The organism is Streptomyces yatensis (assembly GCF_018069625.1).
GTDB lineage: Bacteria > Actinomycetota > Actinomycetes > Streptomycetales > Streptomycetaceae > Streptomyces > Streptomyces yatensis.
The window spans coordinates 57,672-115,342 of sequence record NZ_CP072941.1 but is presented as its reverse complement, the minus strand read 5'-3'; the positions used below and the strand labels follow the sequence as shown (position 1 = coordinate 115,342).

Sequence of the window (57,671 nt, the reverse complement as noted above, 5' to 3'; positions counted from 1 at the left end):
CTGGGCGTCCAGCGCGGTGCCATCGGGCTTGTTGAACTCGGCGTCCTGAACGTTGATCCGCCCGGTGACGGAGGCGCCAGTGAGCCGTACCTGTCCGTGCGCGCGCATCTCTGGCGCCCACAAGTCGTCCCCGATCGCGGCCTGGTTGAGCTGCAGCACCGGCTCGGAGTCGTCCGGCGCCGTGAACTCCGCCCGCTCCATGAACAGCGCCCCGGAGATCCGCGCCCCGCCGAGCCGCACCGGCCCCCGCATACGGCAGTCCGTCATCCGCAGCACCCCCTCGACCCGCAAGGTCGCCGAGGTCAGGCCCGGCAGAACGGACTTGCTCAGATTGAGCTGGCGCAGCTGGGCTCCGTACAGGTCGGGAACGCCGTCGAAGTGGCAGTGACTCAGCCGGATGGCGGCGTCGATCGTGGCGTACTTCAGGTCTAGTAGGCCGGTGATCCGCGCCCCCGCAATCTTGAGCGCGGCGATATCCCCCTCCTCCTGCGGAGCCTTGAGCAGCAGCGCCCGCAGGACACTCGCCCGTACGGTCCGCTCAGCGCCCCAGGTGTTGCCCAGCGCCGGATCCTCGTTCTCGGCGGCGCGGAAGTCCACAGATTCGCCTCGGGGAAAGGCCCGCCATACACGCACTTCGGCCGACGTAAGATCGTTGGTCTCGCTCACGCCGGGACTCTGACGTGCTGCCTTTGAGCTGTCAACTGCCGTGCGGAGCACGCCATGCTGCCCGAAACCCTCGGTGCCGCCGCGCTTCGCCAGGACCTCGCCGAGCCCGGCCCCTGACTCATCGACTGTGAGTCGTTGACTCCTAGGTTGGGGCGGGCTGTAGGGCGGTTCGAGTAGACCGCGGCAGGGTGAAGAGGCCGGGCTCAGGTTCGACGAGGATGCTGCGGCTGACCAGGTTTATGAGGACTGCGGCCCTGTGTCCGCGTGTCCGAATGTGCAGCGCGCAATGACCCAGGGCCTGTGGGCGTGCGGCTCAGGACCGCTCCCGTGCGGAGATCTTGGAGGAGTCGAGCGCGGTCGGGACAAGGCGTTCGGCTTCGTCGATGACGACAGCAGCCCGACTCGTTCGTCAGTCGGTGATCGTGCTGGCCTCGTCCTGAAGGATCTGCAGGTCAGAGCTGCAACCGGGCAAGAGTTTCAGCCATCGCCTGTGCGAGGCGCTTCGACCCGTTGACATTGGGATGGGTGTGGTCGGGGGCGGCGTATTTGTCTTCGATGAGGGAAGGGTCGGCTTCGGAGCGGATCGCTGCGTCGAAGTCGACGAATGCGTGCCCGGATGTGCGGATCCACTCGTTGACTGCACGGCGGAGGTCTTCTCGGCCGGGGTCGCCCGCGACGTCCGGGGCGAGCGGTGTGACGGTGGTGAGAAGCGCGGTGAGGCCCGCCGTCCGGGCCCGATCGATGAGCTCTCGGTAACCGTCGATCAGCTGGGCGAGGGTCGGCATCTCGTCCAGCGACGTGATTCTGCCGGGAAGGCTCCAGTCGTTGCTGTTGTAGGCGATCACCAGGTGCGTCACGCCGTGGGTTCCGAGCACGTCCTCACCGAACCGGGACAACCCGGCCCGGCCCCATGACGGAGTCGTCCGTGGTGCGTCGAGTCGGATTCGGTTTCCTGCGATTCCTCGGTTGACGACGGCGATCCTGGCATCAGCGGGAAGCAGGGCTGCGGTGTACTGCGGCCACCCCATCGCCGTGCTGGAGGCCCCGAGGCATACGACCACCGCCTTCGCCTCGGCTCCGGCCACCTCGATGGTGCGCAGGAAAGGACCTCCCGGAGGCAGGGACCAGCCGGTCCCGTCGGGCTCGGGTTTGGTGCCGGTGTTGATGGCAGGGAATTCGCGCGATTCGTCGGCCTCCACCGGCGTCGATCCTTCGAGCGGGAACACGCGTGCTCCTACGAAGTCGCCCGGCAGGGACCGGTCGAACGTGAATCCGTTCGCCGACGTGTAGGGCGTGGACTCGGGCAGATACAGATCGACGACGATCTCATCGCCGTGGCTGACGGTCAGGTCGACCGGGTCGGTCCACCGCGATGCGCCGGCCGCGATCTCGATCGATGACTGCCCGTCGATGGAGATCGCGACGAACCGTCCGCCGACTCCGATGGCACTGCGTGCGATCCGAACAGGGCCGTCCCCGAAGAGATTGGACAGCTCTACCCGGACGCGGCTGCCGCCGATGCTCGCGGGCACGGTCATGCGGACGGTGACATCCTCGAAGGGCGGCTCGTCATCCTCACCGCGGAAGTCGGTCATGGCCTGGGTCCACGTCGGCGCCCAGCCCATGCCGTCATCGGTCTCGTGTGTGCTCAAGCTGGCCTCTTCTTTGTCTGCTGTAGGTCGGCTGTCGGGTGTTGATGTCACTCGGCCTGGTCGGCGGCGGTGAAGAGGTCGATGAATCCGGACGGTGCGTGGTCGCCGATGATGAGGTCCAGCATGTCGTGCGCCTCGGCGTAGACGGGTTCGGTTCGCGGGAACAGCGCCTCTTCGTAGGCGGTGAGAGCCGCCTCGACGTCGTCGGGGTGAGCGGCGATCGCCTTGCCGAGTTCGGCGCCGTCGAACATCGCCAGGTTCGCGCCGTCACCGGACGGCGGCATCAGGTGTGCGGCATCGCCGAGGAGCGTCACTCCGGGTACGCGCTCCCATCGGTGTCCGTTCGGGAGTGTGTGGATCGGGCGGGCGACCGGAGCGGTCTCGCCGTCGGTGATCAGCGCGGTGAGCTCTGGGGCCCAGCCGTCGAACTCTGCCGCGATCCGGGCGGTCGCGGCGGCGTCGGTGAAGTCGATGGCGGCGAACCACTCGGCGGAGCGCTTCAGCTCGACGTACGTGTGCAGGATGTTCCCCGCCTCGCGGTGCGCGATGATCCCCTGGCCCGGAGCCAGTGCGTACATCGCGCCGGCACCGACCGTCTCGGCCGCCGTGGGGTGCCGCTCGTCGGCGTCGTACAGGTAGATGTCGACGAATGTCGTGCCGGTGTACCGGGGTTCGGCGTCGGAAAGCAGTGGGCGGATCTTCGACCAGGCGCCGTCGGCGCCGATGAGGAGGCCGCTGGTCACGGTCGTGCCGTCGGTGAAGGCCAGCTCGTGTCGGCCGTCGCCGAGGGGCCGGACACCGGTGACCTTGTGTCCCCACCGGACCGTCTGATCGGGAAGGGAGTCGAGCAGGATGCGGCGCAGGTCTCCGCGGAGCACTTCGGGACGCTGCCCCGTGCCGTCGTCGGGGGCGTCGAACAGCAGCTTGCCGTGCTGGTCGAGCACACGCGACGCCTCGGCGCCCTCGTGGATGATCGCGCGGAACTCGTCGGTGAGGCCGGCGTCGGCGAGCGCGCGCTGCCCGTCGGCCTCGTGGATGTCGAGCCGGCCGCCCTGCGTGCGGGACTTCTCCGAGGGATCGGCCTCGTAGACCGTGGCCGGGATGCCGTGGACGTGCAGGACCCGGGCGAGAGTCAGGCCGCCGAGGCCGGCGCCGACGATGGCGATCGGGTGGTGGCTGGTGTTCATGGGCTTCCTCGTTTCCGCGCGGCGCAGCGTCGGGCACGCGCCCGACGTCCATATGGACCGGCGTTCCAAAAAAATATGGAACACCGTTCCAGGATGTGTCAAAATGAGGTCATGCAGCGGACGCGGGGAAGAGCACCCACCGGGGGGCGTGCCGGCGCCCTCTCACAAGAGCTGATCGTCGGCGCGGCCGTCTCACTGCTGGACGAGCTGGGCGAGCGGGGGCTCACCTTCAGGCTGCTGGCCAAACAGCTGAACACCGGGCCCGGCGCGCTGTACTGGCACGTGTCGAACAAGGACGAACTGGTCGCCCTGGCCGCCGATCAGGTGCTCGGCCACGCCTTCGCCGCGCACGCGAGCCTTGAGGAAGACGTCGGCTCCGGGCTGCGCGCGCTTGCCGTCGCCGTCTTCGACGCCCTTGACCGGCACCCGTGGGCGGCGTCCCACGTCTCCGCACCGCCCACGCTGGCGAACGCGCTGCGCCTGCTCGACCGCATCGGCACCCTGGTCGAACGAACCGGACTGCCGGCCGAACGGCATTTCGCGGTCTCCACCGCGATCTCCTACTACATCACCGGCGTCAGCGCCCAGATCATCGCCCCGCGCACCACCCACGACGCGATCGTCAGCCGCGACGTCTTCCTCGCCGGGACCGCCCAACGCTGGGCAGAACTCGACCCGGCCGACTACCCCTTCCTGACGCGCACCACCCAGCACCTGCGCGACCATGCCGATCGTGACCAGTTCATCGCCGGCCTCGACATGCTGCTGGACGGCCTGAACACGACTGCGGACCCGCGACCGCCCGCATGACGTCGCGGTCCAGGCGGTGCGGAGTCGATCGCTCGGCCGTCCGCGCTGCCGTGCACCGTGGCGCGAACTGTGAGCAGTAAAGTTCGGCGACGCACCTGGACCACAGCAGCGCCGAGGGCCGGACGTCCCGGGCGTCACGCCGGGGCTGCGGCTGCCTTCCTTTGCGGGGCGGCGTGGGCCGGGCACCGTCGCCTGGATGGACAAGTCCAGCTCGAGGCGGCTGTTCATGTCCAGTTCGAACCGGCCTACGGATTCACATGGGTCCGCAGCAGCGGCGACAGGGCCCGGCGGTCCGCGTCGGTGAGTTTGGCTGCCCACTTCGGATCGGCCAGGACGTCCTGCATCAGCAGCGTGTTGACGTGCACCAGCGCGGACTGGAGCTGGTGCAGCACGGGCAGCTGACTTCCTGGGACTCCTTGTCCTGCCCGAGTGCTGTCCTTGCCGTAGAAGAGGTCCTTGTTCGCGGAGTTCCAGTTCTCGACCACCTGTCACCCATCGTGGATCTCCTGGCGCATCCGGGCGTCGGTGAGGTAGTCGCAGACGAACGAGGTCCGCACCGGCCGCCCAAGTTCTTCGATTGCCCGGTATGTCGGGTGCTTGGGCCCTCCCCGGGTGAAGCGCCGCAGGACCTGCTCGGCTTCGGCGGTGCCCAGGCGCAGTGCGGTGGTGTACTTCACGATCTGGTCGTACTGCTGGGCGATCAGGTCCCAGTCGATCGTCTTGGTGGAGAGCACCGGGCTCAGGTTCGGCCACTGGTCGTCCTGCCCGGCTGCTGGCCGGTACAGCTTCGCGGAGCCGATGTTCTTCAGTCTCGGCATCAGCTTGAAGCCAAGCATGTGGGCGAAGGCGAACCCGACGATGGAGGCGTCATGGGTGTCGGTGTACTGCCGGTCCACCTCCATGTCGGTGCAGTGCCGCAGCACGCTCTCGATCATCGAGTCGACCTCGGAGGCCGAACAGGACTTGAGCTGGGAATAGATGCACACCGATTTCCGCTCAACGTGCCAGTAGATCATCACCCCGGGGCCCCGGTAGCGCTGGTGCCCTCGGTCATCAGGTTCGAGGACCAGGCGCCGGACTTGCGGCTGTCGGAGGCGCATGCCGTGCCGATGCCCCACCACATCTCATCGCGGACGGCGAAGGTGGCGTTCACGAGCTTCCGCAAGGCCGCGCACGTGTTGGCCCGGTTGACGAACAGGTGCCGCACCCTGCGCAGCGTCGCCTCGCTTTCGCAGTGCTTGCCGGTCACCGCGACCCGCCGGCCGCCGCTATCCCGGCCGGCTGGTTCGCGCTGCTCGTCGGGGTACCCACCGCGGCCGCGGGCTGGGGCTGGACCCCGCCGCGGCCGTCGGCCGGGTGGCGCCGTGGTTCTGCCGCAGGGCGCTCGCCCGGCTGGGCGCACGGCGCGCCATCGCCGTCGCGTGCTCCATCGCGGCCTTGGCACTGCTCGTCGCCGCGGCACCGCCACGGACTCGCCGGCACTGCTCGCGCTGGGTGTGGGGCTCATCACCGTGGGCTTCGGACTGGGACAGCCCGCCATGATGTCGGCCGTCGACGAGCCGTGACCGGCGCCGAGCGCGGCGTCGCCATCGGAGTGGCGACGCTGGTGTTCCTCATCGGAGCCAGCGCCGGTGCCGCCCTGGTCGGCGGCCTCGGCGGGGTGGCGAGCCTGTCCACGGTGTTCCTCGTACTGACGGCGCTGCCGGTGGCAGGTACGGCCGTTCTGCTGCTGGCCGGCCGCCGCCGCACCGCACTCGCATGAGCGAACCGTGTCCCGCCCCACGCCTGCCCCTCAACAACCCAGCCACCTCCCCCTCAACTGGACGACAAGGAGCCGACCGATGACAACCACCGTGGACACCGGATCCGTTCCCGCCGGCCCGGTGTCCGGGCCCGTCACCGGCATCCGCGGAGCGGACCAGTTGCTGCGGTTTCCCGGCATCCGCTACGGCACGGCCGAACGGGTTCGCGCAGCCGGTCCGCGCCGAGCGGCACGCCGGCACCGTCGACGCGACCCGGCCGGGCCCGATCTGCCCGCAGCTGCCGTCCCGCCTGGAACCGGTCTTCGGCCCGCAGTGGAACGAGCCCCCGCAGTCCGAGGACTGCCTCTACCTGGCGATCACCACACCCGGTCTCACCGGGAGCCGACCGGTCCCGGCCTCTGCGACATGTCGGCGTTCCACTGCGCGGTGCGGGCCTGGGCGTCGAGGATCTGCCGCACCGGGAGTGTCCTCAGGTCGCCGCGGGCCGCCTCGACGATGTGGGGCCCGGCCGCGCGTGCCCCGTCGAGGGTGGGGAGCGTCGCCAGAGTCGGCGCGCTCTGTGCGTCACCCGGCGGATCAGTCGCAGGCTGCGGGGGACCGACAGGAGCGCGATGGCCGAACTCGCGCCGGCAGACCGGCCGAAGACGGTGATGTTCGCCGGATCGCCGCCGAACGCGGCGATGTTGTCGTGAACCCATTCCAGCGCGAGGATCTGGTCGTACAGGCCGAGGTTGCCGTCGCTGACTCCTTTGTGGACCAGGTAACCCAGTGCGCCCAGCCGGTAGTCGATCGAGACGACGACATCGCCGTCGGCGGCGAGCCGTCCCCCGTCGTACATGGGGAGGGTGCCGCCACCGGTCATGTACCCGCCACCGTGCACCCACACCGGTGCCCTTCCGGCCCGCACTGAGGGCCCCGTTCGCCGACCCCGAAACGAACCAACGGACCTCCGGCTCCGAGCCCATGCCGGACCTGGTCATCGGCTACACCTCCGCCGAGGGCGAGGCATTCGCCCTCGGCGCCCCTTCCCCCATTCCCGAGGAAGCCGTGGCGGAGATATCCCGCAGGGTGTTCATCGAGCCGGCGCACGAGATCGGGCAACAGGTCCTCGACACCGGCGGAACGGCCTTCCTGTACGAGTTCGGCTGGTCGCCGTCGGAGGCCGGCCTCGGCGCGGTTGCACGGCATCGAGATGCCCTTCCTGCTGGGGAGACGCGAGGCGTGGGCAGGGAGCCCGATGCGGGGCAACACCGACTGGGCCACCGTCGAGGCCAAGGCAGGACGCTCCGCAAGAGCTGGGCACATTTCGCGCGGTACGGATCGTCGAGCACCGCAGAAGTCGCATGGCCGCAATGGAACGGCGACGAGACATCCGTCCAGCGGATCGGCCGGCCACCCGTGCAACGGAGGACTTGCGCCCACACATGAACCGGGATCAGGCACCGCACCGTCCCTGCTCGCGCGGCGCGTTCATCCGTGCAGCGCAATGCGCCGGGCCACGTGCGGGCAATGGACAGAATGGGAAGTACTAGCCTGGGGGAGTGGAGATGTCTCACGTACCTCGCGTACTGCGTCAGCCGGCAAAGCGCCCCAGAGTCGGGCACATCCAGTTCCTCAACTGTCTGCCGATCTACTGGGGCCTGGCCCGCACCGGCAGCCTGCTCGACCTGGAGTTGACCAAGGACACTCCGGACCGGCTGAGCAGCCTCCTGGTCGAAGGAAGCCTGGACATCGGCCCGATCGCCTGCATGGAGTACCTCAAGCACGCCGACGACCTGGTGCTGCTCCCGGACATCGCGGTGGGCAGCGACGGTGCGGTGACCTCCTGCCTGATCGTCAGCCAGGTCCCGCTGCACGAGTTGGACGGGCGCCGGGTCGCCCTGGGCTCCACCTCGCGCTCGTCGGTTCGCCTGGCCCGACTTCTGCTGGAGGAGCGCGAAGGAGTCCGCCCGGAGTACTTCACCTGCCCGCCGGACCTGCCGGTGATGATGCAGGACGCGGAAGCCGCGGTTGTCATCGGTGACGCCGCGCTGCGCGCCTACCTCCACCAGGCCGAGGATCTGGGACTGCGGGTGTACGACCTGGGCGAGATGTGGAAGGAGTGGACCGGTCTGCCGTTCGTTTTCGCGGCCTGGGCCGTCCGCAAGGACTACCTGGAGCGGAATCCTCACATCGTGCGCGAAGTGCACCGGGCTTTCCTGGAGTCCCGGGATCTCTCGATGGCCGAGGTCGACAAGGTGTGCGAGCAGGCTGCCCGGTGGGAGGCGTTCGACGAGCAGGCTTTGCGCCACTACTACACCGAGGCTCTCGACTTCTCCTTCGGAGAACGCCAGCTCGCGGGTGTCCGCGAGTTCGCTCGCAGGGTCGCCGCGGACTCCGGGTTCGATCCCGAGCTGGAGATCGAGGTCCTCCGGCCGTAGCGGCCTTGGTGACGCCGAACGGCACATCGACGGCTCTGCCGGGGCGGGTAGCAGTTCACATGCGAAGCCAGATGGTGCGAGCCGACGCGGTGGCGGCGCCGAGAAAGACGTAGCCGTGCCTGTCGTAGCGAGTGGCGACACTGCACCGTTTCACGCGTCACCTCACCGAGGACTACGACGTCGAGGGCTCCGTGCTGCCCGCCGCTCCCGCACCCACGCGCATGGAGTGGAAGGTGTCCGCCCGGCCTGCCAATCCGCACAGGCTCGGGTGATGTTTCCCAAGTTGGGGCCGGGCGCGGCCTGGTTCGCGTTGCGTTGGCCGTGCACACCGCCCCCCTGGACGGTGGCCGGTTCGGCACCGTGGACCATGCCCGGCGGCGGCTCGACGCCGCGTGCCATCATGCTCGACCACCGCTGTGGTGAACGGCGGGTCCAGTCGCACGCGGGCCTGTGGCCGACGCCCTTGACTGGAGTGGGCCTCTCTGAAGGTGTTCGGCGGCGTATGGTCCGACGTCCTGGACCAAGCCGAGCGTGTGCTGCCCGTCCGGGTCGAAGGGGCTGAGGCGGTCGGCGGGGACAGCCCGCTGCAGAGCGTGCGGTCCAAGGATCGCGGCGGCCCGGCGTGCCGCGGCCGGAAGCCATCTCGGGGCGGCGGCAAGGCCCCTCGGCTGCTGCGAGACCCTCGCCCAGCCCTTGTAGCTGCTGTTCGCTGTACCGGGCCGCTGGTTCTGGTGCTGCTCGCTGTACCGGGCCGCCGCTCCCGGGTCGCTGCTGCCCTGGTGCTGCTGCTCGTGCTCTGGGTCGTGCTGCTTGGCTGCTGCCCGGTGGGCCGGGTGTGCGGCGTGGTCTCCTAAAGAACGTCGGTGCCCTCACCATGGTGGGGGATGCACGTGCCGTGCTGGCGGGCATGCTCGGCAGCTGTACCTGATACGCCTGGGCTTGCGGTGTGGACGGCCCGCTCGTGGATAGGGCGACGATGGTGAGCATGGCCTGCGGACGCACCGGGTGTCTGTAGTGTGCCCGCCGCGCTGGGGTGGGGGCGGCCGTCGCGTTGGGGTGGCCGTCGCGTGTTTCGCGGGGGCGGCCGTCGCGTGTGTGACGCTGCGGATGACCGGCGGCCGCTCCGGGCTCAACGCGCCAGTCCCGCACGGCGCCGATGGCATCGCGCGGTCCGGCGGCAGCCCGTGTGACGCTCCGTCATGACTTCATGTCATGGGTTTTTGCGGCCGCTGGTTCACCTGCCCCGGCATCGAAACCTGGCCCGGTGTCGGCTGGTTCGTCTGGTCTGGCGTTGGCGGGTGGGGCACCTGTGGGTTGATGACTGTTCGCGGGGGCTCATCGGACCGTTCGGTGGTGGGAGGTTCGCGGTAGGGGTCGTGGTCTGTCGTAGTGGGAGGGCGATCAATGCCGTGAGCAGGAAGACTGCGGCTTCGTAGGCCATGGCGTGGCCGAATGCCGTGTTCGCATTGTCCGCGGGCGCGTAGTAGGCCAGTGCGGCCGCTGTCACCCCGATGGATCCGCCGAGTTGCTGGGCTGTGGGCAGCAGCCCGGACACCGAGCCGGCCGTGGTGTCCCGTACGCCTGCCAGTGCCAGTGTGAACACGGCGGCTGTGAAGAGGCCGAACGCGGCGCCCCCGGCTGCCAGGACCGGCAGGGCTGCCCGGCGTCCGGGTTCGGTGCCGATGAGATGGGCGAGTGTCAGGGCCGTACCTGCCAGGACCAGTGCCGCGGCCGTCAGCACGGTCGGGCCCAGGCGGCGGGAGAGGGTGGGTGCGGTGTGGCTGCCCAGGACGGCCGCGGCGGCGAACGGCGCCGAGACCAGCGCTGCGGATATCGCCGGGTACCCGAGGGCGGACTGCAGGTGCAGGAACAGCAGATAGGTGAACGACGGCACCCCGGCGTTGAAGACGAACACCAGCAGCACGCCGAGCCGCGCGGTCCCGTCTCGCAGGACCGATGGGTGGACCAGGGGGGCCGGGCGGTGTCCGAGGGTGAGGGTGAAGCAGGTCAGGGCGGCGGCGGCGGCGGTGGCGAAGGAGGCCCATGTCCACCAGGGCCAGCCGGCCTCCCGGCCCAGTGCGCACGGCAGGACCAGCGCGCCGAAGCCCGTGGTGGCCAGAGCCGCCCCGGCCCAGTCCACGCGCTGCTGCCCGGTACCGCGTGTGCGGGGCAGCAGGGCAGCGCCCGCCAGCGAGAGAGCTGCCACCGGCACCGTGACCAGGAAGACCGCGCGCCAGCCGGCGCCGAAGAGGTCGGCGCCGATAAGAAGTCCGCCGATGAGCGGCCCGGCCAGTGAGGCCACGCCCATCGTCGCGCCGTACAGGGCCAGGGCTCGTGGGCGGCGTGGTGGGGATACGCCGGTGCGGATGAGCGAGAGCACCTGTGGGGCGACCAGGCCGCTGCCCGCGCCCTGCACCAGCCGGGCCGCGACCAGCCATCCGGCGCCGGGGGCGGCGGCGCAGGTCACCGAGCCGAACATGAACACCACGGTGCCCAGGACGAACAGCCGCCGGTAACCGTAGCGGTCGCCCAGCCGTGCGGCGGTGATCAGCAGGCACGCGTACGTCAGGGTGTACCCGGCCAGGACGAGCTGCACCGCGCCGGGGCCGGCCCCCAGGCCGGACTGGATGGCCGGGGCGGCGATCTGCGCGATCGTGACGTTGAGCAGCTGCACGAAGGTCGCACTGAGCACCACCGGCAGCAGGAGGCGGCCGCCGTTCACCGGACCAGGGTCCCGGCGAGTTCCCGCGGCCGGTCGGCGATCGGGCTGCGGCCGGCCGGCAGGGTGGGGACGGTCGATGGCGCGCCCGGCACGGCCCGGCCGGCCTCCGCGGTCATCAGGCCCTGTGCGGCCGTCGGCAGCGCCCGGTCCTGCGCGCGGCGCCAGAAGGCGCGCGGGATACGGCCCCACCGCGCCGTGGCCAGGGCGGCCGGGGCCGCCGGGACGGCCGGCGGCAGGCCGGGGCCGAGCGCGGAGCGCCGGCGGTCGAAGCGGCCGGCGGGTGTGCCGTGGGAACGGGCCTGCCGCAGCTCCTGGACGCAGGCGGAATCCGGCTGGAGCGGGTCGGTCCGCACCGCATCCAGCGGCTGGGGATCACCGGGGCTCAGGCTGTGCCTCCGTGCGGTGGCGTTCTCGGGGGTGCCGGGGTGGCCGGAGAGGCGGGGGCGGCCGGCGGGGACGGACGCGCAGAGGCAGGCGATGCGGCCGGCCGGCCCGGGCGCGCATGGTGCGGCCGACCACGCGGGCGTGCCGCCCGCGCGGTGCGCGACGAGCACGAGACGGCGGTGGCGGCCGGCCCGGCGCAGCGTGTCCCAGACGCCACGGGTGCACTCGCCCATCGTCACGCCGGCCGGCTGCGGCATCGGCCGCCGCGTGCCGCTCACCAAGCACCCCGTCAGCTGCGACCTCGCCGCACAGGTCGCCGCAGGCGACGACGCCCTCCCGGTCAGCGGACCGGCCCGGCCAGGCAGCGGGTACCCGCTGGGCAGGGGAGCGCTGAAGCCGTGCTCCGGCAGGCCGGCGGCCACACGCGCGGCACCGGCACCGGCATCGGCGAGTGGGGCGTGCTGTGTCGCCGCCCGCTGCCATGAGCCGTGCCGGGCGCCGTGACCGAGAACGAAGGCGGTGTCGTTCACATCGGAGTTCATGCAGGACGTCATGGCCCCCATCCCAGTCGGCGACGGCAGCGTCATCCACTGAAAGATGTGACAGGCTCGGCCACGATACTTCTCAGGTATGGAAGGGGTGGCCATGGAGGCACGGCATCTGCGGTACGCGCTCACCCTCGCCGAGCACGGACACTTCGGCCACGCAGCCCACGCGCTGGGCATCGCGCAGCCCCCGCTGTCCAAACAGATCGCCGACCTGGAGCGCGAGACCGGCGCCCGGCTGTTCGACCGCACGCGCCAGGGCGTGTTCCCGACCGCCGCGGGCCAGGCGTTCCTCATCCGGGCGCGGCGGGCGCTGGAGGAAATGACGGCGGCCACCCTCGACGCCGGACGGGCGGCGCGCGGTGAGACGGGCCGACTGCGCCTGGGGTTCATCGCCTCCGCACTGCTCGACCCGCTGCCTGACGTCCTGGGCCGATTCGGCCGCGAACGGCCCGATGTACGGCTGGAGTTGCATGAGATGGCGTCCGGCCGCAGCGCCGCCGCTCTGATGGCCGGGGAACTGGACGTGGCCGTCACCCTCGGGCCGCCACGGGGCGCCGGGGCCGAGCACCTGGTGTCCGTCCCGGTCGGGCACGACCATCTCATCGCCGTCGTCAGCGGCACGCACCCCTACGCGGGCCAGGCGTCGGTGAGTGTGGACCAGCTGCGGCGGCAGCCGCTGATCGTGGCCCCCGCAAAGGACGAGCCCGCGGTCGCCGCCGGGCTGCGCACCCTGCTCGGCGAGGACGCCGCCGCGCTGGACGGCGCGACCGTCGCCCGGGACGTGCACACCATCATCGGCCTGGCCGCCTGCGGGGTCGGCGTGGGCCTGGGACCCTCCCGCATGCTGTCGGCCCCCCGCCCGGGCGTCCGGTTCTGCGAGGTGACCCCGCGCACGGCGCTGCCCGACCTGGTCCTGTCCTTCGCCGACCGCAACCGCTCCCCGGTGCTGGGCGCCTTCCTCGACACCGTCCGCAGGAACTGCCCCGACGTCGGTGCCGCGCTCGACCGCCGGCTCGGCCACGCCTGAGGACCGGGAACCGGTTCCGCCCGCATCCCATCGAGCCCACCGCCGGCAGTTGAACCGGTGATCCCCCGGCCTCGACGGCACCTCGGATCCTGCGGCAGGTCCACAAGGCCCCCAGAAGCGAAATAGAGGACCATCGTCTGGCCGGAGGTGCCGGGGCCGCCCGCGAAGGTGGACAGCCGAGGATGAGGCCGTCGTCCTCCGCGGCCGATCCGCGAAGCCGTACACCCCGTAACCCAGGCCGCCTACGCCCGTGTAGCCCGGGCGGCCGCCGACGCCGGCGTCGATGCGGTCCCGGCCGACGCTGAGGTCTGGGCCGGTGTCCGGACCCAGACGCGTGTCCTGCCCGCATACGAGGACATCGCCACAGGTGCAGAAGGCTTGAACCACGGGCCATTGGCTACAGCGTCCCGCTGGGGAAGCGGGTGTTGTTCCGGGGGTCGAATCGGGTCCCCGGCGTGTGGTTTGTCCGCCTTGGTTAAACCTTGTGGCCAGGCCCTTCGAACATGCCCGACGTCGACAGTCCTCTTGGATACCAGTCTGACTTGGACAGGCTGCCGATCGCTCCGACCACCAGGGACGAACTCACGAGGCTCGCCAACTGCTACCAGTCCTCACTTGACTGGGACTACCCGGCGGGTCCTTCACCCTGGTCCCGCGAGCAGTACGAATCGTTCCGTAGCAACGCCGACACAGCCTTGGCGGCGTTGCGACGCGAACTAGGGGACAGCTGGTTGGTCGAGGACCGGAGGGACTGAGTCGCGACCGTGACTAGCTGGCCCCTCTTGGGGGATGCCAGCCCGGCTACGAGTACGTTGGCCACTCCTGCGACACCGCCGACGACCCCGAGTTCGACCTGCTCCTCGTCCAGGTCGAGGATGCTGGAGGTGTGACTTGGTAGTACCGTCGGTCACGGATCAGGGTCCAGATGACGTTGACCTGGCTGCTGGCTGCCTCCACCGCCGCCGTCCGCTCGGCGTCGAACGCGGCCACCCGGTTCGGCGCAATCTGCACCAAAGCCGTACGCGGGTCCTCCACCGTGGTCTTGGGGTGCGGGATCAGGGGCTTGTGCCCGTCCGCTGCCACTGCGCTCATACCGCCGCCCTCCCTGTGCTCCCGGAGGGAGCCATGGTGATCCGCAGCTCGACACGCCCCTCGGCATACTCCCGCAACAGAACCTTACGCAACAGCCCGAACCCTTCGGTTGCCTCCTCGACGGTCCGGCCCCTGCCTTCCTCCTTGGTCCCGGCTCACTCGCACACCCTCTGATTGTGGTAGATGCGGCATCCACCACACTCCGCCGTGCCGAATGTGCTGCCGGCCGGAACGGACGCGTCGAGTTCCCCCTCTGTGTGCGCGGCCAGAAGCGCTTCGAGGACCCACGAGCGGGTGCGGGCCAGGCCGTCGGCCTCGGCCCGTGTCCATTCAGGCCAGATGCCCAGACGCTCAGGCTGTTGGTGGCTCTCACGGTTCCCCGACCCCAACGGCACGCACTCGACCCCGCAGGAGCCCACTCACCCGGAACAGCCGCGTCGCCACCACGGGTGGTCTGACAGCACCCGACTTATGCGTGCTACCGGCGCTGTCTGTACCTGGCTGTAACGGGTTGGCAGCATGGACATGCACGGGCGTGAGCGGACACGTGGCGGAGGGGAGCGTCGGTATGGGCGTCGACGAGATCAAGTCCCAGGGCTTCAGCCTGAAGGAGCTGTTCCGCGACGTCGCTTACCAAGTCGACTACTACCAGCGCGATTACACCTGGGGTGAGGAAGAAGTCCGGACACTGCTGCGGGACTTATGCACGTCCTTCTCGCACTGGTCGAACGATCCGGCGCTCATCCGCCGGCCGGGCAACGCGCCGCAGTACTTCCTGGGCCCGTTCGTCTACTACGAGCAGTCCAAGAACCGGCGCTGCCTGGTGGACGGCCAGCAACGGTTCGTGACGCTCCACCTGCTCTTTCTCCAGCTGCGGGCTCGCGTCAGGGATCACGGTGACGCGCGGCGTGTCGACCGGCTGAACAGGGCGATCACCACCGACGGCGCCCACTTCTCCATCGGGATCAGTGATCACGAGCCGGTGCTGCGTGCCATCGACGAGGGCCGTGTGTACGAGACCGGGCTCGGAGACTCTCTGTCCCGCCGGAACCTGTGGGCCCGCAGCCAGCAGATCGAAGCCCAGCTGGCGGAGGAACTCGACGCGGACAAGCTCGACCGGTTCACCGACTGGCTCCTGGACCGGGTGGTGCTGGTCGGCATCCGGGCGGCCAACCAGGACCACGGCTACCGCATGTTCGAGACGATGAACGACCGCGGTGCCCGGCTCACCGCCGTCGATCTTCTCAAAAGCCACCTGCTGGCCAACGTCGGGACCGGCGAGGACCAGCTGAACACCCGCTGGCAGGAGATGCTGCGAGAGCTGGCCACCGACCGTGAAGACCCAGGCGCGGCCTCACGCTTTATCAAAGCAACGCTGCTGGCCCGCTACGCCCGCCCCGACCATGCCGAGGACCGCCGGCAGATCGACGCCAACCTCAACGTGTGGGTGCGGCAGAACGCAAAGTACCTGGGGCTGGTTCCCGATCGCCCCGAGAACTTCCTGGACTTCGTGCAGAGCCTGCTGGAGACGGCACGGCTCTTCAGACCTATCCTCGCCGCGAGCCGCGCACTGAAGAAGGACGGCGACAGGCTGGAGGCGGTGCTGTTCAACGAACGCAACGGGCTCGGCGAACAAACGGTCGCGATTCTCGCCGCCATCCGCCCCACCGACCGCCCATCCCAAGCGAAGGACAAAGGCCGCTTGGTGGCCGCCTACATCGACCGCTGGTACGCGCTGCAGGTACTACAGGATCTGCCCGTGCAGGCGCCCGAAATTGCCGAGCTTGTCCACGGTAGGCTCGTTCCGGTGCTGCGAGAGTGCCGTACCCCCGCCGACGTAGCCGCCGCACTGGGCCAACTCGCCCTCCTCGATGGCGCCTTGCTCCCCGAGGCATCGACTCTCGGATTGCGGGGCAACAACTCACACCAGATCAGGTACCTGCTGGCCCGCGCCACCGCCTACGTGGAGGAAAGCTGCGAGCGGCCCAACGATGTCCTGGCTTACCTCGACAGGACGCAATTTCATATCGAACATTTGTGGGCCAACCATCCGAGTCGCGTTGAAAAGGAAATCCCGGACCCGGTCGTCTTCCGAAGCCTCCGCAACCAACTGGGCGGTCTGGGACTGTTGGAGGGGAGGGAGAATTCGAGCATCAACGACATGCCGCTGCACGACAAAGCCCCCTTATATGCACGGAGCAACATCCTGCTCGGCATCATCTCGCCGGGATACAACCGCCGTAACCCAATCTTGCGCGACTTCATCAAGACGCACCAGCTGGACAAACTCCTCCGGTCGTTCGGGCCGAAAGAGGCAATGACACCCATCATCCAGACCCGACAGCAGCTCTACCTCCACCTCTTCGACCTCATCTGGAACCCCGAACAGCTCGGCTTCCCCACCCCGACACCGCAAGACGCCCCGCAACCCGACCAGAACCCTGTCCCACAGTCGCGTGCCACCCCGGCCCGACGTAAGACGGGACGCCGCCGTACGGACGTGGCGAAGATGCTCGACGCCCACATCCTCACAGCCGGAACTCGCATCGTCCTCACCCACCGGTCCGTCGACCACTGGGCAACGATCAACGAAGAAGGCGGCATCGTGCTCAACGCCACCGGAGGAACCCCCTACGGGCGAGTGGACGAAGCCGGCGCCGTCGTCCGAGGCACCAAAACCTGCCAGGGCATGAAGGAATGGCACATCGAGGACGAGACGGGTGAGCGACTCAGCCTGCGTACCCTGCGAGACCAGGCAGTGGCGGCCGGCCGCATGTAGAGGAGTGACGACCCATACATGCGAATCGAACACGGCACTGTTTTCGCCATTTGCCACTCATGCTCGAGGACGGCTGGTGACGCTGTTCTTGCAGCTCGGACCAAACGACAGGCGCTCAAGGACGTGCGTTTTCCGATCTTCATGTGAGGCCGAGGTACCGACCACGAGTTTCTCAACCAATGGTCAAGGTGCCTAACCGGGAACAATCGAACGGGGCGCTGCTTGTCCCGTGATCGATGGCCTGTTCGTGCTTTACATGCGTCGCATTCCTTGATCATCCAGCGGCCTTTGTCGGTGCCTGTTGCTACACCAATTCCCAAGGCCTGTGCCGCACTCGGCGGCCGCCAAGGGGAGGGGAAAGCAGCATGCCACCGCAGGGATACCACGTCGTCCGCAGCCACATACGGCGCAACCCGCGCCCTGGCGGGAAGAAGATGAGCGGTTGGATGGTCGCCGCACTGATCGCGGGAGTCTGGCTGTGGGGCCAGGTCTTCGGGTTCGGCGAAGCCAAGTCCGATGAGCCGCCTTCGCCCAAGCCGTCGGTGTCCGCCCCGGCGGCACCCTGATGGCCCGGCGCCGACTACGGCTGCGCAAGCCCCGCGGCACCGGCGAGAACATCGCGGCCGCAGTCGTCGCTCTGGCCGCGATGACCTTGCTGTTCCAGATGGCCCTCGCGGCACAGAGCGCGGTGGTCCGAGGGTGGCCGTTCCTCCTCATTCTGGCTGCCGGTGGTCTCATCTACGGGCTCTGGCGGCTGTTCCGCTCGGCCCGGGCACGGCGGGCCCGGTCCGACATGCTGGCACGTTTGCGGATCACGCTGGCGGATATCGACGCCATGAACGACAAGGAGTTCGAGATCGCACTGCGGGACCTGCTCATCCGCGACGGGTGGTCGGCCCGCAGGGTCGGTGGGAAGGGAGACCAGGCCGCCGACGTCATCGGCGATCACCCACAGCGCGGTCGGATCGTCGTGCAAGCCAAGCACACCCGCGTCGGCGGGAAGGTGGGGTCATCGGTGATGTACGCGGTGAAGGGGACGGCCGGGCCGGTCCATAGGGCCGATCATGCTGTCGTCGTCACCAACGGTGCCTTCACCCGGGATGCCATGGCGTGGGGTGACCGGCATGGCGTCCACTGGGCCGACCGGGAGAAGCTGCAGCGCTGGGCCGAGAACGGCACCGCCCTACACGAACTTCTCAAAGTCTCCGCGCGCTCCCGCCCGAACCGGTTCAGGCGCGCAGCCTGACCGGCAGAGTCCCTGCTCATGATCCATCTCGTCTGGGGGTGTGGTGTTCGAAGAAGACGGGTCGCTCGACCCGCTGCTGAAGTTCCTGCTGTACATAGTCCTTACGCTGACCGCGGCCAAGATGCTCTGGGAATGGCTCACTGAGGACGTCAGTCGGTGGATCACCGTTGACCTGTGGGGCCTGATAGCCGATCACCCGTGGTGGACCGGGCTCATCGTCGCCAGCGGACTGTCCGTGCTTCTCCTGCTCGGCAGGCTCCTGTCATTCCTGCTCGACGCCGGCATCTACGCCAACCCGGAGGACACGTTCGTCGATCCGTCTGACGATTCGGCCGACCCTGATGTGCTGACATTCAAGATGAAGCAGCTCTCCGCGATGAGTGCGACGGGCTTTGAGCAGGCATGCGCCGATCTTCTGGTCCGGGACGGATTCCGGGGCCCGCGGCGGGTCGGCGGCGCCGGGGACCTCGGCGTGGACGTCACCGCCCGTGATGGCGAAGACCGTCTCCTGATACTGCAGTGCAAGCAGTACCAGAACCCAGTCGGATCAGGACACGTGCAGAAGTTCAACGGGACGGCCCGCCTGCACCACGGAGCCGACCTCCCCATCATGATCGCACTGAACAGCTTCACCCAGCCGGCAGTCGACTTCGCCCAGCACCACCAGCTCATCCTCATGGGCCGCCCGGAACTGAAGAAATGGGCCCACGGTCAGCACCTCTACGAGGTCCTCGGCATTCAGAGCACGACACAGTGATGCCAGTTCGATCGCCACACTGCAGCCGCCCCCGCGCGTCCGCCGCTCGGCCTCCTCGGCCGCCAACGATGCGCGTAGCGTGCCCTTCTTCACGGGCACAGACAGAGGATCGCAACCCTGTTCCTGGGTGCTGGTCAAAAAGAGTGACGGTTGCCCTTTGGGACGACCGAGGGTTCGCTACTGTCCCGAGGTGGGTTCCGCCCGCGGTGCTGGCCGCCGTGGGAAGCATGGGGAGGCCGGAGCCCGACGGCAGGGGAGAGCTGCGTGCTTGACGAAAAGAATGTCCTGGAAGCGGTACGGCGACGCATCGAAGGGCGCGGTGAAGCCTCGAAGCTGGGACTGCCGGACACGGCGAAGATCACCTGGCATTCCCTCCTGGAGGGCGAGATCGTGCGGTCCATCGAGACCCGCAGGCAGGAGGAGCGAAAACACTACGGCCCCATCGACCTGTCGGACCGGCCGGAGTACGACACCCTCGCCCGCCACCGCGTCGCCTTGCCGAAGGACCTCACCACGACGCAGACGGTGACACTGGTGCGGCGTGGGTCGGTAACCGAGCGGTCTTGCGACTGCAGCAACGGAAAGACCGCCTGCCCGCGCTGCCAAGGCCGGGGAGATCTGGCGTGTGATCCGTTCACGGCCTGCGTCGCCTGCCGCGGCATCGACTCCTGCTTACGCTGCGACGGCACCGGCACCAGGAACCGCAACACCCCCGACGGCCAGCAGCCGGGGGACGATCGCGCCACCTGCCGCCAGTGCGGAGCACCGGATGCCGCCTGCCCCACCTGCTGCGGCCGGGGCCGCACCCCCTGCTCGACATGCGACGGCCACGGCGTACGGGACTGCCCCGACTGCGACCGGGCCGGGACCGTCCCTCACCAAAGATGCAAAGGCACCGGCAGAACCGTCACATGGATCCAGGGCACGATCAGCCGCAAGCCCCTGACCGAGAAGATCAAGCATCCCAAAACAGGCGTACCCTACCTGGCCTGGGAGGAGGCACGCAAGAGCGGCGACTGGCACCGGGCACACCTGACGCACAAAGACACGCTCCCCGCAGATCTGACCGACGCGTTTCGGAATCTCGCGCAGCCCCACCTCGCGCCACGCGAAGGCGAGATCGCCCGGCAGGCCACCTTCACATACCTGCGGCTGGCCCGCGTCGAGGCGCACCAGCACCCGCACCGGGTCTACTACGTTTTCCCCACCAACACCTCACCTCAGGTACTGGTACTGCCCTCGCGGCAGAGAACCTGGCAGATCACCGCAGCGGCCCTGGGAGCCCTGCTGGTGCTCTTCCTTTTTCTGCGGCTTGTGTCGTAGCAGGCCGTATCCGAGGATGCGGTCGTCCGGAGGGAAGGGGGCTGGGGCCTTGGCCAGAAGAGGAGGCGCAGCTCGCCAGCCCTCACGAGACGGCACTCGAGCCAGAGGCGCAGCCTGCGACTCTTGCGTCGGCTCGCGCAGGCAGCAAGAGACTGGCCTTCAGATGCCCGCACAGCAGATCACGAGGCCGGTCTTGCCGAGGTCGCGGTCCCGTCGGAGCAGGTGATGGTGATATCGGAAGGGAGCACCACGCGAACGAAAAGTTCCATGGCCTAGCAGAAGCCACTCAGCGCGGCCGCGGCCTTCGGATTTCTGAGCGTGGTCGCCCTCTCTCACTCGTAGCATCAGGGATTCTGCGAATCCTCAGTACAGCTCACTTCGTCTTTGCGGAGACGGAGGCGTGGCGAGGCCGTGCCTGGACAGCTGCTGTCGGCGGTGGGCATGGTTGTGCCGACTGCGGTCGATAAGGTGTTCACCCATGAGTGACGATACGCAACGGGTAGCCGTGGCTTGGGGGCGGATCGAGGCGTGGCTGCGTGAGCACGCTGCTGCTTCGGCCGATGTACTGCGCCCTCCGGCTGGTGAAGCCGACATCGCCGCGGCGGAGGCGGCGATAGGAGTGGAGTTCCCGGCGGCGCTCGCGGCGTGGTATCGGGTTCATGATGGTTTCGACGAGGGCCATGGTTGTGGGATTTTGCCGTCCGGCATGACGATGTTGCCGCTGGCTGACCTGGTGGATGAGTACCGGATGCGTACGCGGGACTGGGAGCGGGAGGCGGGCATTGTGCCGTTCGCGCGGACGGCCGGGGACACCTGGTCCGGCTGGTATGTGGACGCGCGTCGGGGCGAGCCGTCCTACGGCGACCTGGGGCACTGGTCGGTGGACGGTGGAGACGATCTGTACCCGTTGGGGCGTGGGGGCTGGCCGCTGGCGGCCTGGCTGGAGGAGATTGCTGCGGCGCTGGAGGAGGGCCGGTGTCTGCACCGGCCGGATGGAACGGACGAAAGGCACAGCTGGCCGGTACTGACCGGCAGCCAGGGGCTGACCTGGATTGATCCCAGGGATCCACGGCTGTTCCCCGACGGGTGATCAAACTCGACGGTCCCCGTTAAGGCTGGTGGCCCGGGAGCGCCGGGGCCCCTGGACCACCAGCTGGTCGTTTACGGCTTAGGGACGGTGCACTTCACGGTTGCCTTGCTGGCGTCGCAGTGCGCGAACTCGGGGAACTTGACCCAGTACTCGTCCGCGTCCAGCAGGTGGTACTTGCCCCCGGCGGCGAAGGCGCCGGAGAAGCTGGCCATTGACGTGGTGTTGATCCAGCTCGACATGCTGGAGCGCCCGCAGACTTCCTTCCACGTGTGCGATGTGCCGGTTTGGTGTCAGTGGGTGGGTGTCAGTGACGGCACATCAGAGCTGGGTGTTTTCGATGGTCGGGCGTTGAGGAAGGGCGTGGTCACTGTCGTGGGGCGGTTTCTGTAGCGGTGCGGCTGTCATGGGGCGGTACACCCCACTCCGCTCCACTGTCTTGAGAACGGCACTTCTGATCCTTCCGAGGGCTGCGCGGCGGCACGGTGGCCCGTGTCGGTCTTGCGCGGGCGGAAGGGGGCGGGGTGGGGGAGCCGGGCGCGTGGGGTGAGGTCACGGCGGGGCTGAGGGTGTCCAGGCCGGTGCTGGTTGCGCGGCTGCTGGAGCTCGATGCGGCTGGGGCGTTGACGACGGCGCATGTGCGTGCGGGCGCCCAGGTCGGCGGGGTGAATGTGCGCACGGTGTGGCGCTGGCTGGAAGCGGCGCGGACGGAGGGCCGTGTTGAGTGCAGGCCGCGGGCCCGGCTGGAGTTGTCCGACCAAACATGGGAGGTGCTGGCTCAGGCGGGTGGGAACGTTGCGGCGCTGCACCGGCATCTGAAGGAGGCCGGGGGCGAGGTGCCCTCGCTGGCGTCGTTGCACCGGGTGGTGCGCCGGGATCTTCAGGCCGGCAGGGTCCTGCCGGACCGCGCGGTGGTGCGGCGGGAGCGGGATGAGCAGCAAACGCGGCAGGCACTGGCTGACCTCGCCCTGGCCGGACCGAGTGAGGGAGGCGCGGCGAAAGTGGCTGCGCGCCGGCTGCCGCGTCTCGTACCAGAGGCGACCGGGAGCTTGCCGGTGGGGGAGAACGGTGCGCTGGCAGGTGTGGCGTTGCCGGCGGGCGCGCAGTTGGTGCGGACGTCGTCGGTGCGGGCGGTGGCCGAGGCGGTCGGGCAGGCGATGGCGGCCCCGGGGCGCGGTGTGTATGTTCGGCGACCCGGGCCGGGGCAAGACCGCCGCCGTGCGGATGGCGCTTGGCGATGTGCCCCCGGGCTGGAAGGCGACGTGGGTGCCAGTACCGGTGCGCCCGTCGGTGGCCGGCATGAGGCGGGCGGTATTCGACGCGCTGGCGCTGGCGGGCCGCTTCCCGCACACGTCGGCGCTGGCCGACGCCGTGGTTGCGGAAGCTTTGGGTGAGGCGCGGGTGCTGGTGGTCGATGAGGCGCAGCGCCTGCCCGTGCCGTGCCTGGAGTACCTGCAGAGCCTGTGGGACCACCCCGGCACGCGGATCACGCTGGTGCTGTGCGGGGCGGGCAGCGAGCGGGCGTTGTCCCGGCTGCCGCAGCTGGCATCGCGTATCGGCGCGTGGCAGGAGGTTCCACGCTTGACCGGAGCGGAAGTGGCGGCCGTGGTGACCGGCTTCCACCCGCTGTGGCGCACCGTGCCGGCCCCGGACCTGACGTGGATCGACTGGTCGTGCGCGCACGGCACGTTCCGCACGTGGGCCGTGCTGAGTCTCATTTCAATGTCCATTCATATTTCTCGTTGTGATGTCACTGGTACGGGAGCTTAGGCAGGTAGCTGACCTGGTGTCACCGCAAGTACATCCCTTTTGTGAGACGACAGCGGGTGAGAAAAATGGCTGTCACGTTGTGAGAATTGCCAGGACATTTTCGTGAGAATTGCTATAGCGAGTCCCGTCTGACCTGTGGTTTCTCGGTGGTCGATGCTGTCATGCCTGCAGGATCGACGGCCGCGCCCCCGCCTACCGCGAATGGCTCCAACCGCTTGACCAGTATCAACACAGGCAATCCATCTTGCTTGCGCGGCGCTTACGGCGCGGAGGTTCCTTAGCTCGTGCCCATCCCTGCTTGCGCGGGACTTACGCGAGAGCACCCTCCATGACGCGCGGGTACTTCGAGCCATCCCTGCTTGCGCGGGGCTCACGTCGGCGGCCTGCTGGGCTCGAGACCTGATGCCGAGCCATCCCTGCTTGCGCGGGGCTGGCTGTCGCCTCTACATGACCGCGACTCCACGCATCGATCCAGTCCCGCTTCCGCAGGACCTGTCGTCGCCTCTACATGACCGCGACCCCACGGCTCGATCCATCCCTGCTGACGCGGAGCTTGTCCCGAGAAGGTGCGCGTGGACCGCGGTAAGGGCGATTCATTCCTGCTTGCGCGGGGCTTGTCTCTTCGTGGCCTGATGTTCTCGGGTGAGTTTAGCAGCGTTTGTGTGTCATCGGTGGTCGTGTGGCGGACGGTTGCTTCCGGCCGGGGTGGGTGACGTGGTGTGGGCTGTAAGGGGGGCTGGTGCGTGGGAGGGTTGTGGTTTCTCGGCGGACCGGTGGTGGGGGTGGCGGTGATGGGGGCTGTTGAGGACGCCCGGCTGGGGGGTATCGATCTGGGGCCGTGGACGGAGTTCGATGCGGCTTCGAATACGGTGTATCCGCTGTTGTTCGGGATGCTCGACAGTGCGGTGATGGCGTTCGAGGTGTGGGAACGTGTGGTGACCGTTTCCCAGCGGGATATGCTGAGCGAGGGTATGGGGCTGCCTGCGGCGCAGGCGCGGTCGGTGGTGGCGTTCCTGGCCGGGCTTCAGGATCTGGGACGCATGGTTCCCCGATTCCAGCGCGCGCACCATGCCGCCTGGGCGCGGCTCGATGACACGCTGGTGGAGCAGGCGGGCGGCGATACCGGGTGGACACCGACCGCGCGCAGTTCGATGCATGTGGCGCTGGGGGTGCTGACCATGAGCGGCTACGCGTGCGCCGGCAACGCCAGTCCCGCGGTGCGGGCGGCCCAGGTGGTCGGTGGCTGCAGGGGATTCTTCCTCCAGGCTGATATCGAGGGTGCGGCGTCCGCGCGCCGGGTGTCTGTTGCGGCCGGGGGAGAGGCATGGGACAGGCTGCGTCACCGTTACGCGGCCGTGGTGCGGCATCTGACGGGAGCCGTACACGTTCCCGAACGGCTGTCCGTCCCCGCGGCGGTACTCGCGGCCGGTGTGGGGACGGTGGCCGGCCAGCTGGCGAGGCAGCGGTCCTACTGGCTGCCGAAGGCGCACATGCCGGCCTTCGGGGCGGCCGAACACTTCACTCTGGCAAGCGGGGAGGCGCGGGACGTTCTGGATGCGGCATGGCTGGAGAAGCTGGAGTGGCAGGACGTGCCGTTCGCGGTGGCGCATCCGCGCGCCAGGCGCCCCAACAGGTTCCAGGAGTCGCTGATGACCCAACTGCCCTCCCTGGTCGGGAAGTCGGGCAGCGGTATCCTGGTGGCGGCGGATGCGACCGGGACGGGCAAGAGTGTCGGCGCGCTGCAGGCGTCGCGGATCTTCAACGCGGCCTGCGGGAGTAGGGGAGTGGCGTGGCTGTCGCCCAGCACCGCCACCGCGGATGCCTCCTGGGAACTGCTCGAGGACTACGTGCGCCGGCACGATCCCTACCGGGCACCGGTCGCTCTCGCGCACAGCCACAGCTGGCTCAACGCCGCCTACAGCGACCGCCGGCTCGCCGCGGTGGAACTCGCCCCGGTCCCGGTGGCCGCAGGGGAGAGGGTGCCGCCGACGGGGGACGCCGCTGGCGCGGGTGATGACGATCCGGTGACGGAGCCCCCCAGGCTGCTGCGGGGGCACGACGCGGCCTTGCTGGCCCCGTTCTGCGCCGCGACGGTCGATCAGGCGCAGATGGCTGTCCTGCCCGTCCACTCCAACGCGGTACGGCTGCTGGGCCTGTCCGGCAAGACGGTCGTCGTCGACGAGGCGCACGCCCTGTCTGCCTTCAGCCACCTGCAACTGCTGCGCCTGCTGGGCTGGTTCGGGTCCCTGCGCACCCCCGTGGTGCTGCTGTCGGCGACTCTGCCCGCCTCCACTGCCGACGCATTCGTGCGCGCCTACCTGACAGGTGCCGGCCACAGGGCCTCCGCTCTGCCGCAGGGTGCCTTCAGCCCGTCGTATCCGGGCTGGCTGTTCGCCGATGCCGCGACCGCGACCGCCACCGTCATGGACGAGACCGCACGCCTTCGTCACGCCGCAGGCCAGCACCGTCAGGCCCGTATCCGCGTCCACGACGTGCGGCGCACACGGCTCGGCCCGCAGCCGCGCACCGTCGGGAGCACAGAGCGCCTCGCGGTGATCGGTGACGTGCTCACGCCCGTCATCAGCCACGGCGGATGCGCCGCGGTGACCTGCGCGACTGTCCCGGACGCCCAGGACACCTACCGGCACCTGAAGCACACCTGGCCCGGCGACCCGGCCGACCTCGTCCTGCTGCACGCCCGCTTCCCCGGCCACCACCGTGAACGTCTCCTGCGCACCCTGAGCCGCCGGCTGGGACCCACCGGCGAGCGCCCGGAGCGGCTCGTCGTTGTCACCACGAGCCTGCTCGACACGAGCCTGGACATCGACGTCGACCTGATGGTCAGCGACCTGGCCTCCGTCGCCCGCCTGCTGCAGCGTCTGGGACGCCTCGCACGCTTCGCCCTACGCTGGCAGAACGATGATGCCTCCCGCCGCCCGGTGTGGTGGGGCGACGGCCACATCCCGGACTTCCACGTCCTCGAACCCGTCTCGGCCGCCGGCGCCACTTCGATCCCGGCCGGCTGGCGCACCCTGGAATCCCCCTTCGTCCTGCGCGCCACTGCCGACCTGCTGCGCACCCGCTCACTGATCAGCCTGCCCGGCGATGTGCAGGACCTGGTCGAGCAGATCCACGGCCCGCACTCGCCCTTCGCCGGGGCCACCGAAGCCCTCAGATACGACGCGGCCCGCCTGCGGACAAAGGACACCATCGAACGGCACCTCAGCGCCCAGCATCTCCTCCCGCCGCCGGGCCGTGTCTCCTCCCTGGCCGACCTCCACCGCCAGCGCCTGACCACCGCGCAGGCCGCCACCCGGCTGGGCACGCTGCCCGTGCGGCTGCTGCCCTGCTACCGCACCGCCTCCGGCGGCCTCGCCCTCGACCGGGCCGGCCGCCACCCCCTTCCCACCGGGCCGCGTCTGGAGACCGCCGGCATCCGCCGCGTCCTGCAGCACACCCTGCCCGTCCCCGCCGCCTGGGTCGCCCGCCGCGGCCCCCAGCACCGTCCCCCCGAGGCCTGGAGCACCCACCCCCTGCTCGCGGACCTGGTCCTGCTGCCCGCACCGGCCCACCACACCGGACACACCGAACAGTACGGCCGCTACCTGCTGCGCATGGACGACGAACTCGGCCTTGTCCACACCACAGCCCGCTGACCGGCAGGAGAACACCTCCCCGCCGCCGGGTATTCGTATGACTTATCTCGCCGTTTGTACACGCGGGGTCACTCTGTGATTATCTGAATGTGTGCCCGGTCGAAGATTCCACCGAGGCAAACGCCCCTGTGCCACAAGCACTCTGACGGGCCGCATGCACCATGTCCCGCCCGTTCCCGGCCGAGTGACGCCCAGGCCGCGGCCCCGCCGCCCTCCCCGCCGTCCCGGGACAGGGAAGCCCCGCACTCTCATCCCCCCTCGCCCTTCTTCTCCTGCTGCCTCTGTGGAGCACCACCGTTGACACCGCCCGACCGCTTCAGCGCGGCCGACGACCCCTGGATCGACGTCCGTGACCAGCACGGCTACCACCGCACCGGCCTGCGCGGCCTGATCCTTGACGCCCACACCATCGAAGACCTCGCCGTGGCCGCCGCCCCGGCCGCATCGGCCATCCTGCGCATCGCGACCGTCCTGGCCGCCCGCATCACCGGCCTCGACGACCCCGAACTGAACGCCGACACCTGGAACCGGCACCGCAGTGAACTCCTCGGCCGTACCGACGGGTTCGACACCGACGCCGTCAACACCTACTTCGCGAAGTACTCCTTCGACGTGTTCGACCCGTTACGGCCCTGGATGCAGGACCCCCGGCTGCGCGAGCAGTGCGCGATACCCTCCGGCATCAACACGCTCGTCTTCGGACGCCCCGCAGGCAACAACCTGGCCTGGCTCAGCCCCCACCACGACCAAGCAGCGATGCCCCTGCCCACCGGCGAGGCACTCCAGCACCTCCTCATCCACCACTACTACGGAGCATCCGGCGGCTGCACCTCCCGCACAGCCGGCACACTCACATGCCCCCGCGCCGCCGCCGGCCCCCTGCGCGGCACCGTCTCCTTCCACCCCCTGGGCCGCACCCTGTACGAAACGCTCCTGGCAGGCATCCCGAAATTCACCGCCGACGAACAGAGCGAACCAGACCACTGCCCATGGGAAGAGCCCCAACTCCCCGACCCGCAAGCCCCCTTACCGCCCGCCACCTGGCCGGGACGGCGCCTGACAGGCATGAACCGGCACTCCGTGCTCCTCGTGCCCGGCGACGACGCGAGCACCGTCACCAACGCCTACCTGACCTGGTCCACCCAGCAGCCCCGGCTCGCGGTGACCGACCCCTACCTCGTCGTCCGCACCGGCACCGGCCGCCCGCCCCAAGCCCGTCCCCGCCGCGCGGACGCCGACCGCGCCTGGTGGCGCGAGCTGGACTCCCTGGTCCTGGCTCCCGACGAACAGCATGCGACACGCCGCCCGGAAGTCTTCGACACCCTCAACGACCTCCCACCCCCAGTACGCAAGAGCCTGCGCGTACGGGTCCACGGCTTCGACCAGGACACCAAAACCATCCAGCGCCGCTGGTACACGGCCATCACCCCGCCCCTGCTCGCCTGGAGTCAGGAACACGACCCCGCACGCGCCAACCGCATCTCCGAATGCTGCACCGCAGCCGAGAGCACCGCCTCCCGCCTGACGTTCCTGACCAACCAGGCGTGGAAGGACACCTGCCACGCAGCCCCCTCCTCAAAAGATCCCTCGTGGACCGCCACAGCCCGCAGCCTGTACTGGCAGCAAGCCGAAGCAGCGTTCTGGCACCTCCTGGACACCGACACCCCCGCACGGATCACGTTCGCCGACACCGCAGCCCGCGCCCTGCGCACCGCGACTGCCAGCGCCCGCTTCCGCCACCGCGCCGCCGCCCGCGCCATCGCCACAGCAGTCGACGCCCTCTACACCCCGCCCCCCGCCGCCCGCGCACGCCAGGACCCCTGATGCCCACTGCGATTGAGTACCGCCGCCACTACACCGGCTTCACCGCAAAGGTCGAGAAAGCCTGCACCGACCCCAAAGCGCGGCGGACCCTGCGCCAGGGCCGCGGCCGCCCGGTCGACGACTGCAACGGCATGCACCGCTTCCTGTCCGTGCTCACCCACGGCTACGGGCAACGCCGCGTCCACTACACCGTCGCCTCCCTGATCGCCCACGTCGACCCCCTCGATGCCGTACGGGCAGCACACGCCACCAGCACCGAACAACCCACCACCCCCGCAGCCACGAACCCCGACCCTGCCCCCGACCTCGACCCCTACAGTCCGGCCACCTGGCGGAAACGGCCCAACCTCGGCGCGACCCTCGCCCACGCGGTGCGCACCGCCGACTTCAACGAGACCCGTACCGACGAACTCCTCGCCGTCCTGGTCCGTCTCAGCGAGAACCAGCTGCACCGCCGCCTGCCCTCCCTGACCGGCCGTCTCATCGACGCAGACCTCACCCCCGACTGGCCGGTTCTTCTCGACGACCTCGCCCAGCGCGACCACGACCGGGGCCGGGTCGCCACCCGCTGGCAGGACGCCTTCTACCGCACCCTGTACCTGACCTCCAAGGAAACCCCGTGACTGCTGCCCGCTTCCTCGACATCCACGCCCTCCACCCGAGCACGGCCGCCAATCTGAACAGCGACGAGAGCGGGGAACCCAAAACCCTCGAACTGGGCGGCGCCATCCGCACGATGATCTCCTCCCAGGCATGGAAACGCCCGATCCGACTGGCCGTCGAAGAAGAACTCGACGAGCACGCCGCCCGCACCCGCATGGTCCCTCCGACCGTCACCGACGCGCTGCGCGCCGAGGGCTGGACCGAGGACCTGGCATCGTTCGCCGCGGCCCAGATCGCCGCCAGCGCGAAGACCGGGGGACTCAAGACCAATCCCCAAGAAGACCACCGCACCCAGGCCATGTTCTTCCTGCCCGCCGACACCGCCCGCCACCTGACACAACTGTGCCGCACCCACCGCACCACCCTCGAAGAAGGCCTGGCCAAACAGACCGCCACCAAGAAGCCGGCCCCCGCACTCCTGCCCACCGACGAGATCACCGCCCAGCTCACCCGCCGCACCGCCAGCATCAGCCTCTTCGGGCGCATGCTCACCGAAATCCACGACGGCCACATCCAAGCCGCCGTACAGATGGCCCCGGCCTTCACCGTCCACCGCAGCGAGCCCCAGCCGGACTTCTTCACCGCCGTCGATGACTGGCCCCGCCCTGGCGAAGCAGGCAGCGCCCACCTCAACACCGCCTACCGCTCCACCGGACACTTCTACCGCTTCGCGACCGTCAACACCACCACACTCCTGGCCAACCTGAACGGCGACACCACCACCGCCCGCACCCTCATCGACCTGTTCACCCAGGCATTCATCATGACCATGCCCCGCGGCGGACAGACCTCCGCAGCCGCGCACACCGTGCCCGACCTCGTCCACTACGTCGTACGTGACCGCCGACCCGTCTCCTACGGCGCCGCCTTCGAACAACCCGTCCGCTCCCACGGCCAGGGCTACGTCCTGCCCGCCCGCCAGGCCCTCACCACGTACGCCACCACCATCGACCGCCTCATCGGCACCCGCCACCGCATCACCCACGGCCACGCCACCACCGCCGGCACCCCCATCGGAGAACTGGGCACCCACCACACCGGTTTCGATGACCTCGCCGCCACCTGCGCCCGCACGGCCCTGCCCGACACCCCCAGCCAGGCCGCCGCATGAGCCGCGGACTGGTCCTGCGCGCAGCCGGCCTCCTGCAGTCCTACGGCGAGGCAGGCACCTTTCACCACCGCGACACCACAACCTTCCCCACCCGGTCCGCACTGATCGGCATGTTCGCCGCCGCCCAGGGACGCACCGCCGAACACGCCCTGGACCCTTACCCCGAACTGCCGGGCACCCCCAGCCACCGCGACCTTGCCCTCACCATCCGCGTCGACTGCCCCGGCACCCCCTACCGCGACTGGCACACCACCGGCGGCGGACGCCCCCACCGCCAAGGCCTGCACACCAGCGACGGGAAATACCGCACCCAAAACAGATCCACGCACATCTCCCAACGGGACTATCTGACCGGCGCCGTCTTCACCATCGCCGTCCAAGGCCCCGCCCCGCTCCTGGCGCACATCGCCACCACACTCACCACCCCGCGCTTCTCCCCCTACCTCGGCCGACGCGTCTGCCTGCCCGACGAACCCCTCCTCATCCACACCGACATCCCCGACCCCGAAACCGCCCTGCGCGACCGCGTCCCCCTCAGCCTCGCCCACCCACCCCGCCCCGGCCAGACCCACGTGCCCATCGACTTCTGGGCCGAACACCCCCCACACCCCGGCACCCCACCCGACCGCGAAACCCCGAGCGAACCAGCCGACTTCACCCACACCCGCCGCCACCACCTGCTCCGCCCCCTGTGGAGAACCACCGAACCACTCCCCACCACCCTCTACGCCGGACCCCGGCCCATCGACACCCTCACCGACTACATCCTCAAGGACACCCCATGCCGGCAACCCTGACCCGCATCATCCTCAACCGCCACCACCGCAGAGCCTGCAACGACCTCGCCTACCGACCCGGCCTCCACAAAACCATGATGCGCCTCCTGCCCCACCCCGACGGCCCCCACCCCCGCAAAGCCGGCGGCCTCCTTTTCCGCCTCGACCCCGGCCTCGACCCCGTCCTCCTCGTCCAAACCGCCGACACCCCACACCTCGCCGGCCTCCCCGACGGCTACGGAGACATCACCACCCGCGACCTCACCCCCATCCTGACCGGCCTCACTCCCCACCTCCCCGTGCGCTACCGCATCACCGCCGCCCCCGTCGTCAGCCGCAGCGCCGACGCCGTACCCCACCCCGTCACCGGACGCCTCCGCGGCAAACTCACCCCCCTGACCGGACCGGACGCCATCGCCTGGTGGCAACGCCGCGCCCCGGCCGCCGGCCTGCACCTCACCAGCCTCCCCGCAGCCACACCCTGCCCCTTCCCCTCTCCCCGCCCAGGACCCTACGAGCGCCTGACCCAGTTCGACGGCACGGCCACCATCAGCGAACCGGCCCTCCTCGACACCGCGATCCGCGAAGGCATCGGCCGCGGCAAGGCCTACGGAGCCGGCCTGCTCACCCTCACCCCCGGCTGAACCATCCCGCCCTCCACGAAGCACGAAAGGCACCCCCCGCCATGCAACCGCCCCTGCCCGCTCCCGACGACACCCGGCTGCGAGCCCTGGCAGTCAGCCGCCTGCTACACCACAGCGAACTCGGCACCCTCGCCCCCGGGCACACCCGCGCCGTATGCGACGCCTTCGGCGTCACCTCCCGTACCGTCCGCCGCTGGATGAAAAACGCCGCGGCCAACAACGGCACCTACACCCCACAGGGCCGCCCCGCCTACCAGCTCACCGACCACGCCATCGAAGTCATCGCACGATTGCGGGGCAACGTCACCGCCGCCTACAAGGAACTCAAAGAAGAACCCTTCAAGGACGAGAAACTCCCTTCCCCGGCCACGTTCCACCGGGCAGCCCAACGCCACTGGAACAAAGGACAGCGCGCCGGCCTGAGCGGAGGAGAAAGCGCCCGCCGCCGCTACGACATCCACGGAGAACGCGAACACCACCACCGCAACTATGCCTGGGAAACCGACCACGTCGAAGCCAGCGTCCCCGTCATCCTCGACGGCCACGTCCGCAAACCATGGATCACCTGGTTCATCGACTGCGCCACCAAATGTATCTGCGGCGTCGCCATCACCCCCCAGACACCCAGCAGGGAAAGCATCCTCGTCGCCCTGCGCGACGCCATCCTCACCGAAGCGCCGCACAACCCCTATGGCGGGATCCCCGACCGCATCCGCGTCGACGGCGGCCGCGACTTCCTCTCCCGCACCGTCGGCCAGGCACTCGGCTCGCTCGGCACTGAACACATCGTGCTGCCGCCCCGCCGCCCCGACCTGAAAGCCACCGTCGAAGCAGCCAACGGCGCCATCAAAAAAACCCTCTTCGCCGACTTCCCCGGCTACACCGAAGCCCCCACCCTGTCAGGCGGCAAACCCGTCGACCCCGACCAGCCCCTCCTGCACTTCGAAGGCTTCGTCGCCCTCGTCCTCGACTGGATCCGCAAACGCAACACCGTCCACACCATGGACAAACTCGACGGAAAAACCCCCGAGCAGGCATGGACGGACGACCTCACCCCCATCTTCGATGTCCCTGCCGAAGACCTGCACACCCTCACCCTTGAGCGCGCCGGTAAACCCCTGACCATCAACAACAGCGGCGTCCGCTGGCGCAAACGCGACTACATCGCCGAATGGATGCACGGCCACGCCGGCGAAAAGGTCCACCTGCGCCACCTCCTGCACCACGACCACCGCGTCGAGCTCTACGAGCCCGGCACCCTCCGCCACCTCGGCCCCGCCTTCCTCACCGATCAGGTGACCCCCGCCCAGCGCAGAGCACTCGACCGAGCCCGCCGCAGCGAGGCCGACCGACTGCGCAACGCACTCAAAAAGGCCGAGAGGAACCGCAACGCACGCTACGAAGCCGTCACCGAAGCACGCCCACCCCGACGGCTGGACGCCCTCACCCAGGACGAAGCGACCGAACAACTACGCGAACTCAACGCCACCAGCCAGGCATTCGAACCGCTCCCGGACTTCATTCCGCTTCCCGAACCCTCCGACGACCTGACCATGCCCCTGGACCACCGCCCCAACCAGCCCGAGGACGAACACCCCGACGACCAGACCGGACTCCGAACATGACCCAGCCACCCGCCCCCGCCTGCCGGCTTCCCGACCCCATCCACGACCACTACCAGCGCCTCGCCGGAGCCCACACGGTAGGCACCAAGGCAGCCCGCGAAACGGAACAACTCATCAAGGAGGCCATCGAGCACCACTCCATCATCTGCATCCACGGACAAGTCGGCCTCGGCAAGACCTTCGCCGTCCACCGCGCCCTGCGTAAATTCGCCCCCCACAACACCGTCCGCCTCCGCTTCGACGCCAGCGCCACCAAGACCGAGGTCTACCACGCCTTCTGGCGCGCCCTCGCCCTGCCGGGCAAGCCCCTCGACAACCTCGCCGCCTGCAAAGGCGACATCCGACAGGCCCTCGCCAGCCAGCCCCACGTCCTGCTCATCGACGAAGTCCAGAACATCAACACCTCGCTCATGGAGAGCGCCCGGATCCTGTGGGACGAAGAGACAAACCCCCTCACCGTCATCCTCGTCGGCAGCGGCAACACCCGCCAACGAGTCCTGCGCCACGCACCCCTGCACTCCCGCCTCTACCAGGCCCAGCAGTTCAGACCACTGAGCCTTGCCGAGGTCTTCAACAACATCCCTCCCTACCACGCCGTGTGGAACGACGCCGACCAGGACCTCCTGGCCTTCACCGACGACGCAGGCGCACACGGCTACTTCCGTAACTGGGCCAAGATCACCTTCCATGCCCAGGAAGCCCTGAAGAAGAACCCCGAACTCACGATGAGCAAAGAACTCATCCGCTGGATCCTCGGTCGGCTCGACACCACCACCCGTCACTCCTGAACCCGCCGGAGCGGGCCCGCAGACAGGGGAGGTGAGCAGTCCTTGTCGGAGCGAACTTCAGTCGCTGCAACCACCAGGCTCCCACCGACGACCGCGCTGGCACAGGCCGGTGGATCGCCATCGACGAGTCCGGTTACCACGGCGATCAACTCCACGGCGGCGACCGTTACGTGATCATAGCCTCGGTGGCCATCGACGACGCGGAAGCAGCCGGGATCGTGGACACGCTGCGACGAGAGGCGGGAATCCAGAAGTCCGCGACAGAGGTGAAGCTCCAGAAGATGTTCACCGGCGGGGAAGCCGGTCAGCGCCGTCGGCTCTTGGGCGAACTGCTGGCACCCGGCGCGCCCTTGCACGACCGTGCTTCGGTGTACGTGATCGACAAGCACTACTTTGTCGCGGCCAAGCTCGTAGACCTCGTGCTGGAGGATACGCCTACGCTCGCCGCCGCAAGGCCCCCCAGGCGAAGAAGGCGGCAGAGGTCCTGGACATGCTGCGCAAGACCCGCCCAGAAGCCGATGAGTTCGCCCGTGAGCGTCCGGCCGAGGCCACACCGACCGGAGAGCACGGCCTCCTGGACGACACTACGGACCTCCTCGTCACCGCGGTGCCCACGGTCATTCTCCACGCGTCGATACGCTACGGCGGCAAGCCCCAGGTCCTCGCGGACGACCAGAGGCTGCTGACTGACGACAAACTCGACGTCCTGGAACGCGGGGCCACGGCCGTGGGCTTGGTCCACGGCCTCATCAACGGGGCCGTCACCGAAACTGAAGCTCGGACCGCTCACTGCGGAGGACGGCCCGCGGTGAATACCGGGGCCGACGGGTGCTAGGGAGCGCCGTCGACTCTGCTTGTTCGTCTTCGGTCACCGCCGCCAGCGGGTGACCGGCCACGCGCCGCTATGCGCCGCCACGGGCCTGCCCATCTTGTCAGGGACGCGGGTGCCCAGACCGGCTTGCTGTCCGGATGTGTCGGACAGGACCCTAAGCCTGCCCAGCGAGCACTCTTCTGGCGCTCCCTTGAACCCTGCGGCCAGGATCTCGAACGCCTCCCCTTGACCACCGGCGCTCCGAGTTCGTGCAGGTCAGCCACCAGAACCTAGCGCCACATCAGGTGGGGGCTTGTACGGTCGTCGTCGGTGAGCGTGCGCTCGCCTATGTGACGGGTGGCGCCCTCGGTGAAATAGCTGCGGTGGGCTGCCCACAGGCCGGCGTAGAAGTGCCGGAAGATGAAGTCCATGAACCGTCCCACGTGCATAGGTGCGGCACAGGCGATTCGGCACTGTATGGAGTTGAGGGTCAGATGTGAGGCAGGGTGTCCCGGAGCGGCGGATGCCGGGTCGTAGTCGAAGCGTATGGCCGAGTGCAGCACCATACTGGTGGGGGTGTCTGCGGCGTAGATGTTCACGACGTCCAGTAGTGGTTCGACACGGACGAGGTCTGGGTCCATGCGGTAGGGCGTGGGTATGTAGGCGAGCCGGTGGCCGGCGGCAGGCCCGTCACCCACAACCGATCTCTACCGCGACCGCAACACGGTCGAGCGGGCCATCAACAGGATGAAGGACTGGCGAGGCATCGCGACCCGCTACGACAAGACGCCCGAGAGCTACCTCGCCGGACTTCATCTCCGCGCAGCGACCATCTGGATCAGCAACATCCTAAAAGCCCAATGATCACAACTGGAGACAGTCCCTAGTGACCTGTGGGTTCGAGGCTCGGCGGGCCGTGTTTTGCTCACTTTACCGGAGCCGGATGTTTCGGTGAGGGGCGTTGCTGGGTGGGGCGCCCCGGCAGGCTATCTCTGATCCTGACCTCCGGCCGGGCCGCCGCCGCGACGGCGACCGTTGCTGCTCGGCGTGGCAGGAGCGCGCTGGGGCGACGCTGAGTCCGGGCAGTCCGGGGGGAATGCCGCCGGCGCGTCCCGGCGGGAGGTCGTCGCGTACGGCGCGGCCGCCCCGCCGTCGGCTTTGCGTCATTCCCGACACGCCCGGTGGTCAAGGCATGCTTGACATCGCAGTGAAAGGCCGGGACCGGAACCGTTCGAACGGGTGACCTGAGGCGAGGCTGCGCTGCCCGCTTCGCGTACGCGACTCTCCCCATGCGGCCTAATTTATATGTCGTCACGAACTGACCTCTCATTGATTCTCTTGCATGGTTTTCCGTCACATGCGGCTTTTGGGGTTGTGGGCGCGATGACCTCTTTGCACGCTGATGAGCAGATGTCATCACAACCGTGAGCACGTGCAGGGGGACGCGTTGGACGCCGAAATTGATGTCATGGCCGTGGCAACTCAGAGTGTCGCCGCACTGGTGACAGAGATGGTCCGCGGAGGATGGGATGCGGTCCGGGGCGCGTTCGCCCGCTTCCTGCACCGCGACGGACAAGCAGCCGACCGGCAGCTGGCCCTGTTCGACGAGGCGGCACAGACCCTGGCCAGCGGGGCGGACACGCCCGACAGCGAGGAGAGGCGACGCCTGGAGAACCGCCTGGTCCTTCAACTGGCTGCCTATCTCGACCGCTTTCCCGACATGGCGGACGAACTGCGCGCTCTGCTGCCCGATGACACGCCCGCGTCAGGAGCACAAGGCCCGCCGCTGAGCGCGCAGCACAACACCCACAGCCAGGTCGTGCAAGCACTCGGCAACGTGGACGCCGGCAGCGGTGGCATCAACTACGGCGTCTCGCCACGCGCGGCGGACGCGTGACCGGGCCGTGACGTCTCCCACCGCACACTCCACCGGCCTCCCACCCGCCCAGCCCACGATCAGCGCCAGCGACAACTCCTACTCCACCATCTACCAGGCAGCAGGCGACATCAACCTGCACCAACGCCCGACACTGCCGACATTCCCCGTGACGGACAGCGAGATCAAGGCCGTACGCCGCGCCTGGGTCAAAATCACGCCCGCCAACACCCCGCTGACAACGGCCGACCAGATCCTGAAGCTGCTGCGCGAAGATGAGCCGATCGTCGTCATCAGCGGCCCGCCCGGTACCGGAAAGACCGCCGCCGCACTGCGGGCCCTGACCGACTTCGCCCTCCAGCGCTCCGCACCGGACTCAGCGCGAGGACGGCTCCACCTCAGGCACGTCCTGCCCGACTGGGACGGTCCCGACTCCGACCTGCTGCCCCGCGAACCAGGCCGCGGCTACATCCTCGACGTGGCGGGAGAAACCTGGAGCGACCCGCCCGCAGCCGCCCGACAAATCCTTGGACACGCCGACACGCTGCGGCACAGGGGCTCATGCCTCATCGTCATCACCGGTGCAGCCAACTGGCCGAGCGGACACGACCCGCAGATGGGCCGCATCGCCATCACAGCCGAAGCCCCCCGCGGAGACCTAGTACTGGAACGCCACCTCAACGTCCTCTACCCGGATCCGGACAAGATCGGCTGGCTCGCCAGCCATGACGGCAAGGACAGTGGCGGACTGACGGACCTGCTGCGGCCCGACATGCCGCCGGGAGAGGCTGCCGGCCGCGCTGTCGCACTCAGCCGCATCGACGCCACACGACCCGATGCCCTGAGCAGGGCACGGGATGCGATGACCGGATGGCAGCACCTCGTCGCGGCAACCTTCGCCGACACCGAGGGCAGCGCCGACGATCGGGCCCTGCTGCTCGCGGCCATCGTCCTGGACGGGAACAGCTCAACCGATGTCCTCAAGGCCGCCCGAACGCTACTTCAGCAAGATGAGCACCGCGCCATCACCGACATTCTTACTGCGCCCGCCCTCGCCACCCGCCTCGAGAAGGTGCAGGCCAAAGTCGAGGCCCAGCGCGTCAGCTTCGACCACCTGCCCGGCTACCCCGACGCAGTGCTGCGCTACGTCTGGCGTCAGCTCAGCGACGCCCAGCAGCCGCTGCTGGACTGGATCCAGAAGCTCACCACCCCCAAGGGCCCTGCCGCACCCCGCATCGACGCCCTCGCTGGGCTGCTGGCCGACCTCGCCGTCGCCGAGCACGACCTCAAACCCCTCGACATCACCCAGGCCTGGGCCCAAGCCGGCTCACCAGGGCAACGGGCCGCCGCCACCATGCTCGCCACCGCTGCCCAACACCCCACCCTGGGCTCGGAGGTCCGCGCCCGGCTGCGGACCTGGGCATCGAACCCCCCGGAAGGCACCGCCACGGTCACAGCCGTCGCCTGCCAGGGCGAGTTCGCCTCCCTCTACCCACGCCAGGCCCTGACCTGCCTGCGATGGGTCCTGGACCGGCCGCGTCACGACCAGGCCGTCACCGAAGCAGCCCAAGCCCTGCGCACCATGGCCTCCAACCTCCACCTCCTGCCGAAGGTCTGGGACGCCGTCACCGCCTGGAGAAGCGGCCCCGCACAAGGCGAGCGAGGCCACCGGGCCGGACGCAGGGCCTTCATCGCCCTGCTCACCCCCCAGGCCGACCCATCGCCGGCCCCCCTCCTGCTCGCCAACGCGCTCACCGACCCAGCAACCGCCGACGACCTCGCCGCCGGCTGGTGCGCCGTGCTGGAAGAACCCGCCTTCGACGAGCCAGCCGAAACACTGCTGACCGACTGGGCCCAGGCCGTCGCCGACGCCGCCCTCGACAGGCAAGCCGTCATCCGCATCCTCGACCGCGTCATCGACCAGCACCTCATGACCGGCCCCATGGCAGCCTTCCTCATGGGCCGCGAAGGCCACGCCCACACCCCCGCCGCCGTCATCGACCTGCGCAAACACCTCATGATCAGCTACCGGCGCGCCGGCACCACCCCGGCCCCGGAGCCGCACGAGGCCGATCCACCCGAAACCCCGACCGCGCCGAAACCGGCGCCGCGGGCGCCGACTCTCCGCCAGCCGGACCCCCTCGCCACGCACCCACATGCACTCGCCGATGCTGCCCCCTCGCTCAACGGGCTCGGACGGGAGAGCGCATGACCCACACCACCCGGCGAGCTCGCCACCGCGCGCTGCGGCGAGGCGTCACCGACTTCCCCGCTCTCCTGCGCAGTTCCCGCCCCGGCATCCACTTCACCGCCCTCATCACCGCCACGGTCCTCACCGAACCCCGATAGCGCCAACGACACGGACCTCATCGCCAACCACATCCGGCAGGCCCTGCGATCCGCCGCAGCCGAGGCCCTGCGCGAGCAGGACCCCACCGACCTCCCTGCCGCCCGCGACGCCTGCAACCGTCACCTGAGCACCCCCCGCACCACCGCCAACGGCATCAAGGTGACGGCCGCCGCCCGCCTCACTCTGGCCCCGGACGACCAGGCCGCAGTAAACGAACTCCTCACCGCGGCCCGCACCCAGGGCATCAAAGACACCCTGGAAAGCCAGCGCACCCAGGCGCTCGCCGAACGACTCGCCCACCCCGCAGCCCTCCTGGCCTGGCTGCTTTCCAACTCCACCACCGACCTGGCCGGCCTGCCGGACGACAAGGCCCTGGCCGACACCGCAGAGCGCCTCGCCCGCTACCCCCGCTCCGAAGGCGAGCCCTTCGAAGTCCAAGTCCTCGCCCTCGTACGGGACTTCTTCGACCAGTTCCCCCGCCAAGAGCAAAAGCGCATGCTCATGCAACTCCTCGCCGACGCCATGCGCGGAGCCCGCCAACCCGCACACGCGGACAAGATCCAAGAACTCCTCGAGAACACAACGAACCCCGCCGGCACTGTCCCCGGCCCATGACCCCCACCCTGCTGCGCTGCCTGCTGTCCCCCCTCACCAGCTGGTACGCCCTGAGGCTGATGCGCCGAGCCCGCCGCGAACACACCGCACTACCCACCTTTGACGCCGCCTGGCGCCGCGCCCGGGTACAACGCCACCCCGACGAAGCCCCGTACCTGCTGTACGGGCACGGCGCACCTGACCCTCATACCCGCGCTACCCCCACCGAGGACCAGACACGTCCCGACCGGCCGTGACCCCAACCGGCGCCACGGGCAGCAAGTGCCCGAGTCAGTGTCCTGCGCGCTGCCGACTGGGGGAAGGCCATCATGACCCGCTACGCCGCCTGACGGCAGCTACGTAAACACGGCGGCGGCCATCTCGAACTCGACCTCGGCGCACAGATCTTGACGTACATCGAACCCTGACCGGCTCCCGCTCCGCCCGTACTCCTCTACAGCGGCGATGGAGGACCCGGCTCCGGACATCTGCCCGCACCGCGTCTGTGCGGCAGACTCCCATGAACATAGGGAAGGGCGTAGTTGCCCGCACTCGCTCGGCGAGGCCATCGACAGCCCCCCCACATGCGTGGGGAGCACTCGGCCCATGATGGGGCCGCAGTTTACGCCTCCGACAGACCCCCACATGCGTAGGGAGCACGCTTGCTGGCCTGCAGGGTCAGCATCTTACGTGAGTGATTTTGCTCATCCCTCGGGGCCGACCACACCGAAGAACGCTCCTATGGCTCCGCCACCAGCGGCGGTTTCGACGCAACCGACTTCGCCCGCCGCGTCGACGCTGCCAGCGGCGGTGTCACCGCGGCCGTACACCAATGGCTGGTGGAGACCAGCCGTATCCGCCCCGACGCCGAGATCATTGACCTTGAGATTCGTACCTGGTGCCCGCGCTGACCGAGACCAGGGCAAGCGATCTTCACCCGGCACGCAGGCTCCGGAATCCCGACACCAGCTTCTCCGAAGAGGAAGCGGTTCATCACAGCCCACAGCCCGAGCGGCCTGTCGGGCTGATGACCCTGTCGTCATGCGGCCCCGAGCCCAGGCACGCCATCACCTGCGCCTGCCCGACGACGCCTACGGCACCGAGGAAGCGCACCGACACGTCACCGCACGGCCGGCCGCCCACCCGGACCTCCCCCGATACGACGGTCGACTCGAAACTAAGGGGAGGAGCTCATCCCGAGCTGAACGCTGGCCCTGTCTCTCAGACCCTCGCCTCGACCATCAGCCATATGCCGATGACATGGGTGACAGCGTGGCACCAACGCATGAACGGGCACATGAGTCTGATTTCGCATATGCCCGGCCGTGATGAAACCGATCGCGCCGTCAGCTGAGCCATATGCGGTGGTGAGTGGGAGAGCGCGCTCTCCATGCAATGCGCGAGTGCGCTCCCGCGCGCCGGGGTGTGACGTTTTTTCTCTGTTTCACGACCAGAATTGGCCGATCACCGTTCGGAACCTGAGGCCCTGCGAGAAGGGAATAGGGCGGGAACGGCGAGTGGCTCGATTAACGGACCGTAATGTTGGTGCGCTGTCCGCGTGACCATGTAGCGTCCCAGAACACGAGGGAGCCCCGGACCTGGTTGGCATGCCGTAGCCGGGGCTCACTCGCTTCTGTACTTTCGATCAAGGAGAGCTATGCCTCCCGACCGTTTCCTGCTCCGCCGACTGCCGCGAATGGCCCGTGCGGAGCGAGTCGACCGTAACATCCCTCAGTTGCGCCTGGTTGAAACCAACGAGGTGCATGACAGAACGGTCAACATGCAGATGGGAGCGTTCATCGCCGCTCCCGTGCTGGGCATTGTGCTGGTCTGCCGCCCAGAGGCCAAGGACGTGGCACTGGCTGCCATGGTGACCCTGACGGCCGCCTTGCGGCGTTCGTACTTCCGTCACCGGCACCTTCGCGTCACCTGACGCCGACGGCCTGTGGAAGTCAGACGCACATCTGGCCTCCACAAGCCGGACCGGAAGGGCGGGACCCCACTCCACTGGTGTCAGCGCACGGTGAAGGGGATTCCGCCCTCCTCGTTGGCAAACCGCCAAGTTTCTGAGGTCAAAGTCCACGGTCACTCATCCCCGAAAGGGACTACACACCATGCCCCCGAAGGATCCGCTCTCCATCCGCTGCTTCAACCCCAGTTGTCCGAACACGGTTACCCAGGTGAAGAAGTCCGGCCGCCCTCGCCAGTACTGCAGCGAGGCATGCGGCAAGGCTTACCGCAAGAACCGGGACGTACGAAGCGCTCAGGTGAGCCGCGACCAGGCTGCCTACACCAGGGAGGTCGCCGATGAGGTTGCCCGACAGGTCGCGGTCTGTCTGGGTGCCGCACGCACGTGCGACCCACTGACGGCGCTGCGCCAGGTGGTCCAAGCGGAGAAGAACTTCGGTGACCTCAAGGACGCCCTCGTCCAGCAGGCCCGGCACCAGGGCATGAAATCCGCTTGTATCGCGGAGGCGATGAGCATCAGCCCTTACAAGCTCTCCCGTGGCATGTCGACCCCTTCTGTCACACGCCGCATCGAGAACCGGTACAAAGCCCGCAACAGTGAAACCGCGCTTCCGCTGCCCAGCCGCACTACGCCGCCGCCGGCACCGTCCCAAGCAACGGCACCGCGCTTCCCCTCCGGACGCAGCTTCCCACCGACACCCGCACCCACCTCACCAGTCTCCAATGAAGCGAGCACTCCGGCCGAGGAGGCCAAGCCCGCCGACACCCTCGCCCGCGCGCTGACACATCTGCAACGCACCAGCGATAAAACCCTGCGCGCACTGGCCGGGGAATCCGGAGTATCTGCCTCCTACGTCTCCCGCATTCTGTCCGGGGGCCGTTGCCCGTCCTGGAAGATCACCCAGCAGATCGCGCTCTCCTGTCGTGCAGACCCTGCCGAATTAAAACCACTGTGGGATGCCGCCCGCGGCCACCCTATTGTCCAGGCCGACACCTTCCACCCTGCCTTGCGGGGGCTGCACCTAGCCGCTTCGTGCCCGGAACCCGACACGATCCGGCGACTCAGCCACAACGCCCTGACCGTAGACGAGATCACCATGCTCCTCCACGGCCAGCAAGTACCGGATTGGCAAGTTGTCCGCCATTTCGTCGGTGCCCTGCGAGGCCGGCCCGAGACCGTCCGCCCACTGTGGAAAGCCGCACGTCACGCCGCACTGGCCGTCCAGCCAACCGAGTCCACAGCGTCGGCGAGCGTCGGGTCGGCGTCCGAAACCCTGTGATCCGCCACGCCTTCGTCTGTCTGTTCAAGGGGGAACCATGCCTGCCGATAGCGCCAACGCCGCCACACCCCCGCGCAGACCGTGTCCTGGGACTCACCGCGACCCCAGTGGCGCGCAACCGCCGGCTGTGACTTTGCCTCCCGCCTTTCAGGCATTCCACCACCTGCACTACGAGCGCTACCTTGAGTACGCCCAGGCGCACCTGCCGGAGTCGACAGCGACGCGAGCGGTCCGGGAGGCATTCGGCTACCTCGCCACCCACTGGCCCTACATCGTCAGCCGCCTCAATCCGACATCCTGCGCTTGGTCCTGGTTCACGACCCGCATCCGTATTGTCAGCCGCCCCGTTCTCACAGCCGTCTGCCCACGCCAATACGATGCTGTCCTCCTCCACTGCGTCCTCGGCCACCCCATCAAGGAAGCCGCCGCACTCATGGGTGAACACCCCAGCAAATTGAGGTACTTGACCAGCCGGTACCAGGGGCCACAGAGCGCAAGGGCCCCCCGACGCCCGCCTCTTCACGCACCGCAGGAAAACCGCTGACTCCCTTGCAGTGTGACCGCAGCTCCTGACCCGCCTGCAGAGGCCCGGCGGGATCTCGATACCGGAGAAGGGGGGTTCCACACCCGCGGGTGCACCAGGAGGCTTTGTGCTGCGGCCCGCCTGAGCGCTTCGCAGGGTCGTAGGGCCTGGGCGGTGTCACAGGCGCCGTCTAGGCTTGTCATTTCGGTACGGGCACGGGAAATTCGAGCAGGGGGAGCAGCGTGACGGACTTCAGCGCGGCACAGGCCAACTACCTCTACGAGCGGTTGACGGAAAAAAACTTCCAGCGTCTGTGCGCAGCCCTCCTCGCCCACCTTCACCCCGACGCCCGCTGCTACCCGGTCGGGCACTCCGACGGCGGCCGGGACATGACCCGTACCGACGGCACCGAAACCGTCGTCTATCAAGTGAAATGGACCAGCAAGTCGATCCAGAACCCGGTGTCCTGGCTCAGCGCAGCGGTGCGGGGCGAAGCGGACAACATCCGCCGGCTGGTGAGCGGCGGCGCGACCCGGTACGTGCTCATCACCTCCGTCGCCGGCACAGCCGTCCCGGGCCGGGGCAGTATGGACCGTCTGGACGCCGAACTCGCTCGGCTCCAGCGTGACTTCAACATACCCGTGCAGGTGTGGTGGCGCTCCGACGTCGACGCGCGCGTCGACGCCGCGCCCACCGAGCTGAAGTGGGCCTACTCCGACATGCTGGCCGGCCACGACCTGGTGCGCTACTTCATCCACGGCGCCCAGGCAGCGGCCCAGGACCAGGGACTGCGGGCCCTGCTGATGAACGTGATCGCCACGCAGTGGGAAGAAGACTCCAAGGTCAAGTTCAAGCAGGTCGAACTGACCACCCACAACCTCGACGACCTGTTCATCGACGTCGGAGCCTCCCGTGTCTCCGAGCCGAGCAACCTGCGGCGCTCCCTGCCCATGCCGCTGGAGTTCGGCCAGGGCCCCGCCGAACTGGCCGGTGCCGCACACTACCTACTGCGAGCCGACCGCCCGTACACCCTGGTGCGCGGCGAACCCGGCCAAGGCAAGTCCACCCTGAGCCAGTACCTGTGCCAGCGCCACCGCGAGGCCTACCTCAACGAAGCCGAAGAGCCCGCTGCCGACCCGGCCGCGCAGGAGCAACCGGCCGACCCCCGTATCGCACTGCGTATCGACCTGCACGACTACGCGGCCTGGCTGGCAGGCCAGGACCCTTTCGCCGACGAGATGACAACGGCCAAGAAGCGCCTGCGCCGCGACGGACAGCTCGAACACTTCCTGGCCGCGTTCCTCACCGCCCACGGCGGAGGCCTGCCCGCCGACGCCACGACGGTGCACGACCTGCTTGCCCGACTGCCCGTCCTGCTGGTCCTTGACGGACTCGACGAAGTCGCCAGCCCCGCCACCCGCAAACGCGTCGTCAGCGAGATCGACAGCTTCACCGCCCGGCTGCGCACCGCCCTCAACGCCCAGCTGATCGTCACCACCCGGCCCAACGCGGCAGAGCTGGCCGAACCGTCCGAGACCCTGTTCGAAACCATCACACTCACCCGCCTCAGCCCCGAACTGCGCACCACCTACCTGCACAAATGGGCCCGCGCCCGGGGCATATCAGGCCCCGGCCTGGTGGAGCTGGAACTTACGTTCAAGCAGCGCTCAGCCGAGCCGCACATCGCCCAACTGGCCGACAACCCCATGCAGCTGACGATCCTGCTGTTTTTGATGCAACGACGCGCCAACTCCGTGCCCACCAACCGCACCGCGCTCTACACCTCCTACATGGAAACCTTCCTGGACAGGGAGGCAGAAAAGACGCCGACAGTCCACGAACACCGGGCTGACCTGGAGGAAGTCACGGCGTTCTTGGGATGGCACCTGCAGGCACGCGCCGAGGCGGAGAACCGCAACGGCCAGATGCCCACCCGCGAGCTGCTCAGAGCCATCATGAACTACCTGTTCGACGTCGAGAAGGACCAGTCGATGTTCACCGACTTGTTCACCGCCGTCACCGACCGGGTCTGGGCCCTCACCAGCAAGGTGCAGGGAACCTTCGAGTTCGACGTGCAGCCGCTGCGCGAGTACTTCGCAGCCCGCTACCTCTACGAGTACGCGGGCGCCGACCAGCGGGGCTTCGATGCCGGCGACGTTCTGCGCAACATGGTCCGGCGCGGGTACTGGCTCAACACCCTGCGCTTCTATGCCGGATTCGCCAACCCCAACGAACTCGGCGGCATGGTCGAGGAGCTGGAGGAGGAACGCGACGCCCGCTTGCACCCCAACCAGGTCCGCATCGCCGCTTGGAACCTCCTGGCTGACGGCGTGTTCATCGGACGCACGCGCTCGCAGAATCGGGCTGCGGAACTCTTCCTCGACGATTTGAGCGTCCGCCTCATCCACCACAGCATCGTCAACACCCACGAGCTCCCCGAGCTCGCCGCAGACCGTGGCGGACACCACCTGGCAGCCGGACTGAGAGCGCTCGTCGCTAAGGAACCCGCCTCACGGGCGACCGCTGAACGCATCCGACTCGCAGCGAGTCTGGACGACCCCGCCCAGTTCGACGCATGGTGGCAGCCACACATGCTGACGGCAGCCGACACCGACAGCGAACACACCTGGCTGGACATCGCTGCACCTGCCCAGAGCCTCCAACGGGCAGGCGCCACGATCGTGGCCCGTCTCGCCCTGTCCACTCCTGCCACCGCAGCGGCGGCCCTTGCCGCCGGTGCTGTGGCGCAGCCCGACTCTCCTGAAGAACGCACCCTGCTTCGCGCTGTCCTCGACGGCCACGCCAGCGACATCACCCACCCCTGCCCCGGATACGTGGGAGACATACTCCGCGTGCTTCGCCCGGAGTACTACATAGGCAAGGCTGCGGAACAGCCGGACACCGAGGGTCGGCTAAAGATGTGGAGCCCCCAGCACAATCGGCCCAGCGCATTCCGCCGCCTTCGCGAAAGAGATCCTCGCCTCGCCCTACTGCAGCAGAAGGCGAAGAACACCGCGGGTCAGGTCGGCACGACATCACTCTGGGGCAACACCGCCCGCGCCGTCAGCGAACTGTTTGGACCATGCTGGCTGGCGGCCGAGATCGCCGTCATCGGAGCCGCCGCCGACCCCAATGCCTTCCTTACCGGAGGAGACCTGAGCCGGGACTCCGAATGCTTCGGCCCTCACCCCGACTACGGACGCCTGCTGCAAGAGACCCGTCGCAACCGCGCGAACTCCAACTGGTGGACGCACACTTTCACCACCTACCCCGACCCGCTCTCGCGCGCGGTATGGGTGCTGGCACTACTCAGCACCGCCACCCACGACGCACTCCTCGAACACCTTGAACACGTGGACGACGCCATCAGCCAGCTCCCGGACCTGACGCTATCGGCACTGCGCATGAGCTCTAGCCGCCTGGGCGCCATGTCTACCGCACGGCCGTTGCCGGAAGCCGTCCTGGACACCGCTGCCGACCGGAGCCTGGCCACCCTCAACCTCCTCACTCATCACATCCGCAGCGACCGGCTCAGCGCCTTGGACGAGTCGACGCTGATGGACATGGCCCGCTACGGCAGCGCTGCCTGGCCCGCGAGGCGTGCCCTGAGCGAGCGCATGTCACAGACTCCCTCACCGCGCCTGTTGGAGGGGCTGAAAGCCTACGGCCCTCACACGGACGGGCTCCACGGAGGGCCTCTCATCGTACTCAGCGGCGCCCTCAACCATGCCCCTGATGCCGTCGCCGCCATTATTGACGCTCCGTTTGACTACCCCATCGAGTGGGTCCTGGCCGCCGTCGGAGCAGCTGAACGCTCGGCCCTGCACACCGATGCCTCCTACCTCTGCGACGTCGCCCGCGCCCGCAACTGGTTCCCCCACCAGGATCGTTGACTAGGAGAGCTGCCAGCCTCGGGAACGCAGAGAGACCTCGTCAGCGCTGTCGCGGACGGAAGACCGGGCGGGGCTTCTTCACCCAGCGGATGGACATGTCGCCCCTCTCACAGGTCCTCTCATCTTCTGTCGCTGACTCTCCAAATGAGATGACCTGAAGCTTCCAGTGATTTGCTGGTGCCAGTCCTCGGTGAGGGTAAGGGAGGCGTTTCACATAAGCGCCCCAGGTTGGCTTCACAGAACTCCCCACTCGGGTTGGTCCGGGGGTTCCAGGCTGACGAGTGGGCGACGGTGGTGGGGCGTGCTCGTTCCCCGAGCTGGGCCGCCGCCCGCGCGGCAGCCGCATCGTGCGGATCGGTGGTGCCGGGGACCTCGGCGTGGATGTCACCGCTCGTGATGACGAGGGCCGTCTCCTGATACTGCAGTGCAAGCAATACCAGAACCCAGTCGGATCAGAGCACGTACAGAAGTTCAACGGGACAGCCCGCCTGCGCCACGGAGCCGACCTCCCCATCATGATCGCGCTCAACAGCTTCACCCAGCCGGCAGTCGACTTCGCCCAGCACCACCAGCTCATCCTCATGGGCCGCCCGGAACTGAAGAAGTGGGCCCACGGCCAGCACCTCTACGACGTCCTCGGCATTGAGAACACGACATGGTGATGCCAGTGCGATCGCCATACTGCAGCCGCACCCGCGGGTCCGGGGCTCGGCCGCCAACGATGGGCGTAACGCGTGCTTCTTCACAGGCCCGGACAGAGGATCGCAAGCCCGTTCCTGGGCGCTGGTCAGAACGGGTGGCGATTGCCCCTCGGGGCGACCGGGGGTTCGCTACTGTCCCGGTATGGGTTCCGCCCGCGGTGTTCGCCGTCGTGGGAAAGATGGGGAGGCCGGAGCCCGACAGCAGGGGAGAGCTGCGTGCTTGACGATAAGAATGTCCTGGAAGCGGTACGGCGACGTATCGAAGAGCGCGGTGAAGCCTCGAAGCTGGGACTGCCGGACACAGCGAAGATCACCTGGCATTCCCTCCTGGAGGGCGAGATCGTGCGGTCCATCGAGACCCGCACGCAAGAGAAACGAAAACACTACGGCCCCATCGACCTGTCAAGCCGACCGGAGTACGACAGCCTCGCCCGCCATCACGTCGCCCTGCCGAAGGACCTCACCGCGACGCAGACGGTGACACTCGTGCAGCGTGGGTCGGTAACCGAGCGGTCCTGCGACTGCAGCAACGGAAAGACTGCCTGCCCGCGCTGCCAAGGCCGAGGAGACCTACCGTGCGATCCGTTCACGGCTTGCACCGTCTGCCGGGGCATCGACTCCTGTCTGCGCTGTGATGGCACCGGGACCAAGAACCGTAACAACCCCGACGGCCAACAGCCGGCGGACGAACGCGCCACCTGTCGCCAGTGCGGAGCACCGAATGCTGCATGCCCCACCTGCCACGGCCGGGGCCGCGTCTCCTGCCCGACATGCGACGGGCACGGCGTACGAGACTGCCCCGACTGCGACCGAGCCGGAACTGTGCCTCACCAAAGGTGCAAAGGCACCGGGCGAACCGTCACATGGATCCAGGGCACGATCAGCCGCAAGCCCCTGACTGAGAAAATCAAGCACCCTAAGGCAGGAGTGCCCTACCTGGCCTGGGAAGGCGCACGTGAGGGTGGTGACTGGTATCGGGCGCGCCTGACGCACAAGGACACGCTCCCCGCGGATCTGACCGAGGCGTTTCGGAATCTCGTGCAGCCCCACCTTGAGCCACGCGAAGGCGAGATCGCCCGGCAGGCCACCTTCACCTACTTGCGGCTGGCCCGCGTCGAGGTGCTCCAGCACCCATCGCGGGTCTACTACGTCTTCCCCACCGTCACTTCGCCTCGAGTACTTGTTCTGCCCTCCCAACGCAGAACCTGGCAGATCGCCGCAACGGCCCTGGGAGCCGTCCTGGTGCTCTTCCTTGTTCTCCGACTCGTGTCGTAGTCGGCGAACCCAGGGGGGCGGTCGACGGCGGAGCAGGGGATGACCTCTTGGCCCGGGGAAGGCACGCGGTTCGTCGGGCTTTCGAGGATGGCATTGGAAGGTTTCGCGGCTCAGATCCTCCATCGGTAGAAGGCCGAGGCGCCGGTGCTGGGTCCGACGAGTGCGGATCCCTCATGCGCGGACAGTTCAGTAATGCTGTGCGAGTGCCCCCTGTCAGGATGTCGTTGAACCTCAGCTCGTTCCCGTCCAGGTGGTGAACCGGGCGGTGGTGGGCACAACGGCCCATACCGTCTTGCCAGCACTGTCGTGGAGTGAGTATCCCCAGTCGTGGGCGAGTTCGTCGATGATGAGGAGTCCGCGGCCGCGGGTGTCATGGGTAGCAGCCGCGCGGGGGGAGGGTCTGTTGGGGCTGGGGTCCTGTACTGCGCAGATGACCGTGCTGGCGGTGTTCATCAGTCCCAGCCATCCGTGGCGGTCTGAGTGCGTTCCGAGTGCGTGGCGTACGGCGTTGGCGACGAGTTCGCCGACCACGATCAGGGCCTCGTCGGTGCAGGAGTGCCGTCCCCACAGGGTCAGGGTGCGGTGGGTGAAGCGCCGGATCCGGGCCAGGCTGTCGGAGTTCGCGCGGAAGCGGCGGGCTGAGAAGTGGGGCACTCCCAGCCCCATGGCCAGCCCCCAGTCGAAGGGAGCGGGACGGGGCTGCGGGGTGTGCTGAACGTTGCTGCGAGGAGCCACCTTTTCCTCTTCGGTGTTGGATCGTCCTGGCCTGAGGGTGCAAGCGGGAACACTCTTCCGGGGGACTTTTTGAAGGGCCTGGTGAGGCTAGTATTCCCAGCATCCCGCCCTCCGTGCAATTGCATGTGAGTTCTCATGCATGCTCGAACGTATTGCTGATACCGGCTCGCCTCGGCCTCGGCGGTGCGTGCCCGGCAGGCAGGTATTCGAACGGCACGGCGAAAGAGGTCACGATGGAGCGCTTCGTCAATGGCACCCCGGCCAGCGCGATCACCGGCGCGCAATGGGTCAAGAGTGGCTCTAGTAACGCTCAGGGTGCGTGTGTGGAGCTGGCGAAATTACCTGACGGGGAAGTCGCGATGCGTAACTCACGGCATCCTGAGGGACCCGCGCTGGTCTACACGCAGGCCGAGATCGCGGCGTTCGTAGCGGGTGCGAAGAGCGGCGACTTCGACCACATGACCGCCTGAGTCAGGGAATAGAACAAGGAAGGTTACGGCGGACATGCGGGCGTCCTCTTGAGATAGTGATGGGCGCCGCCAGCGCATCAGGAGCAGGAGTTCTGCATGTCCGCCGATCACCGGGATCAATCGTTGACCGCGAAGGCTCTGCCGTTGCCGCGCGAGGGGGAGAAACCGGTCGCCGCGGGCAAGGTGCTGGGTGCGTATCTGCGACGGCTGCGCAGGGAACAGGGATTGACGATCAAGGATGCGGCGCCGGTGATCCGGGCGTCCGTTTCCAAGATCAGCCGCATGGAGCGGGGAGAGAATCCGCCCAGGGAGCGGGATGTCCTGGACCTCGTCGACCACTACGGCGTGTGCGATCCCCGGCAGGTCGAGGCGGTCCGGGAACTGCTGAGACAGGCCACGGCCAAAGCGTGGTACGACGAGTACGCCGATGTGACACCTGGCTGGCTCAAGCGGCTGATCGGGCTGGAAGACTCCGCCGTTGAGATCCGCACCTATGAAGTCCACGTCGTGCCCGGACTGCTGCAGACTTCCAGCTACGCGAAGGCGATCGTCTCCTCCGGCCTTCCGCACGCGAGTGAAACCGAGATCAGACGGCGCGTGGAGATGCGCATGGCCCGTCAGAAGCTGCTGTACGCTCCCGGCCGGCCCCAGCTGGTAGCCCTGCTGGATGAGGCCATCCTGCGTCGCCCGGTGGGCAGCGCGGATGTCATGGTCGAACAGCTGGAATACCTGCTGCGCGCCGCGGAGCGCAGTGGGATCACGATCCGGGTGGTGCAGTTCATGAAGGGCGCAAGGATCGCCCCCAGCACCCCGGTGACGTACCTGAAATTCGCACCGGGCGGCCCGGCGGAGCTGATCTACCTCGAACAGGCTGCCGGAGCCATGTACATCAGCAACAAGAGCGGCGTGGAAAGCTACCGCTATGTGCTCTCCGAACTGTGGGGGGCGGCCGCGTCGCGGACGGAGACGATGCAGCTTCTCAGGGAAGCGATAAAGGATTACGCGAGGCACCCTTCTCGGCGGCGGCTCTGACGTCGCCGCCGCCCCGGGGTCAGGGGATACAGATGACTCCGCCGTACTCTTCCCACTCGAAGGTTCGCTGCCGCGGTGTGAGGTCGGAGTCCGGCCGCCAGGCGGAGACCTCGACCAGGCCGGGAGCGAGCAGCTGCATGCCGCTGATCCAGGCGTGCACCTCGCTCTTGTCCCTCACCCGGCCCCAGGTGTGGCCCGTGGTCTGCAGCATGAACTCGGTCGCCGCCTGTCGAAGGGCCGGGTTGTCGCTGACGAGCTGGCAGAACACCAGGAAGCTCCCCGTGGCCAGCCGGCTGGCAACCCGTTGGATCACGCTCTCGGGCCCAGGGGGGTCAGGGATGCGGTGCAGGCCCGAGACGAACAGAGCGGCCACAGGAGCATCGAGATTGATCAGACTGGTTGCCTCGAGGTGGTCGAGCGTGCCGTCGATGTCCGTCATCTTGGCCCGCATGATGGCCGTCTCGTCGTTCTCATCCAGCAGGGTCCGGCCATGCGCAAAGACGATCGGATCATCGTCGATGTAGACGACCCGTGAACTGGCATCAACACCCTGGGCAACCTGGTGGACGTTGTCGCGCACCGGCAGTCCCGAGCCGTAATCCAGGAACTGCCGCACCCCGTAGTCCTGAGCCAGGACACGCACCACACGCTGCAGGAACAACCTGTTGTTCCGCACCAGCACGCGCGTGCTGGGCGCGAAATCTAACAGAGCCCGGCACGCCTTGCGGTCGGACGGAAAATTGTCCGTACCCCCCAGGAACCAGTCGTACATACGGGCGATACTCGGGGTGCTGATGTCAATAGAGTGAGCAATGGGATTCTCCCCGTGATCCATTCGACCCCCTTTGCCTCCCCAGCGCGGAGGCACTTCGGTTGCAGGAGGCCATGCTAGGGAGGACAGCCGTCCACGACCCCCTCCCCGAAAGAAGGACCCCCCAAAGGCTGACGCGAACTGGACAAGGAGGTGAGTAATTGCTGCCCTGTGCTCATTAATTCCTCATCAGCCTGCACCCCCTGCGCCCGGCGATCGCAGGATGCCGGATAGACGCTGCGGGATACGGCGCTCGGCCATGAGCAGATGTGCCGCCAGAGCGGACGGATCGATCCCCATGCAATCAGCGGCCTCGGTCAGCGTCATACCCAGCCGGTAGTGCAACAGCACCGCGTCAGCCTGCTCGGTCGGCAGCACACCGTAGAGCCTGCCTATAGCCTCCACGGAGCCCGCCCCGCTCTCGATGGCAGCAACGCACCGGCCCAGCAGCCACCAGGAGTAGGCTGCAGGACGCGTCCCGCTGCTCAGAACGATGGGCCACTGGCGCGCCAGATGCCCGAAGGCGGTACCCACCGCGCCAGCTGCTGCGTCACCCACGCGGAGATGGGCGTAGCGAAGATAGCGGTCCCGATACAGCTGGCGGAATCCGGCGTACCCCTGGACCAGGGCGTCCGCGGTCCCTCCCGGCTGATCCATACCAGCCCCTCCCTCCGGCGCAACAACGCCCAACTGGTTCCACCGACCGTGTCTTACGAGGCCGCCCCGCCAGCCCCGGTGTCCGACTCCGTCCCGGGCAGACCCGAGCGGGGCAGTCCCCCCTCGGGGAAGACATCCCGAAAGGAGGCGAGAAACGCGTAGTGCAGGTCCTCCCACAGCGGCCTGATGGACGCCGGGTCACCGCCCATCCGCATCACCAATTCCTCGACGGTCCGCCAGTCAGGAACCAGCTCACCCTCGAGCACCTCTTGGAGCGTCTCCGCGGTCAGCGCCTGGTCACCCTCGTCGGCCAGAGAGGCCAGTTCGGGCATGCCTGCCGCCAGATACAGCCCGCGCAGCGCCCACAGCAGCCGCGTTGCTGCCCCGGACACCGACTGGCGTGTCGGGGGACAGCCTCCATGGGCTCGCTCCCACAGGAACTTCAGGTCGCTGGCGTTGCCGCCGAAGATCGTGGCTAGCATGTGCACCACGGGCCAGGCCGGCAGCCGGGAGCCAGCAAGGACCCGCGACACATAGGACGGAGACAACTCGGCCTGCTGGGCTGCCTCCTGGAGCGTCACCGAACTCCTGCGCTGCAGGCTCAAGAGCGCAGCCGCCAGCTGACGCCGTGCTCCTCCGACGCTGTCCGGGGCGGGGGGCCGCTGCCCGGCAGTTCCCCGAACTCCCCGCGGCGGCTGCGCGTGCTTCAGCGGCGTAGGCCAGCGCTGATCGCGGCGGGCGAGCAGACGCTTGACCTTCTGCTCGCTCCACCTCACCCTCGCGGTCTCAACGCTGACCCCCGCGGCCTCGGCCACCGCTGCCCACCCAAATCCTTGCGCGCGTGCATCCTGCACCGCCGCTGCCACGTAGCAGGCCACGTTGACCGACAACCGGTCCGCATGCGCCAGGAGTTCACTCAGCGGCACCCTCTCCCGCTCGGCTTCGGCCAGCCGGGCGGCCAGAACCAGACCGTCATCCGCCACCTGCCGCCCCCACCCAGAGGACACCGACGGTGAGGCCACCATGGCCTCACCGTCGCGCAGCCGCTGTGCCCGCCGACGGCAGGACGTGTCGCAGTAGTCCTTCTTCCGGCCCGGTCCCGTCCGCTGCCGGAAACGGCGTCCGCACAGCGCACAGCGCGTGTAGGCAGCCGAAGTACCCATGTCATTTCTCCCTCTACCGGGACACCTGTCCACCGACCCGGAGCAGAAAATCCCCAACGAAACCGCGCATACAGCCGTCAGCGCGGGCGGGTGCCTGCTCCGGCCAGCTCTCCGGCCTTACGGAACAGGCACCCGGCGTTCACAGGAGGTGAATCCGCAGGTAGCGGACGCTTGAATAACCTGGGGCAGCCGCCAAGGCCCCCAGAGGGAGCGCCCATGCGGACGAGAGGCCGGACCCGGTCGTGGTCATCCAGAGCAGGATGACCACCAGCAATGCGGCGCGCAGCCGCAGCGTGACCTGCCAGGCAACGAGCACATGGCTTTGCCAAGACGATAGTGATGGCCTGCTACGTTCACTACGCGCCGAGGCTGGCTGAACGGCTCCTCGGAAAATACGGTCGAGCATTACCCATTCCAGTGTTCGAGCGGACGGGTCTCAGGGCGGCGGCATTCCGCCCTGAGACTGCATCATGCAGGTAGGTGTTTCCCGCACAAGACGTAAACGTACAGCCGGTCACACAACCCCTGCGCTCATGCAAACGCCTCGTTGACGCGATGCGCAAACCACCCGAATCGGCTTTCTGTCGGAATCGTGTATCACATCGAAAGCACCGGTTCATGAATCGGTCTTAAGTGATCAGGCTGATGGTCAACGTGCACCATGTGAGCCAATCGGAGACCGCGGTTTACGGCGATGCCACCATTGTGCTAACTGACGTATTAGCGGTGGATTCACTCGTACGGACCACAGGGTGCACGTGCAGATGCAATGATTCTGGCCTCGGGCGCCGACCTCGAGCGGTGGGACCAGGGGGTTTACGACTCGCCCCAAACGGCCCTCTGCGTACAGAAGTTGCACCTTGCTGCCACCATCAGCATGCCACCGGCACCGCAGCCGGACCTGCCAAATCCCGGAAGCCGCAGATGAGGGCTGACTGCCGAAGCTCCAGTGATGCTCAAGAGAGGGTCCACTCGGCGGCGACCGGCGACCGGCGACCGGCGGACCTCAGGGCGACTTCCTCTCCGCACATGATGCGAGGGGTGGAGGGGGAGTCCGAAGAAAGTGGAACGCTGCCAGCGATGGTTGCTTCGCGGGCGTACCCGGCGCTGAGCCGTCATCAGCCTCAACCGTAAGCCGAGGGATCGGTCCAGCAGAGCACTTCGTCAGGGCCTTGTTCGTACAGGGAACTTTCCGGGACGAAGGGAGCGCTGGACTCCTGGCGGGGCGCGGGGGTTGTGGAGTCTGCGGACGACAGCCGGTGCGGAGGGTGAGAGGGGGCGGGGGAGCGGTGAAGGGATTCGCTGATGACGGCCCCATGTACGGTGGAGGCCGCGCAAGCGCGGCAGGTGTCGGCCAGTCGCCACAGGCCTCCGCTGTCGTTGCGGGTGAGGAGCAGGACCAGGGGGCCGTCGCAGCCTCGGTGCCGGGGATGCCAGCGGCAGGCGTATTCGCTGCACTGGCAGGTCCGCAAGTGGTGTGCGAGAGCTTCGTCGCGTGCGTGCTGGGCCAGGTGTGTCACCGCGCGAGCGTGGATACCCGGAGGCCCGGTGCTGACGGGAACCGGGCCGCAGTGGCCGCACAGCAGGTCCCGCCCCCAGGAGTGGGTGCGGATCTCCACTGTCCAGGTGCGCCGCCCCGGGCGCGTGGTCGTGCCGGATCCCATTCGCCGTCATCCTCCGTGCGTGCTTCGTGTCGCCGGCTCTGCTCCGCACCCCGTTTCCGGGATGGAGTGGGCGGGCTGGCGGCCGCACACGCTAGTGAAGACGTCTGTCCTGAGTATTCGGCGGGCACTCGCCGAAATAGGGCAGACCTCTACACTGACGGGGCAGGGTTGTGCGCCGTGCGATGGACCGGTGACGATCTTCCCGCCCGACCCCAACCTTCACGAGCTCCGCCTCGAGCTCTCCCGGCTGCGGGCCGCACGCGGATGGACCTACGACGAACTCGCCGCCCGCACCGGCCTGTCCCGCCGCACCCTCATCGAGATCGAACAGGGCCGCACCGTCGGCACCCTTGCCACCTGGCACGCCCTCGCCCACGCTCTCGGTGCCCCCGTCGACCACCTCCTGGGCACCCTCTGCACGGGGCACGAACCACCCGCCCCGCCGGCGACCTGACCCGGTCGTTCGAAACACGGTCCCGCCTCAGGCCCGCTGGGCCCGGCCGGCACGACCACCCGAACCAGCGGCGCCCCTCCGAACGACAGGCCGTAACAGGAACGTGGGTGCGGTGTGTTGCGGCTATGTTGCGGCCAGGCGGGGGACATCGGCGGCAGCGCTGCGCTTAATACGGCGTGTCGCCTGCCAGGTTGCCGCCCATGCACGCCACCAACACCTCTGCTGGCGACCGAGCCTGGGACGGCAGCTACAAACACCGCCGCCCCCCACGCTTCCTGCGCGTAGCCCCGGACAGCCCCACCCGCCTCCTGCGTACCGCCCAGCAAAGCCAATGCTCCGACTGCGGCAACCACATCGAGTGGTACGACCGAACAGCTGGCCACAACCCCATCCCCCTCCACCCCCACGAACTCCCAGCCACCGCCGTACCCCCACACCAGCGCTGGCACGTCGACACCGGTATCGCCCACCCATCCGGCGACGGCTCACCCTGGTGCCGCGTACGCCACCGCGCCCTATGCCCCGCCACCCCAGCCGAACCCACCAGCAGCAGCACCATGGACGCCCTGCGGCGCAGCCTGGCCCTCACCTCACGCCGCCTGCAAGACACCGGCCACTTCACACCACTCCCACCCTCGTGCGCTGACCCGCCAACACCGGACACGGCAGCCCCCGACGCCCGGCCGGTCGTGCAATTCCTCTGCCTGCGCTACCTCGCCCCCGGCCCCCTCGAACAGATCCCCTGCGTAGCCCAAACCCGCGCACGCAACCGCTGCCCACGCCCCGTCCTCGACCCCGATGCCCTCCCCGGCATCTGGATCCTCGCCCCCCTCCACCCCGACCACGACCCCGGCCACCTCCCGCTCAACGAACTGTGGCTGGCCCTCTACGACCTGACCCACCTGCCCTACAGCGAACAACTGCGCTGGCGCGCCCAGCGCTGCACCGCCCACGCCACCACCCCGGACGCCGCCGACATCGCCCGCACCACCTGGGAACCCTTCAACCCCCGCACCCACCACCAGCACATCCAGCACCACCTGCCCGCCCCACCACACCCCGCCCGCCAAGGCCGCGGATGACGGATTCCCACT

Annotated in this window: 50 protein-coding genes and 4 pseudogenes (2 of these 54 cut by a window edge); 40 read left to right on the top strand and 14 right to left on the bottom strand. The window is 68.3% G+C overall.

Annotated elements, in window-relative coordinates; translation table 11 throughout:
• The 3 genes from J8403_RS00490 to J8403_RS00480 form a co-directional block, all read right to left on the bottom strand.
• Nucleotides 1–666, bottom strand: partial view of a membrane-associated oxidoreductase gene (locus J8403_RS00490; RefSeq protein ID WP_211121307.1) — the 5' portion only. Its footprint begins 801 nt before the window's first position; only the first 666 of its 1,467 coding nucleotides appear in the window; it begins with the start codon at nucleotides 664–666; its stop codon lies beyond the left edge, outside the window.
• A gap of 452 nt (nucleotides 667–1,118) precedes the next feature.
• Nucleotides 1,119–2,318 (bottom strand): GDSL-type esterase/lipase family protein, encoded by a 1,200-nt coding sequence (locus J8403_RS00485; protein WP_211121306.1) that lies wholly within the window; start codon nucleotides 2,316–2,318, stop codon nucleotides 1,119–1,121.
• Between the two features lie 47 nt (nucleotides 2,319–2,365).
• Nucleotides 2,366–3,505, bottom strand: a complete 1,140-nt coding sequence (locus J8403_RS00480; protein WP_211121305.1) for an FAD-dependent oxidoreductase — start codon at nucleotides 3,503–3,505, stop codon at nucleotides 2,366–2,368.
• 111 nt (nucleotides 3,506–3,616) lie between these two features.
• On the opposite strand from J8403_RS00480, the gene J8403_RS00475 reads away from it, so the two are divergent.
• Nucleotides 3,617–4,315 carry a TetR/AcrR family transcriptional regulator gene (locus J8403_RS00475; protein ID WP_211121304.1) on the top strand — a complete coding sequence of 233 codons (699 nt, stop codon included), beginning with the start codon at nucleotides 3,617–3,619 and terminating at the stop codon, nucleotides 4,313–4,315.
• Nucleotides 4,316–4,560: 245 nt separating this feature from the next.
• On the opposite strand, the pseudogene J8403_RS43310 reads toward J8403_RS00475, so the two are convergent.
• Nucleotides 4,561–5,522, bottom strand: a pseudogene (locus tag J8403_RS43310) (Tn3 family transposase).
• A 214-nt stretch (nucleotides 5,523–5,736) separates the two neighbouring features.
• Between J8403_RS43310 and J8403_RS00455 the strand changes: the two are divergent.
• The 3 genes and pseudogenes from J8403_RS00455 to J8403_RS44230 all read left to right on the top strand — a co-directional run.
• The gene (locus tag J8403_RS00455; RefSeq protein ID WP_211121300.1) at nucleotides 5,737–5,880 is read left to right on the top strand and encodes a hypothetical protein; all 144 of its coding nucleotides are present in this window, start codon (nucleotides 5,737–5,739) and stop codon (nucleotides 5,878–5,880) included.
• The gene (locus tag J8403_RS00450) at nucleotides 5,877–6,077 is read left to right on the top strand and encodes a hypothetical protein (protein WP_211121299.1); all 201 of its coding nucleotides are present in this window, start codon (nucleotides 5,877–5,879) and stop codon (nucleotides 6,075–6,077) included. Before J8403_RS00455 ends, J8403_RS00450 begins: the two co-directional genes overlap by 4 nt.
• Nucleotides 6,078–6,289: 212 nt before the next feature.
• Nucleotides 6,290–6,436: pseudogene (locus J8403_RS44230) on the top strand (carboxylesterase family protein); the annotation flags it as partial.
• Nucleotides 6,437–6,547: 111 nt separating this feature from the next.
• On the opposite strand, the gene J8403_RS00440 reads toward J8403_RS44230, so the two are convergent.
• Nucleotides 6,548–6,958, bottom strand: coding sequence for a carboxylesterase family protein (locus J8403_RS00440; RefSeq protein ID WP_425519877.1), 411 nt, complete (start codon nucleotides 6,956–6,958; stop codon nucleotides 6,548–6,550).
• Between the two features lie 83 nt (nucleotides 6,959–7,041).
• Here J8403_RS00440 and J8403_RS00435 point away from each other — a divergent pair, with 83 nt between their 5' ends.
• The 3 genes from J8403_RS00435 (at nucleotide 7,042) to J8403_RS44225 (ending at nucleotide 9,352) form a co-directional block, all read left to right on the top strand.
• Nucleotides 7,042–7,506, top strand: coding sequence for a hypothetical protein (locus J8403_RS00435; protein WP_211121297.1), 465 nt, complete (start codon nucleotides 7,042–7,044; stop codon nucleotides 7,504–7,506).
• Nucleotides 7,507–7,625: 119 nt separating this feature from the next.
• Complete coding sequence (locus tag J8403_RS00430) at nucleotides 7,626–8,498, top strand: menaquinone biosynthetic enzyme MqnA/MqnD family protein (RefSeq protein ID WP_211121296.1); 873 nt, start codon at nucleotides 7,626–7,628, stop codon at nucleotides 8,496–8,498.
• A gap of 731 nt (nucleotides 8,499–9,229) precedes the next feature.
• Nucleotides 9,230–9,352 (top strand): hypothetical protein, encoded by a 123-nt coding sequence (locus J8403_RS44225; RefSeq protein ID WP_281427892.1) that lies wholly within the window; start codon nucleotides 9,230–9,232, stop codon nucleotides 9,350–9,352.
• Nucleotides 9,353–9,732: 380 nt separating this feature from the next.
• On the opposite strand, the gene J8403_RS00425 is transcribed toward J8403_RS44225, so the two are convergent.
• Nucleotides 9,733–11,220: an MFS transporter gene (locus J8403_RS00425; protein ID WP_246585612.1), complete on the bottom strand. Its 1,488-nt coding sequence runs from the start codon at nucleotides 11,218–11,220 to the stop codon at nucleotides 9,733–9,735.
• Nucleotides 11,217–11,861, bottom strand: coding sequence for an alpha/beta hydrolase (locus J8403_RS00420; protein ID WP_343245237.1), 645 nt, complete (start codon nucleotides 11,859–11,861; stop codon nucleotides 11,217–11,219). The genes J8403_RS00425 and J8403_RS00420 overlap by 4 nt, the downstream gene beginning before the upstream one ends.
• Nucleotides 11,862–12,249: 388 nt before the next feature.
• On the opposite strand from J8403_RS00420, the gene J8403_RS00415 reads away from it, so the two are divergent.
• Nucleotides 12,250–13,179, top strand: coding sequence for a LysR family transcriptional regulator (locus tag J8403_RS00415; protein WP_211121294.1), 930 nt, complete (start codon nucleotides 12,250–12,252; stop codon nucleotides 13,177–13,179).
• An 801-nt stretch (nucleotides 13,180–13,980) separates the two neighbouring features.
• Here the strand turns inward: J8403_RS00415 and J8403_RS00410 are convergent.
• Nucleotides 13,981–14,271 carry a hypothetical protein gene (locus tag J8403_RS00410; protein ID WP_211128717.1) on the bottom strand — a complete coding sequence of 97 codons (291 nt, stop codon included), beginning with the start codon at nucleotides 14,269–14,271 and terminating at the stop codon, nucleotides 13,981–13,983.
• 568 nt (nucleotides 14,272–14,839) lie between these two features.
• Here J8403_RS00410 and J8403_RS00405 point away from each other — a divergent pair.
• From J8403_RS00405 to J8403_RS00380, 6 genes are all read left to right on the top strand, one after another.
• Nucleotides 14,840–17,050, top strand: a complete 2,211-nt coding sequence (locus J8403_RS00405) for a DUF262 domain-containing protein (protein ID WP_211121293.1) — start codon at nucleotides 14,840–14,842, stop codon at nucleotides 17,048–17,050.
• A gap of 365 nt (nucleotides 17,051–17,415) precedes the next feature.
• Nucleotides 17,416–17,616, top strand: coding sequence for a hypothetical protein (locus tag J8403_RS00400; RefSeq protein WP_211121292.1), 201 nt, complete (start codon nucleotides 17,416–17,418; stop codon nucleotides 17,614–17,616).
• On the top strand, nucleotides 17,616–18,296 hold the full coding sequence (locus tag J8403_RS00395; RefSeq protein WP_211121291.1) for a restriction endonuclease: 681 nt from the start codon (nucleotides 17,616–17,618) through the stop codon (nucleotides 18,294–18,296). The genes J8403_RS00400 and J8403_RS00395 overlap by 1 nt, the downstream gene beginning before the upstream one ends.
• Nucleotides 18,297–18,336: 40 nt before the next feature.
• Entirely contained in the window at nucleotides 18,337–19,053 is a 717-nt protein-coding gene (locus J8403_RS00390; RefSeq protein WP_246585611.1) for a restriction endonuclease, read from the top strand.
• Nucleotides 19,054–19,317: 264 nt separating this feature from the next.
• Nucleotides 19,318–20,376: a hypothetical protein gene (locus tag J8403_RS43300; protein ID WP_246585610.1), complete on the top strand. Its 1,059-nt coding sequence runs from the start codon at nucleotides 19,318–19,320 to the stop codon at nucleotides 20,374–20,376.
• 478 nt (nucleotides 20,377–20,854) lie between these two features.
• Nucleotides 20,855–21,466 (top strand): SMI1/KNR4 family protein, encoded by a 612-nt coding sequence (locus J8403_RS00380; RefSeq protein ID WP_211121290.1) that lies wholly within the window; start codon nucleotides 20,855–20,857, stop codon nucleotides 21,464–21,466.
• A 71-nt stretch (nucleotides 21,467–21,537) separates the two neighbouring features.
• On the opposite strand, the gene J8403_RS00375 is transcribed toward J8403_RS00380, so the two are convergent.
• On the bottom strand, nucleotides 21,538–21,678 hold the full coding sequence (locus J8403_RS00375; RefSeq protein ID WP_211121289.1) for a hypothetical protein: 141 nt from the start codon (nucleotides 21,676–21,678) through the stop codon (nucleotides 21,538–21,540).
• A 967-nt stretch (nucleotides 21,679–22,645) separates the two neighbouring features.
• Here J8403_RS00375 and J8403_RS43295 point away from each other — a divergent pair.
• From J8403_RS43295 to J8403_RS00325, 10 genes are all read left to right on the top strand, one after another.
• On the top strand, nucleotides 22,646–23,233 hold the full coding sequence (locus J8403_RS43295) for an AAA family ATPase (protein ID WP_246585609.1): 588 nt from the start codon (nucleotides 22,646–22,648) through the stop codon (nucleotides 23,231–23,233).
• Nucleotides 23,234–24,024: 791 nt separating this feature from the next.
• On the top strand, nucleotides 24,025–26,889 hold the full coding sequence (gene cas3, locus J8403_RS00365; RefSeq protein WP_211121288.1) for a CRISPR-associated helicase Cas3': 2,865 nt from the start codon (nucleotides 24,025–24,027) through the stop codon (nucleotides 26,887–26,889).
• Between the two features lie 297 nt (nucleotides 26,890–27,186).
• A complete protein-coding gene (gene casA / locus J8403_RS00360) occupies nucleotides 27,187–28,713 on the top strand; it encodes a type I-E CRISPR-associated protein Cse1/CasA (RefSeq protein WP_246585608.1) in 1,527 nt (508 codons plus the stop codon).
• Nucleotides 28,713–29,336: a type I-E CRISPR-associated protein Cse2/CasB gene (casB, locus tag J8403_RS00355; RefSeq protein WP_211121286.1), complete on the top strand. Its 624-nt coding sequence runs from the start codon at nucleotides 28,713–28,715 to the stop codon at nucleotides 29,334–29,336. The genes casA and casB overlap by 1 nt, the downstream gene beginning before the upstream one ends.
• Nucleotides 29,333–30,487 (top strand): type I-E CRISPR-associated protein Cas7/Cse4/CasC, encoded by a 1,155-nt coding sequence (gene cas7e, locus J8403_RS00350; RefSeq protein ID WP_211121285.1) that lies wholly within the window; start codon nucleotides 29,333–29,335, stop codon nucleotides 30,485–30,487. Before casB ends, cas7e begins: the two co-directional genes overlap by 4 nt.
• Nucleotides 30,484–31,284 (top strand): type I-E CRISPR-associated protein Cas5/CasD, encoded by an 801-nt coding sequence (gene cas5e / locus J8403_RS00345; protein WP_211121284.1) that lies wholly within the window; start codon nucleotides 30,484–30,486, stop codon nucleotides 31,282–31,284. The genes cas7e and cas5e overlap by 4 nt, the downstream gene beginning before the upstream one ends.
• Nucleotides 31,269–31,907 (top strand): type I-E CRISPR-associated protein Cas6/Cse3/CasE, encoded by a 639-nt coding sequence (locus tag J8403_RS00340; protein WP_211121283.1) that lies wholly within the window; start codon nucleotides 31,269–31,271, stop codon nucleotides 31,905–31,907. Before cas5e ends, J8403_RS00340 begins: the two co-directional genes overlap by 16 nt.
• Nucleotides 31,908–31,948: 41 nt before the next feature.
• On the top strand, nucleotides 31,949–33,532 hold the full coding sequence (locus tag J8403_RS00335; RefSeq protein ID WP_211121282.1) for a Mu transposase C-terminal domain-containing protein: 1,584 nt from the start codon (nucleotides 31,949–31,951) through the stop codon (nucleotides 33,530–33,532).
• Nucleotides 33,529–34,320 carry an AAA family ATPase gene (locus J8403_RS00330; protein WP_211121281.1) on the top strand — a complete coding sequence of 264 codons (792 nt, stop codon included), beginning with the start codon at nucleotides 33,529–33,531 and terminating at the stop codon, nucleotides 34,318–34,320. Before J8403_RS00335 ends, J8403_RS00330 begins: the two co-directional genes overlap by 4 nt.
• 490 nt (nucleotides 34,321–34,810) lie before the next feature.
• Entirely contained in the window at nucleotides 34,811–35,155 is a 345-nt protein-coding gene (locus J8403_RS00325) for a hypothetical protein (protein WP_211121280.1), read from the top strand.
• A gap of 266 nt (nucleotides 35,156–35,421) precedes the next feature.
• On the opposite strand, the gene J8403_RS00320 is transcribed toward J8403_RS00325, so the two are convergent.
• Nucleotides 35,422–35,772 carry a DUF2290 domain-containing protein gene (locus tag J8403_RS00320; protein ID WP_211121279.1) on the bottom strand — a complete coding sequence of 117 codons (351 nt, stop codon included), beginning with the start codon at nucleotides 35,770–35,772 and terminating at the stop codon, nucleotides 35,422–35,424.
• Nucleotides 35,773–35,808: 36 nt separating this feature from the next.
• Here J8403_RS00320 and J8403_RS00315 point away from each other — a divergent pair.
• From J8403_RS00315 to J8403_RS43290, 10 genes and pseudogenes are all read left to right on the top strand, one after another.
• Nucleotides 35,809–35,995: pseudogene (locus J8403_RS00315) on the top strand (hypothetical protein); the annotation flags it as partial.
• Nucleotides 35,996–36,599: 604 nt separating this feature from the next.
• Nucleotides 36,600–37,028 carry a hypothetical protein gene (locus J8403_RS00310; protein WP_211121278.1) on the top strand — a complete coding sequence of 143 codons (429 nt, stop codon included), beginning with the start codon at nucleotides 36,600–36,602 and terminating at the stop codon, nucleotides 37,026–37,028.
• A 7-nt stretch (nucleotides 37,029–37,035) separates the two neighbouring features.
• Nucleotides 37,036–39,219 carry a hypothetical protein gene (locus tag J8403_RS00305; protein WP_211121277.1) on the top strand — a complete coding sequence of 728 codons (2,184 nt, stop codon included), beginning with the start codon at nucleotides 37,036–37,038 and terminating at the stop codon, nucleotides 39,217–39,219.
• A complete protein-coding gene (locus J8403_RS00300) occupies nucleotides 39,216–39,356 on the top strand; it encodes a hypothetical protein (protein ID WP_211121276.1) in 141 nt (46 codons plus the stop codon). The genes J8403_RS00305 and J8403_RS00300 overlap by 4 nt, the downstream gene beginning before the upstream one ends.
• Nucleotides 39,357–39,516: 160 nt before the next feature.
• On the top strand, nucleotides 39,517–39,972 hold the full coding sequence (locus J8403_RS00295) for a hypothetical protein (RefSeq protein ID WP_211121275.1): 456 nt from the start codon (nucleotides 39,517–39,519) through the stop codon (nucleotides 39,970–39,972).
• 1,636 nt (nucleotides 39,973–41,608) lie between these two features.
• Nucleotides 41,609–41,884, top strand: coding sequence for a hypothetical protein (locus J8403_RS00290; protein WP_211121274.1), 276 nt, complete (start codon nucleotides 41,609–41,611; stop codon nucleotides 41,882–41,884).
• Nucleotides 41,885–42,065: 181 nt separating this feature from the next.
• Nucleotides 42,066–43,199, top strand: coding sequence for a helix-turn-helix domain-containing protein (locus tag J8403_RS00285; protein ID WP_211121273.1), 1,134 nt, complete (start codon nucleotides 42,066–42,068; stop codon nucleotides 43,197–43,199).
• 765 nt (nucleotides 43,200–43,964) lie between these two features.
• Nucleotides 43,965–47,615 carry an NACHT domain-containing protein gene (locus J8403_RS00280; protein ID WP_211121272.1) on the top strand — a complete coding sequence of 1,217 codons (3,651 nt, stop codon included), beginning with the start codon at nucleotides 43,965–43,967 and terminating at the stop codon, nucleotides 47,613–47,615.
• Nucleotides 47,616–47,896: 281 nt separating this feature from the next.
• Nucleotides 47,897–48,277, top strand: coding sequence for a restriction endonuclease (locus J8403_RS00275; protein ID WP_237510404.1), 381 nt, complete (start codon nucleotides 47,897–47,899; stop codon nucleotides 48,275–48,277).
• A 255-nt stretch (nucleotides 48,278–48,532) separates the two neighbouring features.
• Nucleotides 48,533–49,591: a hypothetical protein gene (locus J8403_RS43290; RefSeq protein WP_237510405.1), complete on the top strand. Its 1,059-nt coding sequence runs from the start codon at nucleotides 48,533–48,535 to the stop codon at nucleotides 49,589–49,591.
• Nucleotides 49,592–49,822: 231 nt separating this feature from the next.
• On the opposite strand, the gene J8403_RS00265 is transcribed toward J8403_RS43290, so the two are convergent.
• Nucleotides 49,823–50,326: an ATP-binding protein gene (locus tag J8403_RS00265; protein WP_211121271.1), complete on the bottom strand. Its 504-nt coding sequence runs from the start codon at nucleotides 50,324–50,326 to the stop codon at nucleotides 49,823–49,825.
• 233 nt (nucleotides 50,327–50,559) lie between these two features.
• Here J8403_RS00265 and J8403_RS00260 point away from each other — a divergent pair, with 233 nt between their 5' ends.
• Together J8403_RS00260 and J8403_RS00255 are read left to right on the top strand one after the other, a co-directional pair.
• Complete coding sequence (locus J8403_RS00260; protein WP_211121270.1) at nucleotides 50,560–50,796, top strand: DUF397 domain-containing protein; 237 nt, start codon at nucleotides 50,560–50,562, stop codon at nucleotides 50,794–50,796.
• A 96-nt stretch (nucleotides 50,797–50,892) separates the two neighbouring features.
• Nucleotides 50,893–51,828, top strand: a complete 936-nt coding sequence (locus J8403_RS00255; protein WP_211121269.1) for a helix-turn-helix domain-containing protein — start codon at nucleotides 50,893–50,895, stop codon at nucleotides 51,826–51,828.
• Nucleotides 51,829–51,847: 19 nt separating this feature from the next.
• Here the strand turns inward: J8403_RS00255 and J8403_RS00250 are convergent, their stop codons facing one another.
• The 3 genes from J8403_RS00250 to J8403_RS00240 form a co-directional block, all read right to left on the bottom strand.
• Complete coding sequence (locus tag J8403_RS00250) at nucleotides 51,848–52,663, bottom strand: SAM-dependent methyltransferase (protein ID WP_211121268.1); 816 nt, start codon at nucleotides 52,661–52,663, stop codon at nucleotides 51,848–51,850.
• 165 nt (nucleotides 52,664–52,828) lie between these two features.
• On the bottom strand, nucleotides 52,829–53,296 hold the full coding sequence (locus J8403_RS00245; RefSeq protein ID WP_211121267.1) for a sigma factor-like helix-turn-helix DNA-binding protein: 468 nt from the start codon (nucleotides 53,294–53,296) through the stop codon (nucleotides 52,829–52,831).
• Between the two features lie 53 nt (nucleotides 53,297–53,349).
• Nucleotides 53,350–54,459 carry a helix-turn-helix domain-containing protein gene (locus J8403_RS00240; RefSeq protein WP_211121266.1) on the bottom strand — a complete coding sequence of 370 codons (1,110 nt, stop codon included), beginning with the start codon at nucleotides 54,457–54,459 and terminating at the stop codon, nucleotides 53,350–53,352.
• Nucleotides 54,460–56,313: 1,854 nt separating this feature from the next.
• On the opposite strand from J8403_RS00240, the gene J8403_RS00235 reads away from it, so the two are divergent.
• From J8403_RS00235 to J8403_RS00225, 4 genes and pseudogenes are all read left to right on the top strand, one after another.
• A complete protein-coding gene (locus tag J8403_RS00235) occupies nucleotides 56,314–56,577 on the top strand; it encodes a helix-turn-helix transcriptional regulator (RefSeq protein ID WP_211121265.1) in 264 nt (87 codons plus the stop codon).
• A 200-nt stretch (nucleotides 56,578–56,777) separates the two neighbouring features.
• Nucleotides 56,778–57,173, top strand: a pseudogene (locus J8403_RS43285) (DUF6083 domain-containing protein); the annotation flags it as partial.
• A 93-nt stretch (nucleotides 57,174–57,266) separates the two neighbouring features.
• Nucleotides 57,267–57,659: a hypothetical protein gene (locus tag J8403_RS43280; RefSeq protein WP_237510433.1), complete on the top strand. Its 393-nt coding sequence runs from the start codon at nucleotides 57,267–57,269 to the stop codon at nucleotides 57,657–57,659.
• On the top strand, nucleotides 57,656–57,671 hold the start of the coding sequence (locus tag J8403_RS00225) for a hypothetical protein (protein ID WP_211121263.1). Its footprint extends 557 nt past the window's final position; only the first 16 of its 573 coding nucleotides appear in the window; its start codon is at nucleotides 57,656–57,658; its stop codon lies beyond the right edge, outside the window. The genes J8403_RS43280 and J8403_RS00225 overlap by 4 nt, the downstream gene beginning before the upstream one ends.

Excerpts from the sequence above, each read along its gene's own strand:
- J8403_RS00480 (WP_211121305.1), bottom strand. The coding sequence starts at position 3,505 with ATGAACACCAGCCACCACCCGATCGCCATCGTCGGCGCCGGCCTCGGC.
- J8403_RS00475 (WP_211121304.1), top strand. The coding sequence starts at position 3,617 with ATGCAGCGGACGCGGGGAAGAGCACCCACCGGGGGGCGTGCCGGCGCC.
- J8403_RS00435 (WP_211121297.1), top strand. The coding sequence starts at position 7,042 with ATGCCGGACCTGGTCATCGGCTACACCTCCGCCGAGGGCGAGGCATTC.
- J8403_RS00430 (WP_211121296.1), top strand. The coding sequence starts at position 7,626 with ATGTCTCACGTACCTCGCGTACTGCGTCAGCCGGCAAAGCGCCCCAGA.
- J8403_RS00420 (WP_343245237.1), bottom strand. The coding sequence starts at position 11,861 with ATGCCGCAGCCGGCCGGCGTGACGATGGGCGAGTGCACCCGTGGCGTC.
- J8403_RS00415 (WP_211121294.1), top strand. The coding sequence starts at position 12,250 with ATGGAGGCACGGCATCTGCGGTACGCGCTCACCCTCGCCGAGCACGGA.
- J8403_RS00410 (WP_211128717.1), bottom strand. The coding sequence starts at position 14,271 with ATGAGCGCAGTGGCAGCGGACGGGCACAAGCCCCTGATCCCGCACCCC.
- J8403_RS00405 (WP_211121293.1), top strand. The coding sequence starts at position 14,840 with ATGGGCGTCGACGAGATCAAGTCCCAGGGCTTCAGCCTGAAGGAGCTG.
- J8403_RS00400 (WP_211121292.1), top strand. The coding sequence starts at position 17,416 with ATGCCACCGCAGGGATACCACGTCGTCCGCAGCCACATACGGCGCAAC.
- J8403_RS00395 (WP_211121291.1), top strand. The coding sequence starts at position 17,616 with ATGGCCCGGCGCCGACTACGGCTGCGCAAGCCCCGCGGCACCGGCGAG.
- J8403_RS00380 (WP_211121290.1), top strand. The coding sequence starts at position 20,855 with ATGAGTGACGATACGCAACGGGTAGCCGTGGCTTGGGGGCGGATCGAG.
- J8403_RS00375 (WP_211121289.1), bottom strand. The coding sequence starts at position 21,678 with ATGGCCAGCTTCTCCGGCGCCTTCGCCGCCGGGGGCAAGTACCACCTG.
- J8403_RS43295 (WP_246585609.1), top strand. The coding sequence starts at position 22,646 with ATGTTCGGCGACCCGGGCCGGGGCAAGACCGCCGCCGTGCGGATGGCG.
- cas3 (WP_211121288.1), top strand. The coding sequence starts at position 24,025 with ATGGGGGCTGTTGAGGACGCCCGGCTGGGGGGTATCGATCTGGGGCCG.
- casB (WP_211121286.1), top strand. The coding sequence starts at position 28,713 with ATGCCCACTGCGATTGAGTACCGCCGCCACTACACCGGCTTCACCGCA.
- cas5e (WP_211121284.1), top strand. The coding sequence starts at position 30,484 with ATGAGCCGCGGACTGGTCCTGCGCGCAGCCGGCCTCCTGCAGTCCTAC.
- J8403_RS00340 (WP_211121283.1), top strand. The coding sequence starts at position 31,269 with ATGCCGGCAACCCTGACCCGCATCATCCTCAACCGCCACCACCGCAGA.
- J8403_RS00335 (WP_211121282.1), top strand. The coding sequence starts at position 31,949 with ATGCAACCGCCCCTGCCCGCTCCCGACGACACCCGGCTGCGAGCCCTG.
- J8403_RS00330 (WP_211121281.1), top strand. The coding sequence starts at position 33,529 with ATGACCCAGCCACCCGCCCCCGCCTGCCGGCTTCCCGACCCCATCCAC.
- J8403_RS00325 (WP_211121280.1), top strand. The coding sequence starts at position 34,811 with ATGCTGCGCAAGACCCGCCCAGAAGCCGATGAGTTCGCCCGTGAGCGT.
- J8403_RS00320 (WP_211121279.1), bottom strand. The coding sequence starts at position 35,772 with ATGGACCCAGACCTCGTCCGTGTCGAACCACTACTGGACGTCGTGAAC.
- J8403_RS00310 (WP_211121278.1), top strand. The coding sequence starts at position 36,600 with ATGGCCGTGGCAACTCAGAGTGTCGCCGCACTGGTGACAGAGATGGTC.
- J8403_RS00300 (WP_211121276.1), top strand. The coding sequence starts at position 39,216 with ATGACCCACACCACCCGGCGAGCTCGCCACCGCGCGCTGCGGCGAGGC.
- J8403_RS00290 (WP_211121274.1), top strand. The coding sequence starts at position 41,609 with ATGCCTCCCGACCGTTTCCTGCTCCGCCGACTGCCGCGAATGGCCCGT.
- J8403_RS00285 (WP_211121273.1), top strand. The coding sequence starts at position 42,066 with ATGCCCCCGAAGGATCCGCTCTCCATCCGCTGCTTCAACCCCAGTTGT.
- J8403_RS00260 (WP_211121270.1), top strand. The coding sequence starts at position 50,560 with ATGGAGCGCTTCGTCAATGGCACCCCGGCCAGCGCGATCACCGGCGCG.
- J8403_RS00255 (WP_211121269.1), top strand. The coding sequence starts at position 50,893 with ATGTCCGCCGATCACCGGGATCAATCGTTGACCGCGAAGGCTCTGCCG.
- J8403_RS00250 (WP_211121268.1), bottom strand. The coding sequence starts at position 52,663 with ATGGATCACGGGGAGAATCCCATTGCTCACTCTATTGACATCAGCACC.
- J8403_RS00245 (WP_211121267.1), bottom strand. The coding sequence starts at position 53,296 with ATGGATCAGCCGGGAGGGACCGCGGACGCCCTGGTCCAGGGGTACGCC.
- J8403_RS00240 (WP_211121266.1), bottom strand. The coding sequence starts at position 54,459 with ATGGGTACTTCGGCTGCCTACACGCGCTGTGCGCTGTGCGGACGCCGT.